The 54171-nt window shown below is 73.3% G+C and carries 55 protein-coding genes; 16 read left to right on the top strand and 39 right to left on the bottom strand.

Annotation, left to right across the window (positions count from 1 at the left end):
• Window positions 1-352: 352 nt before the first annotated feature.
• Together ACIBH3_RS30675 and ACIBH3_RS30680 are read left to right on the top strand one after the other, a co-directional pair.
• Window positions 353-733 carry a BlaI/MecI/CopY family transcriptional regulator gene (locus tag ACIBH3_RS30675; RefSeq protein WP_396315370.1) on the top strand — a complete coding sequence of 127 codons (381 nt, stop codon included), beginning with the start codon at window positions 353-355 and terminating at the stop codon, window positions 731-733.
• Window positions 730-1686 carry a M48 family metalloprotease gene (locus ACIBH3_RS30680; RefSeq protein ID WP_396315371.1) on the top strand — a complete coding sequence of 319 codons (957 nt, stop codon included), beginning with the start codon at window positions 730-732 and terminating at the stop codon, window positions 1684-1686. Before ACIBH3_RS30675 ends, ACIBH3_RS30680 begins: the two co-directional genes overlap by 4 nt.
• Before the next feature lie 250 nt (window positions 1687-1936).
• Here ACIBH3_RS30680 and ACIBH3_RS30685 read toward each other — a convergent pair whose 3' ends face one another.
• Complete coding sequence (locus ACIBH3_RS30685) at window positions 1937-2566, bottom strand: phosphatase PAP2 family protein (RefSeq protein WP_396315372.1); 630 nt, start codon at window positions 2564-2566, stop codon at window positions 1937-1939.
• Window positions 2563-3216 (bottom strand): DedA family protein, encoded by a 654-nt coding sequence (locus ACIBH3_RS30690; protein ID WP_396315373.1) that lies wholly within the window; start codon window positions 3214-3216, stop codon window positions 2563-2565. The genes ACIBH3_RS30685 and ACIBH3_RS30690 overlap by 4 nt, the downstream gene beginning before the upstream one ends.
• A gap of 380 nt (window positions 3217-3596) precedes the next feature.
• Here ACIBH3_RS30690 and ACIBH3_RS30695 point away from each other — a divergent pair, with 380 nt between their 5' ends.
• Window positions 3597-4172, top strand: coding sequence for a MarR family winged helix-turn-helix transcriptional regulator (locus ACIBH3_RS30695; protein WP_396315374.1), 576 nt, complete (start codon window positions 3597-3599; stop codon window positions 4170-4172).
• 21 nt (window positions 4173-4193) lie between these two features.
• Here the strand turns inward: ACIBH3_RS30695 and ACIBH3_RS30700 are convergent, their stop codons facing one another.
• Together ACIBH3_RS30700 and ACIBH3_RS30705 are read right to left on the bottom strand one after the other, a co-directional pair.
• Complete coding sequence (locus ACIBH3_RS30700) at window positions 4194-5060, bottom strand: ABC transporter permease (protein ID WP_396315375.1); 867 nt, start codon at window positions 5058-5060, stop codon at window positions 4194-4196.
• Window positions 5057-5968 (bottom strand): ABC transporter ATP-binding protein, encoded by a 912-nt coding sequence (locus ACIBH3_RS30705; RefSeq protein ID WP_396315376.1) that lies wholly within the window; start codon window positions 5966-5968, stop codon window positions 5057-5059. Before ACIBH3_RS30705 ends, ACIBH3_RS30700 begins: the two co-directional genes overlap by 4 nt.
• Before the next feature lie 134 nt (window positions 5969-6102).
• Here ACIBH3_RS30705 and ACIBH3_RS30710 point away from each other — a divergent pair, with 134 nt between their 5' ends.
• From ACIBH3_RS30710 to ACIBH3_RS30725, 4 genes are all read left to right on the top strand, one after another.
• Window positions 6103-7323, top strand: a complete 1221-nt coding sequence (locus ACIBH3_RS30710) for a sensor histidine kinase (protein WP_396315377.1) — start codon at window positions 6103-6105, stop codon at window positions 7321-7323.
• Window positions 7320-8012: a response regulator gene (locus tag ACIBH3_RS30715; protein WP_396315378.1), complete on the top strand. Its 693-nt coding sequence runs from the start codon at window positions 7320-7322 to the stop codon at window positions 8010-8012. The genes ACIBH3_RS30710 and ACIBH3_RS30715 overlap by 4 nt, the downstream gene beginning before the upstream one ends.
• A gap of 158 nt (window positions 8013-8170) precedes the next feature.
• Complete coding sequence (locus tag ACIBH3_RS30720) at window positions 8171-8530, top strand: zinc ribbon domain-containing protein YjdM (protein ID WP_396315379.1); 360 nt, start codon at window positions 8171-8173, stop codon at window positions 8528-8530.
• 186 nt (window positions 8531-8716) lie between these two features.
• Window positions 8717-9493, top strand: coding sequence for a PaaI family thioesterase (locus tag ACIBH3_RS30725; protein ID WP_396315380.1), 777 nt, complete (start codon window positions 8717-8719; stop codon window positions 9491-9493).
• A 79-nt stretch (window positions 9494-9572) separates the two neighbouring features.
• On the opposite strand, the gene pstS is transcribed toward ACIBH3_RS30725, so the two are convergent.
• Both pstS and ACIBH3_RS30735 read right to left on the bottom strand, forming a co-directional pair.
• Window positions 9573-10700, bottom strand: coding sequence for a phosphate ABC transporter substrate-binding protein PstS (pstS, locus tag ACIBH3_RS30730; protein WP_396315426.1), 1128 nt, complete (start codon window positions 10698-10700; stop codon window positions 9573-9575).
• Window positions 10701-10836: 136 nt separating this feature from the next.
• The gene (locus ACIBH3_RS30735) at window positions 10837-11157 is read right to left on the bottom strand and encodes a hypothetical protein (protein ID WP_396315427.1); all 321 of its coding nucleotides are present in this window, start codon (window positions 11155-11157) and stop codon (window positions 10837-10839) included.
• 561 nt (window positions 11158-11718) lie between these two features.
• Here ACIBH3_RS30735 and ACIBH3_RS30740 point away from each other — a divergent pair.
• Both ACIBH3_RS30740 and ACIBH3_RS30745 read left to right on the top strand, forming a co-directional pair.
• Window positions 11719-13485 (top strand): ABC transporter transmembrane domain-containing protein, encoded by a 1767-nt coding sequence (locus ACIBH3_RS30740; protein ID WP_396315428.1) that lies wholly within the window; start codon window positions 11719-11721, stop codon window positions 13483-13485.
• A gap of 35 nt (window positions 13486-13520) precedes the next feature.
• Window positions 13521-15314, top strand: coding sequence for an ABC transporter ATP-binding protein (locus ACIBH3_RS30745; protein WP_396315429.1), 1794 nt, complete (start codon window positions 13521-13523; stop codon window positions 15312-15314).
• Window positions 15315-15334: 20 nt separating this feature from the next.
• On the opposite strand, the gene ACIBH3_RS30750 is transcribed toward ACIBH3_RS30745, so the two are convergent.
• Window positions 15335-16294: a pirin family protein gene (locus ACIBH3_RS30750; RefSeq protein ID WP_396315430.1), complete on the bottom strand. Its 960-nt coding sequence runs from the start codon at window positions 16292-16294 to the stop codon at window positions 15335-15337.
• A gap of 124 nt (window positions 16295-16418) precedes the next feature.
• Window positions 16419-17102: a ribulose-phosphate 3-epimerase gene (gene rpe / locus ACIBH3_RS30755; RefSeq protein WP_396315431.1), complete on the bottom strand. Its 684-nt coding sequence runs from the start codon at window positions 17100-17102 to the stop codon at window positions 16419-16421.
• A 183-nt stretch (window positions 17103-17285) separates the two neighbouring features.
• On the opposite strand from rpe, the gene ACIBH3_RS30760 reads away from it, so the two are divergent.
• On the top strand, window positions 17286-18143 hold the full coding sequence (locus ACIBH3_RS30760) for a hypothetical protein (protein WP_396315381.1): 858 nt from the start codon (window positions 17286-17288) through the stop codon (window positions 18141-18143).
• 72 nt (window positions 18144-18215) lie between these two features.
• Here the strand turns inward: ACIBH3_RS30760 and ACIBH3_RS30765 are convergent, their stop codons facing one another.
• The 7 genes from ACIBH3_RS30765 to def form a co-directional block, all read right to left on the bottom strand.
• A complete protein-coding gene (locus ACIBH3_RS30765) occupies window positions 18216-18851 on the bottom strand; it encodes a hypothetical protein (RefSeq protein WP_396315382.1) in 636 nt (211 codons plus the stop codon).
• Between the two features lie 226 nt (window positions 18852-19077).
• Window positions 19078-19725, bottom strand: coding sequence for a C39 family peptidase (locus tag ACIBH3_RS30770; RefSeq protein WP_396315383.1), 648 nt, complete (start codon window positions 19723-19725; stop codon window positions 19078-19080).
• Between the two features lie 166 nt (window positions 19726-19891).
• Window positions 19892-20863 carry an aldo/keto reductase gene (locus tag ACIBH3_RS30775; protein ID WP_396315384.1) on the bottom strand — a complete coding sequence of 324 codons (972 nt, stop codon included), beginning with the start codon at window positions 20861-20863 and terminating at the stop codon, window positions 19892-19894.
• Between the two features lie 84 nt (window positions 20864-20947).
• Window positions 20948-21757 carry an alpha/beta fold hydrolase gene (locus ACIBH3_RS30780; RefSeq protein WP_396315385.1) on the bottom strand — a complete coding sequence of 270 codons (810 nt, stop codon included), beginning with the start codon at window positions 21755-21757 and terminating at the stop codon, window positions 20948-20950.
• Between the two features lie 181 nt (window positions 21758-21938).
• A complete protein-coding gene (locus ACIBH3_RS30785; RefSeq protein ID WP_396315386.1) occupies window positions 21939-23384 on the bottom strand; it encodes an RsmB/NOP family class I SAM-dependent RNA methyltransferase in 1446 nt (481 codons plus the stop codon).
• 107 nt (window positions 23385-23491) lie between these two features.
• Complete coding sequence (gene fmt / locus ACIBH3_RS30790; protein ID WP_396315387.1) at window positions 23492-24427, bottom strand: methionyl-tRNA formyltransferase; 936 nt, start codon at window positions 24425-24427, stop codon at window positions 23492-23494.
• A gap of 139 nt (window positions 24428-24566) precedes the next feature.
• Entirely contained in the window at window positions 24567-25112 is a 546-nt protein-coding gene (gene def / locus ACIBH3_RS30795) for a peptide deformylase (RefSeq protein ID WP_396315388.1), read from the bottom strand.
• A gap of 223 nt (window positions 25113-25335) precedes the next feature.
• Between def and ACIBH3_RS30800 the strand changes: the two genes are divergently transcribed.
• A complete protein-coding gene (locus ACIBH3_RS30800; protein ID WP_396315389.1) occupies window positions 25336-25863 on the top strand; it encodes a hypothetical protein in 528 nt (175 codons plus the stop codon).
• A gap of 291 nt (window positions 25864-26154) precedes the next feature.
• Here ACIBH3_RS30800 and ACIBH3_RS30805 read toward each other — a convergent pair whose 3' ends face one another.
• The 16 genes from ACIBH3_RS30805 to pyrR all read right to left on the bottom strand — a co-directional run bounded on the left by ACIBH3_RS30805 (window position 26155) and on the right by pyrR (window position 44767).
• Window positions 26155-28233 (bottom strand): primosomal protein N', encoded by a 2079-nt coding sequence (locus tag ACIBH3_RS30805; protein WP_396315390.1) that lies wholly within the window; start codon window positions 28231-28233, stop codon window positions 26155-26157.
• Between the two features lie 94 nt (window positions 28234-28327).
• Entirely contained in the window at window positions 28328-29536 is a 1209-nt protein-coding gene (gene metK / locus ACIBH3_RS30810) for a methionine adenosyltransferase (RefSeq protein WP_396315391.1), read from the bottom strand.
• 145 nt (window positions 29537-29681) lie between these two features.
• Window positions 29682-30923 carry a bifunctional phosphopantothenoylcysteine decarboxylase/phosphopantothenate--cysteine ligase CoaBC gene (coaBC, locus tag ACIBH3_RS30815; RefSeq protein WP_396315392.1) on the bottom strand — a complete coding sequence of 414 codons (1242 nt, stop codon included), beginning with the start codon at window positions 30921-30923 and terminating at the stop codon, window positions 29682-29684.
• A 150-nt stretch (window positions 30924-31073) separates the two neighbouring features.
• Window positions 31074-31340 (bottom strand): DNA-directed RNA polymerase subunit omega, encoded by a 267-nt coding sequence (gene rpoZ, locus ACIBH3_RS30820; RefSeq protein ID WP_030240625.1) that lies wholly within the window; start codon window positions 31338-31340, stop codon window positions 31074-31076.
• A gap of 80 nt (window positions 31341-31420) precedes the next feature.
• Window positions 31421-31978, bottom strand: a complete 558-nt coding sequence (gene gmk, locus ACIBH3_RS30825; protein ID WP_396315393.1) for a guanylate kinase — start codon at window positions 31976-31978, stop codon at window positions 31421-31423.
• A 59-nt stretch (window positions 31979-32037) separates the two neighbouring features.
• The gene (mihF, locus tag ACIBH3_RS30830) at window positions 32038-32364 is read right to left on the bottom strand and encodes an integration host factor, actinobacterial type (protein ID WP_035795753.1); all 327 of its coding nucleotides are present in this window, start codon (window positions 32362-32364) and stop codon (window positions 32038-32040) included.
• A 264-nt stretch (window positions 32365-32628) separates the two neighbouring features.
• Window positions 32629-33462, bottom strand: a complete 834-nt coding sequence (gene pyrF / locus ACIBH3_RS30835; RefSeq protein ID WP_396315394.1) for an orotidine-5'-phosphate decarboxylase — start codon at window positions 33460-33462, stop codon at window positions 32629-32631.
• Window positions 33459-34571, bottom strand: a complete 1113-nt coding sequence (locus tag ACIBH3_RS30840; protein ID WP_396315395.1) for a dihydroorotate dehydrogenase — start codon at window positions 34569-34571, stop codon at window positions 33459-33461. Before ACIBH3_RS30840 ends, pyrF begins: the two co-directional genes overlap by 4 nt.
• Complete coding sequence (locus ACIBH3_RS30845; RefSeq protein ID WP_396315396.1) at window positions 34571-35422, bottom strand: dihydroorotate dehydrogenase electron transfer subunit; 852 nt, start codon at window positions 35420-35422, stop codon at window positions 34571-34573. Before ACIBH3_RS30845 ends, ACIBH3_RS30840 begins: the two co-directional genes overlap by 1 nt.
• 160 nt (window positions 35423-35582) lie before the next feature.
• On the bottom strand, window positions 35583-36683 hold the full coding sequence (locus ACIBH3_RS30850) for a quinone-dependent dihydroorotate dehydrogenase (RefSeq protein WP_396315397.1): 1101 nt from the start codon (window positions 36681-36683) through the stop codon (window positions 35583-35585).
• Between the two features lie 82 nt (window positions 36684-36765).
• The gene (gene carB, locus ACIBH3_RS30855) at window positions 36766-40074 is read right to left on the bottom strand and encodes a carbamoyl-phosphate synthase large subunit (protein WP_396315398.1); all 3309 of its coding nucleotides are present in this window, start codon (window positions 40072-40074) and stop codon (window positions 36766-36768) included.
• A gap of 3 nt (window positions 40075-40077) precedes the next feature.
• The gene (gene carA / locus ACIBH3_RS30860) at window positions 40078-41265 is read right to left on the bottom strand and encodes a glutamine-hydrolyzing carbamoyl-phosphate synthase small subunit (RefSeq protein WP_396315399.1); all 1188 of its coding nucleotides are present in this window, start codon (window positions 41263-41265) and stop codon (window positions 40078-40080) included.
• A complete protein-coding gene (locus ACIBH3_RS30865; RefSeq protein WP_396315400.1) occupies window positions 41262-41846 on the bottom strand; it encodes a hypothetical protein in 585 nt (194 codons plus the stop codon). Before ACIBH3_RS30865 ends, carA begins: the two co-directional genes overlap by 4 nt.
• Window positions 41843-43147, bottom strand: coding sequence for a dihydroorotase (locus tag ACIBH3_RS30870; RefSeq protein ID WP_396315401.1), 1305 nt, complete (start codon window positions 43145-43147; stop codon window positions 41843-41845). Before ACIBH3_RS30870 ends, ACIBH3_RS30865 begins: the two co-directional genes overlap by 4 nt.
• A complete protein-coding gene (locus ACIBH3_RS30875; RefSeq protein ID WP_396315402.1) occupies window positions 43144-44133 on the bottom strand; it encodes an aspartate carbamoyltransferase catalytic subunit in 990 nt (329 codons plus the stop codon). Before ACIBH3_RS30875 ends, ACIBH3_RS30870 begins: the two co-directional genes overlap by 4 nt.
• Before the next feature lie 4 nt (window positions 44134-44137).
• Window positions 44138-44767 (bottom strand): bifunctional pyr operon transcriptional regulator/uracil phosphoribosyltransferase PyrR, encoded by a 630-nt coding sequence (pyrR, locus tag ACIBH3_RS30880; protein ID WP_396315403.1) that lies wholly within the window; start codon window positions 44765-44767, stop codon window positions 44138-44140.
• A gap of 374 nt (window positions 44768-45141) precedes the next feature.
• Here pyrR and ACIBH3_RS30885 point away from each other — a divergent pair, with 374 nt between their 5' ends.
• Window positions 45142-45645 carry a transcriptional regulator gene (locus ACIBH3_RS30885; protein ID WP_396315404.1) on the top strand — a complete coding sequence of 168 codons (504 nt, stop codon included), beginning with the start codon at window positions 45142-45144 and terminating at the stop codon, window positions 45643-45645.
• Between the two features lie 87 nt (window positions 45646-45732).
• Here ACIBH3_RS30885 and ACIBH3_RS30890 read toward each other — a convergent pair whose 3' ends face one another.
• From ACIBH3_RS30890 to ACIBH3_RS30910, 5 genes are all read right to left on the bottom strand, one after another.
• On the bottom strand, window positions 45733-46611 hold the full coding sequence (locus tag ACIBH3_RS30890; protein ID WP_396315405.1) for a hypothetical protein: 879 nt from the start codon (window positions 46609-46611) through the stop codon (window positions 45733-45735).
• A 181-nt stretch (window positions 46612-46792) separates the two neighbouring features.
• Window positions 46793-47641, bottom strand: coding sequence for a thioesterase family protein (locus ACIBH3_RS30895; protein WP_396315406.1), 849 nt, complete (start codon window positions 47639-47641; stop codon window positions 46793-46795).
• A 191-nt stretch (window positions 47642-47832) separates the two neighbouring features.
• Complete coding sequence (gene nusB / locus ACIBH3_RS30900) at window positions 47833-48273, bottom strand: transcription antitermination factor NusB (RefSeq protein ID WP_396315407.1); 441 nt, start codon at window positions 48271-48273, stop codon at window positions 47833-47835.
• Between the two features lie 4 nt (window positions 48274-48277).
• A complete protein-coding gene (gene efp, locus ACIBH3_RS30905; RefSeq protein WP_396315408.1) occupies window positions 48278-48841 on the bottom strand; it encodes an elongation factor P in 564 nt (187 codons plus the stop codon).
• Between the two features lie 73 nt (window positions 48842-48914).
• Window positions 48915-50021: a M24 family metallopeptidase gene (locus tag ACIBH3_RS30910; protein ID WP_396315409.1), complete on the bottom strand. Its 1107-nt coding sequence runs from the start codon at window positions 50019-50021 to the stop codon at window positions 48915-48917.
• Window positions 50022-50276: 255 nt separating this feature from the next.
• On the opposite strand from ACIBH3_RS30910, the gene rfbB reads away from it, so the two are divergent.
• On the top strand, window positions 50277-51266 hold the full coding sequence (gene rfbB / locus ACIBH3_RS30915; RefSeq protein WP_396315410.1) for a dTDP-glucose 4,6-dehydratase: 990 nt from the start codon (window positions 50277-50279) through the stop codon (window positions 51264-51266).
• Between the two features lie 94 nt (window positions 51267-51360).
• On the opposite strand, the gene ACIBH3_RS30920 is transcribed toward rfbB, so the two are convergent.
• Together ACIBH3_RS30920 and rpmF are read right to left on the bottom strand one after the other, a co-directional pair.
• Entirely contained in the window at window positions 51361-51639 is a 279-nt protein-coding gene (locus ACIBH3_RS30920) for a DUF6059 family protein (protein ID WP_396315411.1), read from the bottom strand.
• Between the two features lie 188 nt (window positions 51640-51827).
• Window positions 51828-51992 (bottom strand): 50S ribosomal protein L32, encoded by a 165-nt coding sequence (gene rpmF, locus ACIBH3_RS30925; RefSeq protein WP_396315412.1) that lies wholly within the window; start codon window positions 51990-51992, stop codon window positions 51828-51830.
• A 138-nt stretch (window positions 51993-52130) separates the two neighbouring features.
• Here rpmF and rpmG point away from each other — a divergent pair, with 138 nt between their 5' ends.
• Both rpmG and ACIBH3_RS30935 read left to right on the top strand, forming a co-directional pair.
• Window positions 52131-52295, top strand: coding sequence for a 50S ribosomal protein L33 (gene rpmG, locus ACIBH3_RS30930; RefSeq protein WP_396315413.1), 165 nt, complete (start codon window positions 52131-52133; stop codon window positions 52293-52295).
• Window positions 52296-52346: 51 nt separating this feature from the next.
• Window positions 52347-52598: a type B 50S ribosomal protein L31 gene (locus ACIBH3_RS30935; RefSeq protein WP_396315414.1), complete on the top strand. Its 252-nt coding sequence runs from the start codon at window positions 52347-52349 to the stop codon at window positions 52596-52598.
• A gap of 79 nt (window positions 52599-52677) precedes the next feature.
• Here ACIBH3_RS30935 and ACIBH3_RS30940 read toward each other — a convergent pair whose 3' ends face one another.
• On the bottom strand, window positions 52678-53610 hold the full coding sequence (locus ACIBH3_RS30940) for a zinc-binding alcohol dehydrogenase family protein (RefSeq protein WP_396315415.1): 933 nt from the start codon (window positions 53608-53610) through the stop codon (window positions 52678-52680).
• A gap of 92 nt (window positions 53611-53702) precedes the next feature.
• Here ACIBH3_RS30940 and ACIBH3_RS30945 point away from each other — a divergent pair, with 92 nt between their 5' ends.
• Window positions 53703-54146 (top strand): MarR family winged helix-turn-helix transcriptional regulator, encoded by a 444-nt coding sequence (locus ACIBH3_RS30945; RefSeq protein ID WP_396315416.1) that lies wholly within the window; start codon window positions 53703-53705, stop codon window positions 54144-54146.
• Window positions 54147-54171: the final 25 nt, after the last annotated feature.

Raw genomic sequence — 54171 nt, forward strand, 5'->3', positions numbered from 1 at the left:
GAACGAGGTCCGCGACACCTCACACGCACTGTCGGAGGCATTCACCAACACGGCATCCGACGACGCCACCTCACTCTTCTTCGAACAGCCCGCCATGGCCGTACCTGCCACGGCCAGGGCCACCAGGGCGACAGCGGGGGTGCGGCGGAACTGCATGGGGGCTCCAGGAACGTGCGGCGGACAGGCAGCGGAAACCGCACGGAGGGAGCCCGTGCGGTTAGCTTAGGCATACCTTATGGAAAGATGGCCAATTCGTCTACATGCCCGTAGTCGTGGGGTACGGGCGAATCGGTCACACTGGAATCCGGTTCCGCCAGGCTGCGGAACCGGTCACGACGGGAGACAGGAACAGATGTCGGACGGGAAGGACCTCAGGCGTCCGCACGGCGAGCTCGTGGCAGACGTACTGGCCGTACTGTGGGCGGCGCAGGGGCCGCTCAGCGCCGGGCAGGTCAACGACGCCCTCGGCGGGGAACTGGCCAGAACCACCGTGACGACCATCCTGACCCGCCTGCACGAGAAGGGGACGCTCGCCCGGCGCCGCGCCGGACGCGGCTTCGTGTACTCGCCCGTGCACGACTCCCCCGGGCTCGCGGCCAGCCGGATGCACCGGGAGCTGCTCAGCGACCCCCACCGCCACCTCGTACTGGAGCGCTTCGTCTCCACCCTGTCGGAGAGCGACGAGGACGTGCTGCGCCGTCTGCTGCGGACCGCGGAGGAGGAGGCCCGGTGAACCTGCTCGTGCTGCTCGCGCTGATCTGCCCCTGGGTCGCCGTTCCCGCCGCGCGTCGCCTGGCCGATCTCCTCCCCCCGAAGGCCGCCGCCCTCTCCCTGGCCGGCGCGGCCGTGGCGCTGGCCGGCGCCACCGTGCTCGCGCTGGCCGTCCTGGTCGGCGGCGGTCTGCTGCACCTGCCGCTGCTCGCGGCCACCGAGCGCATGTCACTGCCGTGGCTCCTGTCGACCTCACCGGCCGCCGTACCCGCCGCCCTGGCCGCCGGGGCCGCGCTGCTCGTGGCCGCCGCACTCGTCACCCGCGTCTGGCGTGGCCAGCGCGCACTGCTGCTGCGCACCCGGCAGGCCGTCGGCGCGGATGCGGACGGCGGGGATCTGACCGTGCTGCCCGGCACGGCGGCGGACGCGTTCGCCCTTCCCGGGAGCCTCGGGCGTCCCGGCCGGGTGGTGGTGACCTCGGCCATGCTGCGCGCCCTGGACAAGACCGACCGCGATGTCCTGCTGGCCCACGAGCGGGCCCATCTCAACGGCCGGCACCACCTACTGGCCCGGACGGCCCAGCTCGCGGCCGCCGTGCACCCTGCCCTTCGCGGGCTGCGCCCGGCGCTGGCCTTCCACCTGGAGCGCTGGGCGGACGAGGACGCGGCGGCGGTGGTCGGGGACCGCAGGCTGGTCGCCGCGGCCATCGCCCGGGCCGCCCTGGCCGCCTCCGCATCGGGGGCCGCCCCCGGCCGGCAGCCGAGCCTGCTGCTGGCCGCGACCACCGGCCCGGTGCCGCGCCGGGTCAGCGCGCTGCTCGGCCCGGCCCCCCGGCCGCCGCGCGGCCGGGCCCTGCGCGCGGTGGCCGCGGGCCTGCTGTGCGTGCTCGGGCTGTCGGTGACGCTGAGCGTCGGCTCCGCCTACGAGCTCCATGAGTACGTGGAGCAGGCCCAGGCGGTCAGCCAGGGCCGCTGAGCCGAGCCGGGCCCGCCGCCGAGAACCGGCAGCGGGCCGGGCTTGTCACGGGCGACCGGGCCCTGCGGGCGTGGCGATGGCGGGCGCGCGCCCGACGAGCCGGGTTCGGGCCGTCAGCCGTCAGCCCGGGCTGCCCGACCTCGGCGGCGCGGGCGGTTCGCCGCCCGGCCGGCACCCCGGGACCGGCCGGGCGGGGACGTACCCCCGGCCTCGGAGGTACCCCCGGAGCCACGGGTGGCCGCCGTACCGGTCATACGCCCAGCAGCGGGCGCAGCCGCCCGGTCCGCAGGTGTTCGACCACGGGGTGGGCCAGGCGCGCCAGGCGCGCGAGCGGCAGGCCGAGCGCGATGCCCACCAGGGCTCCGGCGAGCACGTCGTGCGGGTAGTGGACCCCGACGAAGACGCGCGACGCGCCCATCGCGACCGCGGCCACCCCGGCGATCACCGCCAGCCGCCGGTCGCACTGCCAGAGCGCGGCCGCCGCGGCGAAGGCGATGACGGTGTGGTTACTCGGCATCGACCAGTCACCGGCCGCCGGACAGGCCTCCAGGGTCGTGCCCGCCGGCAGGACCTGGCAGGGCCGGGGCTCGTGGAACACGGACTTCAGCGCCGTGTCGGCCGCGAAGACCGCCACCACGATGAGGGGGGCGGCGAGCGCGCCGACCATCGCGGCCGCGGTGCCGCGCCGGGCGCGCCACCAGGCGGCGGCCAGCAGGGCGCCGAACAGCGCGAGGCCGTAGGCGGACCAGTCCGCCACCAGGTGGCCGAGCGCGGCCGGGGTGCGGTGGGCGAGGTCGGTGACGTCCAGGTAGAGGGATCCGTCGATGCGGGCGCCGTCCATGGCGAGGTTCGCGGCGTCGGCGAGGTTCGCGGCGTTCACCGGCTCTGGGCCTTCGCGGCGCGGCGGGACTTCAGCAGTTCGAGCGCGAGCGGGAGCAGCGAGAGGGCGACGAGGAGGCCCACCATCGGCAGCAGGTACCGGTCGACGTCGGGGACGGAGGAGCCGAGGGCGTAGCCGGCGAGGACCAGGCCGACGGTCCAGAGCAGGCCACCGATGGTCTGCCAGAGGGTGAAGGTACGGCTGGGCACACCGAGGGCGCCGGCCAGCGGGTTGAGCACCGTCCGTACGACGGGGATGAAGCGGGCCAGGACGACGGCCTTGGCGTGCCCGTAGCGGTCGAGCAGTTCCTCCGTACGGGCCGCTCCCTCGTGCAGCCGCCTGTTGCGCGAGCGGGCGAGCAGGGCGCGGCCGCCGCGGCGGCCGATCACGAAGCCGGTCTGCGCGCCGAGGAGCGCCCCGGCGACGGAGGCGAGCAGGACCTGAACGAGTGAGAGGCGTACCGGCCCCTGGACGCCGGCAACGCAGAGCAGTCCGGCGGTGAAGAGGAGGGAGTCGCCGGGGAGGAAGAAGCCGATCAGGAGCCCGGTCTCGGCGAAGAGCACGATCGCGATGCCGAGGGCGCCGGACGCCCCCAGTAGCGAACCGGCGTCGAGGACGTTCACGGCGAGCAGGCCGGCTGAGTGGGGCATCGGCGGAGCGCCTCTCTTCGGGTGCGGGATCACACGCACCAAGGGTGCGTCTACATGAGTGTAGACGGTCTACGGGCTTGTAGACGCTCGCGTCCGAGCGCCACCCCCTGGACTCCCCGACCCATCCGGCCTCCGGACCGCAGGGCAACCGTGTCGCCGGGCCGCAGGGGCGCCCCACAACGGCCACCTACCGGACAGGGGTGGCCCAAACGGGTTCGTCTACACTACCGTCGACGGTCATACCCGCCTGCCATCACCGGCCGGCCCGGCCGTTCCCCGCGGCCCCACTGGGGCACCGGCCGGCCTGCCGTGCGGAGCGGCCGGCCACGGCGCCGGACGAGGCGGACACGCGGCCGTTCCGGAGAGTGGATGGAGCTCGGATGTACGACGGACGAAAGGGATCGTCGAGCCCGCTGCAGCAGACCGTCCACCTGCTGGTGTCGGCCGGACGGACGGCGGAGCTGAGGCTGACGGAGCGGCTCGCCGAGCGGGGTATGCGCCCCGGACACCTGTCGGCGCTCTCCACGCTCGCCGAACACGGACCGCACGCGAAGCCCGACCTGGCCGCCCGTATCAAGCTCAGCCCCGCCGAGGCCGGCCCCGTCCTCGACGACCTCCTCTCCTCCGGGTTCGTCGAGACCATCCACATCCAGGCCGACCGCCGCCACGAGGTGGTGATGCTGACCGCCGCCGGGCGGCAGGCCTTGGACAACCTCCACTCCGACGCCGCCGTCGTGCAGGACGACCTGCTGTCGCCGCTGACCAAGGGCGAGCGGGCGCAGCTCAACGCCCTTCTGCACCGGGTGTGCGCGCTCGCGGCCCGCGGCTCACGGACCGTCCCGGCGCAGGGCCCCGCCCGCTGGAAAGGCCAGGGGCGGCGGGTGCCCCGCCGGACGCGTGCCGCAGCCCCCGCCGGCGGTGACGCGGTCGCCCCCGCCGCCGCTGACCCGCGGTAGCAGCCCGGGGGCGCGGCCCGCTCACACGTCACGCCGGTGAACGAGGACCACGGCGAGGGCCACGGCTGCCAGCGACCAGGCGCCCAGGACGATCCAGGACTCGGTGATCGACGCCGGATGCGCGCCGAGGTCGATGGTGAGGTTGGCGGGGTTCACTCCCAGGCGCTGCAACGCCGGCTCGGGCATGGCGTGGCCGATCTCCTGCACCCAGCGGTACCGGTCGCCCCGGAACAGCAGCGGCAGCAGCAGGAGCACCCCGACGACCGTGACCACCGTGCCGGTGGCATGGCGGATGACAGCGGCCAGGCCCATGCCGACCAGCGCCGAGACCGGTGCGGCCAGCGCGTACGCGGCCACCGCCCGGAGGCAGCCTGGGTCGCTGATCGAGAGCCCGACGTGCCGCGAGGCCAGCATCGCGTTCGCCAGGAAGAAGGAACCCGCCGAGGCGACCGCGCCCGCCACACTCATCACCAGCGTCACCACGGCCACCTTGGCGGCCATCACCGCGCGGCGGTCGGGGACGGCCGCGAAGGTCGTACGGATCATCCCGCTGGCGTACTCGCCGAAGAGGGTGATCGCGCCGACACTGCCGGAAGTGATCATGAAGAGATCGGCGGGGATGGAGCCGAGGCTGTGGAACAGCGCGTCGTAGCGATAGGGCGGGAAGCCGTCCATCGGTGGAGACGGGTTGTCGATGTAGGGGAAGTCGCTGTGGACGGCGTTGAGGTTGATCACGATGACGGCGAGCACGCTCAGGGCGAGGACCCAGGAGGTCGAGCGGAGTGACCGCATCTTGATCCACTCCGCTGCGCAGAGGTCGCGGAACCGGGGCCGGGGCTCGTCCGCCACCACCGCGGGGGCCTCGGCCGGAATCGTCGCGGTGCTCATCGGGCTTCTCCTGCCGGGTAGTCCACGCGGTCCGCGGTGAGTTCCATGAACGCCTCCTCCAACGAGGCCGCCCGAGGGGCCAGTTCGTGCAGCACGATCCGCCGCCGCAGGGCGAGTTCACCGATCCGGGCCGCGCTGAGGCCCGTCACCGCCAGCGCCCCGGCACCGTCCGGCTCCGCCGAGCCGCCCTCTGCGGCCAGGACGGCCGCCAGCGCGGCCTCCTCCGGCGTACGGACCGTCACCGTCAGCCGGTTGCCGCGGCCCGCGAACTCCGCCAGGCTCTGCGCGGCGATGAGCTCGCCCCGGCCGATCACGACGAGCTCGTCGGCGGTGTTCTCCATCTCGCTCATCAGGTGACTGGACACGAACACCGTGCGCCCCTGCGCCGCCAGCCGACGGAACAGGCCGCGCACCCAGAGCACGCCCTCCGGGTCCAGCCCGTTCAGCGGCTCGTCGAAGAGCAGCACGGGGGGATCCCCCAGCAGCGCGGTGGCGATGCCGAGCCGCTGCTTCATCCCGAGCGAGAATCCGCCGATCCGCCGCCGCCCCGCGTCGGCCAGCCCCACCTCCCGCAGGACCTCGTCCACCCTGGAGAGCGGGATGGCGTTGCTCCGGGCCAGCGCCGACAGGTGCGCCCGGGCGCTGCGCCCGCCGTGGACGTCATGGGCGTCGAGCAGCGCACCGACGTGCCGCAGCCCGCGTGGGCGGCCACGGAAGGAGTGCCCGTCGACGGTGGCGGTGCCACCGGTGGGCTCGTTCAGCCCGAGGATCATGCGCAGGGTGGTGGACTTGCCGGCGCCGTTGGGCCCGAGGAACCCGGTGACCCGGCCCGGGCGGACGGTGAAGGTCAGGCGGTTGACGGCCGTGGTGCTGCCGTAGCGCTTCGTCAGTTCGTTGACTTCGATCACGTGGCCAACAGTGCCGTGAGCCGCCGCCACGCCACATCGGACCACCGCTGGCACTCACACGCGGCCTCGGTGCGACCGTAGTTGTACAACCGTGGTCCGATGTCCGGCAGGGATCATCCGGCTACGATCGGCCCATGCACGCCACGCCACCGCTCCCCCTGCTCAAACGCGTGTCACCGGGTGTCTGGACGGCCCTCACCTGGTGTGCCGTCACGCTGTACTCGTTCCTGGTGATGGTGCGGCTGCCGGGCGAGGGCAGCGGCTTCAACCACCAACTCCTTCCGTTCAGGCTCGGCCTGCTCAGCCCGCAGTGGGTGTTCCTGGCCCCGGCGTTCGCCACGACGGCGGCCGGCTGCGTCCTGCTGCGACGGCTGGCGCTGCCGGCCCTTGCCCTGCTGCTGTCGGGGGCCGTGTGCGGGGCGATGGCGCTGAACTCCTCGGAGATCAACTTCCTGCAGTTCCTGCCGATCGACGTCGCCCTGTGCTTCGTCGCCACCACGCGGCCACGCCGGCCCTCGATCCTCGCCCTCGTCATGGCACTGCTGGTACTGACCTCCTACGCCACGACACGGCTGGTGATCGGGTTTCAGATCGGGACGTCGACGGAGCTGGCCGTGGCGCTGACAGCCGTCGTCGCCTGGTTCATCGGCCACTCCTCACGCCAGTCCCGCGAGCACGCCCGGCAGCTGGGCACCCAGGCGGCCGCCCAGGCCGTCACCACCGAACGGCTGCGGATAGCCCGCGAGTTGCACGACATGGTCGCGCACAGCATCGGCATCGTCGCGTTGCAGGCCGGCGCGGCGAGCCGGGTCTTCGACACCCAGCCGGCGCGGGCCCGCAGCGCGCTCGGCGAGGTGGAGGCCGCCAGCCGGGAGACGCTGTCGGGCCTGCGCCGGATGCTCGGTGCGCTCCGCCAGGACGAGCTGGGGCAGCACCCGGACGCCGACGCGCTCCAGCCCATGCCGGGCCTGGCAGACCTCGAACGGCTGGCCGCCACGACGACCGCCGCCGGGGTCCGGGTGGACGTGTGCTGGCACGGGGAGCGGCGCCCGCTGCCCCCGGAGATCGATCTCTCGGCGTTCCGCATCATCCAGGAGTCGGTCACCAACGTGGTCAGGCACGCCGGCACCGGCTCCTGCCGGGTGTCGATCGACTGCCGGGACGAGGAACTGGCCATCGAGGTCCTGGACGGCGGCCAGGGCCGCAGCGGCGGTACCGGCGCGGGCGCCGGGTACGGCCTGGTCGGGATGCGTGAACGGGTCACCCTGCTGCACGGAGACTTCTGCGCCGAACCGCGTCCCGAAGGCGGGTTCCGGGTCGCGGCCCGCCTGCCCGTACCGACAGGAGTCAGATGACCGTCCGTGTTCTGCTCGCCGACGACCAGCCGCTGGTGCGTGCCGCCCTCCAGATGGTCATCACCGACGCACCCGACCTCGAAGTCGTCGGGGAGGCAGGGACGGGCGGCGAGGCGGTCCAGCTGACCGAGAGCGTCCGGCCGGACGTGGTGGTGATGGACATCCGGATGCCCGGCATGGACGGCGTCGAGGCCACCCGGCTGATCACCTCCGGCCCCGGCACGGCACGTGTCGTCATGCTGACCACCTTCGACGACGACGACTACGTCTACGCCGCGCTGCGGGCCGGCGCGTCCGGGTTCCTGGTCAAGGACATGGCGTTGGAGGACATCCTCGCGGGGATCCGCGTCGTCGCCGCCGGGGACGGCCTGATCGCCCCGAGCGTCACCCGCCGGCTGATCCGCGAGTTCGCCGACCGGCCCGAACCCGCCCCGCAGCCGGAGAAGGAGCCGCAGCAGGAGCCCCCGTCCGGCGGGCGGGAGCTCGGGGGCATCACCGACCGCGAACGCGAGGTGCTCGTCCTCGTCGGGCGCGGCAGGTCCAACACCGAGATCGCCGCGGACCTGTGCCTCAGCATGGCCACCGTCAAGACCTATGTGACCCGGCTGCTGGCCAAGCTGGACGCCCGTGACCGGGTGCATCTCGTGATCATGGCCTATGAGGCGGGCCTGGTGGCGCCACCCGGCTGAGCCCGCAGGTGTCCGGGGCCCGAGAACAGCAGGGCCCCGGGCGGAGCACTCGCCCCCGGGCGGGCGCGACCCGATGGACGTGTGCCTCACCACCGCCGGGGCTCCGCTTCGCGTCGCGCAGTGCTGGGCACACGTCCGAATTCCGATATTCTGACCGAATGAGTGAGAACCTCCCCCCGTGCCCCAAGTGCTCCGGCGAGTACACCTACGAGATGAACGCTCTGATGGTCTGCCCGGAGTGCGGCAATGAATGGGTCTCGGCCGAGGGCACCGCGGATGGCACGGGTGGCTCCGGCGAGCGGGTGGTCAGGGACGCCGTCGGCAATGTGCTGAGCGACGGTGACACCGTCACGGTCGTCAAGGCGCTCAAGGTCAAGGGCAGCCCCTCGGGCATCAAGGCGGGCACCAAGGTGCGCAACATCCGCCTGGTCGACGGGGTGGACGGGCACGACATCGACTGCAAGATCGACGGATTCGGCGCCATGCAGCTCAAGTCGAGCGTGGTCAAGAAGGCCTGACCTGCGGCCGGCGCCCGACGCCGAACGGCCGGTGCCCGGCGCTCGCCCACGCGCCGCTGGGCGGCGTCCGCCCCCGGCCCGGACAGGTCTCCCGGGCTCCCCTGATGGCAGCATGTTCCCGGACGGGCGGCCCGGCCGCGTGGCGTGCTCGGGCGACCCGGTGCCCGAGCCGAGGGGGGAGCAGCAGTGGCAGCAGCAGCGCTGACGGATGTCGGCACGAGTGCCCCGGCACGGACGGTCACCGTGCCGGGGCACGTCTACGGCTTCCCGGCGGTGGCGTTCGGCGGGTACGTGGCGGGGGTGCTGGCGCAGGAGTTCCCCGGGCAGTCGGTCAAGGTCGCCTTCCGCCGCCCGACGCCGGTCGGCGTCCCGCTGACGCTGCGGACGGGCGCCGGCGGCAGCCGGGAACTGGCAGACGGGAAGGGCGTGTTGGCCACCGCCCGGACCTGCGCACCGATCGGGCCGCCGGCGGCCATTCCCTCGTGGGCGCAGGCCGAGCGGGCCACGAAGGAGCTGGAGCGTACGGGCCCGCCCGACGACGGTGACTGCTTCGCCTGCAACGGCGACCGGCCGCGCGGGCGGGGGCTTCGGCAGGCGTTCGCGCCGCTGCTGCGGGATTCCCGGGCCGCCGCCGTCTGGACGCCTGACCCGGCGCTGAACCCGGGGGGCACCGAACTGCCGGTGGAGCTCGTCTGGGCCGGCCTCGACTGCCCGGGCGGCTGGGTGGCCCGGCTGTTCGGCGGCGCACCCGAGCAGACGGTGACGGCGCACCTGGCGGCGACGCTGCTACGGCCCGTGCGGCTCGGCGAGCAACACCTCGCCTTCGGCTGGCCGATGTCCCGCTCGGGCCGCAAGTACCGGGTCGGCAGTGCCATCGCCACCCGGGACGGCGAACTCTGCGCCACGGCCGAGGCACTCTGGCTGGCCCCGGTCCCAGACGCGGGCTCGGGCACCGGGGGTTGAGCGCGGACGCCGCGTCCTGATACCCGGCCCGCGACGGGCGGGCGGCACCCGAGCGGCCGACCGGCGGGCGGGGCGCAGCTCAGCTCAGGGTGGGGATCACGGTCTGGACCTTCGACGTCAGGGCCTCCGGCAGCGGGACGTAGCCCTGGCTCGCGATCGCCTGCTGGCCGTCGGTGCCGGCGGTGTAGGTGAGGAAGGACTTCAGGAGGTCCAGTGTGTCGGCCTTGTTCCCCTTGTCGCAGACGATCTCGTACGTCACGAGCACCAGCGGGTAGGCGCCCTCCTGCTTGGTCCCGTAGTCGAGCGTCAGGGCCAGGTCGCTACCGGTGCCGGCGACCTGCGCCGCCCCGAGGGTGGTGGCCGCGTTGGCGGCGGTGGCCTCGACCGGTGCGGCGGCGCCGGTGTCGACGGCGGCGCTCTTGAGGTTGTTGATCTGGGCGAAGGACAGCTCGACGTAGCTGATCGAGTTCTTGACCTGCTTCACCTGGGCCGCGACACCGGCGCTGCCGGTGGCCGACTGGCCGTCCTGGCCCGCCCACGCCTTGTTCGGAGGGTACGGCCAGGCTCCGTTCGAGGCCGCGGCCAGATACTTGGTCAGGTTCTCCGTGGTGCCCGAGTCGTCACCGCGGTGGACGGCCTGGATGTCCGCGGCCGGCAGGTTGACGCCCGGGTTCAGGGCGGTGATCGCCGGATCGTTCCACTTGGTGATCTGCGAGTTGAAGATCTTGGCGAGCGTCGGCCCGTCGAGGACGAGCTTGTCGACCCCGTCGAGGTTGTAGACGATCGAGATCAGACCGCCGACCATCGGCAGGTCGATGCCCTGGCCTCCGGTGCAGACCGCCTTGGAGGCCTCGACCTCGGCCGGCTTGAGCGCGGAGTCCGAACCCGCGAACGCCACCTTCCCCTGGTTGAACTGCTGGATACCGGCGCCCGAGCCGCCCGCACTGTACGTGATGGTCGCGCCGGGGCAGGCGCTCCCGTAGTCGGACTTCCACACGTCGATGGCATTGGCCTGCGCGGTCGATCCGGCGCCGAGCAGCTGCCCGCTCTTGGCGCACGCGATCGGGCTCCCGGATCCCGAGGCCGTGGACGAGGCCGCGGGGTTGCCGGCATCGCTTCCGCACGCGGCGACCGACACCGCGCAGGCGAGCGCCAGAAGGGTTAGCGGGATGTGCCTGGGAAAGGGGGAGCTGGCCCGTCGGGGCATGGTGGTCTCCTGGACGTCCTGGACGATTCCAGGCCTCATGGTTCCCAACGGAGCTCCCCCGCCCTCGCCGACACGCTGGCCACCGAGGCGGAAGCTGCCTTGTCAGCCGGTTGACCCAGCCATGAGCGCGGCGCGGCTATGCGGTGCCGGGACCGTCGAGGAAGTGAAGCAGCACGGCGGCCTCCGCGCGCAGCCGCGCGGCTCGGTCAGCGTGCGCGGGCGCGGTCAACTGCGCTGCGACCTCCAGTCGCTCGGCGGCCTCGGCACGCACGACGTCCACCACACCGCGCTCGCTCAGCTCACGCCGCGCCGCTTCGGTGACGCCGACACCGACCGGTGACTGCTCAAGGGCCGAGCCGCGGAGCTGGGTTTCGTCCACGGGCACCGCCTCGGCGTTGTCCAGCGCGGCAAGTGTTGCGCGTAGGGCGCTCACCGCGGCCTTGTCACGGGCACGCATCGCTTCCGGCAGTGCTTGACGCATACGAAGACGCAGGGACATGCCGATGACCCTATGGCGGCGCCCCCGAGCCCACAACGCGATATATGCACATCATCAGACCTACCGCCAACCGAGGCGCTAAACTTCGACAAGATCAGGCTGGAGTACCAGGTCGTCGAATTCCCTCTTCCGCACTGCCGCACGGGAGTTCCCCGAGGGCATCGCAGTCCTGCCGGAGCGTCTCACGAGCCACGCCGCGGTGGTCCTTCCCCGGCATATGGTCCCGCGCCGTACGTCGTCGTGGATCCCCTGGTGAATTCGTCCGGAAAGGTCGACCGTAGCGCCGTGACCGAGCGGCTGGCGGCCGCCCGAGCCGCTCGGAACCGACATCGACAGCAGACCACGACATCGGCGGGGGAATTCCATGGACATCGAGCGGCGCGGTCCGGTCCCGATCGACATCACCGCCGGGCCGCCCCGGCGGGCGGGGCTGCTCGCCCTGGCCGGCCCACAGCGCCACATGGAGTGACGGTGGATACAGAACCCTTGCGTACGACCGGGCTCGGGCACGTCCACCCGATGGCCGACCCGTCAATGAGTACCGGGACGCCGGACACCGCGGGCCCGCTGCGCTACATCTGGTGGCTGATCGTCAGCCAGCGCCTGCGGGTGCTCAGCGGTGCGCTGCTCGGCAGTGGGTGGATGATCGGGCTGATGGTGCCTCCGTACCTGCTGTCCCGGATCATCGACGACGGCCTGACAGCGGGCAACTCCTCGGCGCTGCTGGGCTGGACGGGCGCGCTGCTCGGCGTCGGTCTGCTCAACGCCTGGCTCGCCATCATGCGCCACCGTGTCATGACGAAGGTGCGGATGGACGCGGTGTTCCGCTCGATGCGCGTGGTGACGGAACACGCGACCCGGCTGGGTGCCGTGCTCCCCCGACGGATGGCGTCGAGCGAGGTGCTCGCCATCGGCTTCGGTGACGTGGCGCAGATCGCCAGCGTGCTGACCATCACGGGACCGGGCCTGGGCGCGGTGGTCGCCTACCTCGTCGTGGCCGTGCTGCTGCTGTCCATCTCGCCCTTGCTCGCCGTGGTGGTCCTACTCGGCGTGCCGGTACTGGCGCTGCTGGTCGGCCCCCTTCTGGGGCGTCTGCAGGGTGTCGAGACGACGTACCGCGACCAGCACGGGCTCCTCACCACCCGGCTCGTCGACCTGATCGAGGGGCTGCGGGTGCTGGGCGGGCTCGGCGGCAAGGAGGTCTACGCCGAGCGGTACCGCAGTCGCTCGCGGGCACTTCGGAGCGAGGGGTACCGGGTGGGCACCGTCACCAGCTGGATCCAGGCGCTCGCCGTGGGTCTGCCCACGGTGTTCCTCGCTGCCGTTACCTGGCCGGCCGCCCGGATGGCGGTGCAGGGCACCATCTCCACCGGCCAGCTGGTGTCCGTCTACGGCTACGCCGCGGTGCTCGTGGCTCCCGTGTCGTTCTTCATCGAGGGGGGTTACGACCTCAGCCGCGGCCGGGTCGCGGCCCGAAGGCTCATCCGGTTCCTCGCTCTCCGGCCGAGTTCCGCCGACCCCTCCGCCGGGCGGGACGCGCCGGAGGGGCCGACGGTGCTGCGCGATCCCGACTCCGGTGTCGAGGTGGCCCCCGGGCGGTTCACCGCACTGGCGGGTGAACACCCCGGGGAGGCCGCACTCGTGGTGGAGCGCCTCGGTTGCTTCATCGACTCGAAGGCCGAGTGGGGCACAGTGCCGCTCCGCGAGATCGCCCTGAACCAGGTGCGCGAGCGCATCCTGCTGGCCGACAACGGGGCGGTCCTGTTCACCGGCACGCTGCGCGAGGCTGTCGGCGGCCGCGCTGACCGACCGGCCGACGCCCTGGAGCGGGCCATCGAGGCGGCCACGGCCCGCGACATCGTCGTCGGTCAGCCGGACGGGCTGGACTCGGTGCTGGCCTCCCAGGGGCGCAATCTGTCCGGCGGCCAGCGCCAGCGCATCCGGTTGGCGCGGGCCCTGCTGGCCGCACCCGAGGTTCTGCTCGCCGTGGAACCCACGTCCGCCGTCGACGCGCACACCGAGGCCGCCATGGCCGCCGGGCTCCGCGCCGAGCGGGCCGGTCTGACCACGGTAGTCACCACCACCTCGCCGCTGGTCCTCGAACAGGCGGACACCGTCTGCTACCTCGTCGACGGCCGTGTCGCCGGCAGCGGCACCCACCGTGAACTCCTGGCCGCGGAGCCCGGATACCGCCGGCTGGTCGCACGCGAGGAAGCCGACGAGAGCCGCCCGGCGACGGCTCCCGCGCCCCGCCGTACCGAGCCCCGGATCGAGGAGCGTGCCTGATGACCCGCCGCAACCAGGCGCTGGACGAGCAGGCGATGGACGAGCAGGCGCTGCCCGTGGCGGGCCGTGCGCGGCTCATCCGCGCGGCCGCGGACCTGATCCGCCAGGACCGCCTGTCCTTCACGGCCATGCTCACCCTGAACGCGCTGGCCGTGGGCGCCGGTCTCGCCGGCCCGTGGCTGCTCGGCCGCATCGTCAACGAGGTCCAGCACGGCACGACGGTGGGCACCATCGACCGCCTGGCCGCCGGGGTCCTGGTCTCCGCGCTGGTGCAGCTGCTGCTGGCCCGCTGGGCCCGGCTGATCGGACACCGCTTCGGCGAACGGACACTGGCCCGGGTGCGCGAGCGCTTCGTCGAGCGGGCGATGGCCCTGCCGGTGTCCGTGGTCGAGCGGGCGGGCACCGGCGACCTCACGATCCGCGGCACCGCCGATGTCGGTTCGGTCGGCACCGCGCTGCGTGCCGCGGGCCCCGACCTGTTCATCGCCGGGATCCAGGTACCACTGATCCTCGCCGCCGTCTTCCTGCTCGATCCGCTGCTCGGTGTGTGCGGCCTGGCCGGACTCCTCGGCATCTGGTTCGCGACCCGCTGGTACCTGCGCCGGGCCCACTCGGCGTACCTGGCGGAAGGAGCCGGCCACTCGGCCCTGGCCGAGCAGCTCTCCGTGACCGCCTCCGGCGCACGGACGATCGAGGCGTTCCGCCTTGAGGAGCGGCACGTCACCGCATCGCTGGAGAAGATCGAGCAGAGTCATCGCACCCGGCTGCACACGCTCTTCCTGCGCAGCGTGCTCTTCCCCGCCGTCGACGTCTCCCACGCCGTCCCCGTCGTCGCCGTGCTGCTGGTCGGCTTCCAGCTTCTCCAGCACGGCATGGTCACGCTGGGCGCGGTCGTCGCCTCGGTCATGTACCTGCGGCAGCTGTCCCAGCCGCTGGACACGATCCTCGAGTGGATCGAGCAGTTGCAGAGCAGCGGCGCGGCCTTCGCCCGGGTCGAGGGCCTGGGCGTGGCACTCGACGCCGCGACCGACCGGACCGTGCCCGACCGGACCGAAGCCGTGCCCGGCGGGGCACCGACGCGGCCGAGCGGTCATCAGATCGAGCTGAGCGAAGTCCACTACTCGTACGACGGTACGGGCGACGTGGTCAGCGGCGTCGACCTCACCGTACGACCCGGCGAACGCCTTGCCGTGGTGGGCCGCTCCGGTGCGGGCAAGACCACCCTGAGCCGGCTGCTCGCGGGCATCGACACCCCGCGCGTGGGTACCGTGTCGGTCGGCGGCGTCCGGATCTCCGAGCTGTCACCCCAGGACCTGCGGCGGCAGATCGTCCTGGTGACCCAGGAGCACCACGTCTTCATCGGCACCGTCCGGGACAACCTGCTGCTGGCCGCACCCGGTGCGAGTGACGCCGAACTCATGCGCGCGCTGGCAGCGGTGGGCGCGGACTGGACGGAGCAGCTGCCCCAGGGCCTGGACACCGAGCTGGGTGCGCGGGGGCGTCAGCTGGACGGAGCGCAGGCGCAGCAGCTCAGCCTGGCCCGCGTGGTACTGGCCGACCCGCACACACTCATCCTGGACGAGGCCACCGCCCTGCTCGACCCGCGGACGGCGCGGCGCACCGAGCGGACGCTCGGCGCCGTCCTGGAGGGACGGACGGTCATCGCCATCGCGCACCGCCTGCACACCGCCCATGACGCGGACCGCGTGGCCGTCATGGACGGCGGCCGGCTGACGGAACTCGGCAGCCATGCGGAGCTCGTCGCCGCCGGCGGGACCTACGCCGCCCTGTGGCGCTCCTGGCACGGTGACCCGGCGGCTGCGGTATGAGCCGCGCCTACCGAAGCCCGTCAGCGCACTCGCCCGCGCGGCTTCAGCGCAAGCGCGGGCAGCTCCGGTGCGCGCAGCCGGGCGCCGTCGTAGCCGTGCACCTCACCGAAGCGGGGGGTCGACATCCAGTCCTCCCGCGCCTGGGTGATCTCCTCCCCGGAACGGCCGATGAAGTTCCACCACATCACGATCCGCTCCTCGAACGGCTCGCCGCCGAGCAGCAGGACGGAGCTGTCCGTCCGGGCCAGCAGGGGGAGTTCGGTGCGGCCGCAGCCGAGGTAGAGCATTGCTCCGGGTTCGACTCGGACGCCGTCCACGTCGATGCTGCCGGTCATCGCCAGGACGGCGTACTCGAAGTCGCGCTCCAGGGGCAGCCGCACGGCGGCGCCCTCGGTCAGGGCGAGGTCGGCGCCGACCAGGGGGGTGTAGGCGGTGCCGGGCGAGGCGGCGCCGTCCAGTTCGCCCATGATCACGGTGCTGCGCAGGCCCGGTGCGGTGACCACCGGGAGCCGGCCGTGGTGCTCGAAGGCCGGCGCGGTGTGCCGGTGCTCCTCCGGCAGGGCGACCCACAGCTGGGCGCCGTGCAGCAGGCGGGCGTGCTCGCGCGGGGACTCCTCCGAGTGCGAGATCGCCCGGCCGGAGGTCATCAGGCCCAGCTCGTAGGGGCGGACGGTCTGCAGGCTGCCGAGGCTGTCGCGGTGCAGCACCTCGCCCTCGTGCAGCCAGCTCACGGTCTGCAGGCCCATGTGCGGGTGCGGGGGCACCTGCATGCCGGGCTCGTCGGCGATGTCGTCGGGGCCGTAATGGTCGACGAAGCACCAGGCGCCCACCATGCGCCGGCCGAGGTTGGGCAGCAGCCGGCGCACCTGGGTGCTCTCGCCGAGCTGCACCTGACGGCCGGTCAGCAGCTCCTTGACCGGGCCACTGCTGCCCTCGCCGCCGCAGCGGGTCGGCGAGGGCCTGAGGTCGAGATTGCTCATGTCGCGTCCACCGTACGGGTCGGGGCCGGCCTGGCCGGAGGTCGATACGATCATCCGCCCACCGGGGCCGCCGAGCAAAGCACCGACCCTCGCGCGCTGCGGCCGCGGGCCGGGCGCAGCGGCCTCAGTGCGCGCACGCCCAGGGGGCCTTGGCGGTGGCGCCGGCGGCCAGTTCGCGCAGCGAGCGGACGGCCTCGGCCGGGTCGGCGGCGCCGTACACGGCGGAGCCCGCCACGAAGACGTCCGCGCCGGCCTCGGCGCAGCGCTCGATCGTGGCCGCGGACACCCCGCCGTCGACCTGGAGCCAGAGCTCAAGGCCGTGCTTGCTGATCAGCTCCCGGGTGCGGCGGATCTTGGGCAGCATGATGTCCAGGAAGGCCTGCCCGCCGAAGCCGGGCTCGACCGTCATGATCAGCAGCATGTCCAGCTCGGGCAGCAGGTCCTCGTACGGCTCGATCGGGGTGGCGGGCTTGAGCGCCATCGAGGCGCGGGCGCCCTTCGCGCGGATCTCGCGTGCGAGGCGGACGGGGGCGGCGGCGGCCTCCACGTGGAAGGTCACGGAGCCGGCGCCGGCCTCGACGAACTGCGGGGCCCAGCGGTCCGGGTCCTCGATCATCAGGTGGCAGTCGAGCGGGATGTCGGTGGCGCGCGCGAGGGACTCGACGACCGGGACGCCCAGCGTCAGATTGGGCACGAAGTGGTTGTCCATCACATCGACGTGCAGCCAGTCCGAGCCACGTACGGCCTCGGCCTCGTCGGCCAGCCGCGCGAAGTCCGCGGACAGGATGCTGGGGTTGATCTGCGCCATTTCCGATGCCTTCACAGCTGGACGGTGGTGCCGGGAGCAGGCACCTGTCCCCATCATCTCGCGGCGGGGCGGCCTGAAGTGAACGGTGGCACCCGCCCGTGACCCTGATCACACCGCCCGCGCGCTATCGTGACCGCCGCCCCGTGCGCGCTGTGCCCCGTCCCCGCCGAGAGAGGTCCTCAGATGGCCGAGCTGGTCCATCCCGCCCGTGCGTTGTGGTGGCTCTTCGAGCCGGTGCACGCCGTCACCTACTTCGCACCCGAGAGCCGGGCCGCGTTCGAGGCGGCCGGACTGCGCGGCTCGTGGCGCGGGTACTTCGCGGGCCGTGCGGCCCCGATGGGGCCGGTGGACGCTCCCCCGGTGATCGCCGCGTTCTTCAGCTTCGCGCCCGGGATGGTGGGGCGCGCGCTGCCCGACGTGTGGAGCCGGGCCACCCCGCAGGCGGTGCTCCAGGCCCGGCTGACGGGCGCCGCTGCGGCGCTGGAGCGACTGCTGGAGCACGTCGAGCCGGCCCAGGTCGAGCTGGCGGCGGGGTTGCTGGAGCGGGCCGCCGGGCGGCTGGACGTCGGCGGGCGGGTACTGGCCGCGGCGAACGCCGCGCTGCCCCGGCCAGGCAACCCGTTCGCGCGGCTGTGGCAGGCCACCACGGTGATGCGCGAGCACCGGGGGGACGGGCATGTCGCGGCCCTGGTGGCGGCGGGGCTGGACGGGTGCGAGGCGCTGGTGGTGCGGTGTTCACTGGACGTGCGCCGGGAGGAGCTCCAGCCGTTCCGGGGCTGGACGGACGAGGAGTGGGACGCCGCCACCGAGCGGCTGGCCGAGCGCGGCTGGCTGGCCGACCGGGGGGCGATCACCGAGAGCGGCCGGATCCGCCACCGGGCCCTGGAGTCGGCCACCGACCTGGCGGCCGCCCGGGTCTGGGAGGGCTACCCCCGCGCCGAGCTGGACCGCCTCGCCGCCGCGCTCAAGCCGATCTCCGTGCTGTGCCGATCCGAGCTCCCGGCGGTCAACCCGATCGGCCTGCCGGCCACCGCCGCCTGACCCACACCCCCGCCCACGCCCCTGCCCGCGCGCGGCAGCCTCCCGGCCCCCGACGACGGCGCGGTCCGCGGCTCAACGCGCCGGCGGCGGCACGGCCGCCGCGTCCTCGACGATGTTCCGGTAGCGCAGCGCCCGGTACTCGCCCGTCGGGTGCCCGGTCAGCGTGGGTGCGCCCAGGTCACCGTCGGTGTAGAGGGCGGTGAGGTGCTCGCGCCCGCTCTCCTGGTAGTACGCGAAGGTCCCCGCCGCCGGATCGATCCAGTACGCGAACAGCACGACGTGCTCGGGGCTGTTGAGCACGTCCCCGGGCCTGAGGTCGGCCGGGTCGATCTCCGTGGCGACGCCCGGCAGGTCGCGGGTGGTCAGGCTGCGGGGCAGCTGCCAGGCCATCGACACGAGCCCGGAGCAGTCCTGGCGGTAGCGCCCGCCGGTGGCGGCGTCCTCCCACCAGCTGTACGGCGGCTTCAGGCCGTTGGCGCTGTACGGGACGCCGTGGTCCGCCCAGGCCCGCGCCCGGTCGAGCACCCGGCCGCGCGCCACCTCCCCGCCGGGGGCGGCCCGGTTGCCCAGGGTGCCCGTGGAGGAGGCGGGCAGCGAGTCCGACAGGACACTGCGGGCACGCGAGGGCGGGGCCGCCAGTGCGCCCGGCAGGGCGCAGGCGAGAAGCAACAGGACCGCCACGCGCGTGGCCACGGACTTGCCCGACATGATCCCCTCCCGACGGCCCGATCCCCGGCCCGCTCCCCACCCCGACTCCGACCCCGATGCGGGCCCCCGATGCTCGGCCCGACCCGGCCCATGACGGCTCTCTCGGCCGCCCCCTGTAGGACACGTGACGGGCACAGCCGGTTCCGACCCGCCCCGGGCCGCCACCCGAACCGCGTCCCCCCGACCCGCGTCGCCCCCACGGCGCTCCTGCCGAGCGGGGCCGTCGTCAGCCGGCGTCCGCCAGGCCCTGCGGGGCGCCCAGCACCACGCCCCGGCCCGCGTAGAAGCGCGGCAGGTCCCGCCAGGGGACGCGGGCGAACTGCTGGGACTCCCCGTCGAAGCCGGACGGGTTGTGGATCACCAGACCGTCCTCCGTGGCGCCCACCGCCAGTACCAGATGGCCACCGGGACGCTCCGGTGTGGGCCCGAGCTCCCGCACGGAGGGGTGCACCGAGATCATCGGCAGCCGCCCCTCCGCGAGCAGCCCCGCCAGCTCCTGCACCGCCAGCTCGGGCCTGGCCTGCGCCTCCAGCCCCCAGCGCTCGCGCGCGTACGCGGCGAAGGGCGCGTGGATCAGCCCGTCCAGCTTGTCCCCGTGGCGCACGTACGCGCCCGCCTCCACGCACTCCCCGGCGAGCGTGACGGACGGCGGCGCGACGCCCCACCAGAAGTCGAGGGCCATCCGCAGGCAGGCCATCCCGCACAGTCGCCAGGACCAGAACGCGTACTCGTCCTGGGTGGCGGCCCCGGAGGAGGCCCAGAGCGGGTCGTCGGCGGCGTCCACCTCCTTGGAGAGGATCGCCCGGACCAGGCCGGGGGACTCCCACTGGGAGTAGTAGGGCACCTGGTGGATGATCTCCGCGCCGCTCGTCATGCCACGACCCTGCCACGCCGGGCCGTCCGGCTCACCTCGGGGCACCCGCCGGGGGTGCCGACGGGTGCCCCCGGCGGGGTCCGGGCCGACCGGCGGGCGGGCCGGGCCCGACCGGCATCCCGGACGCTGCCGAGCGCTCGCCGCGTGTCCGTCCCGGCCCCCGCTCCTACCAGGCGTAGCCCTCCGGCGCCGTGCGGTGCCCCGGGAAGATCTCGTCCAGCCGGTCCAGCGTCTTCTGGTCCAGCGTGAGGTCGAGCGCGCGGACGGCCGCGTCCAGCTGCTCCAACGTGCGCGGGCCGACGATCGGCGCGGTGACGGCCGGCCGGGAGAGCAGCCAGGCGAGCGCGATGTCGCCGGGTTCGTGGCCGAGTTCGGCGGCGAAGTCCTCGTACGCCTGGATCTGCTCGCGCTTGGCCGCCAGGGTCTCCGCGGACCGGCCGCCGGCGCGTCGTACGCCCTCGCGTTCCTTGCGCAGCACGCCGCCGAGCAGGCCACCGTGCAGCGGGGACCACGGGATGAGGCCGAGCCCGTAGTGCCCGGCGGCCGGGATGACCTCCAGCTCGATGCTGCGCTCCAGCAGGTTGTAGAGCGACTGCTCGCTGGTCAGGCCGAGGAAGTTGCGGGTCCGGGCGGCCTCCTGGGCGCGGGCGATGTGCCAGCCGGCGAAGTTGCTGGAGCCGACGTAGATGATCTTGCCCTGGGCGACCAGCACCTCCATCGCCTGCCAGATCTCCTCCCACGGCGTGGCCCGGTCGATGTGGTGCATCTGGTACAGGTCGATGTGGTCGGTCCGCAGCCGCCGCAGGCTGGCGTCCACCGCGCGCCGGATGTTGAGCGCGGAGAGCCGGCCCTCGTTGGGCCACTCCCCCATGTCGCCGTAGACCTTGGTGGCCAGGACGGTCTTCTCCCGGCGCCCGCCGCCGCGCGCGAACCAGCTGCCGATGATCTCCTCGGTACGGCCCTTGTTCTCGCCCCAGCCGTAGACGTTGGCGGTGTCGAAGAAGTTGATGCCCCGTTCGTGCGCGGCATCCATGATCCGGTGGGCGTCGGCCTCCTCGGTGTGCGGGCCGAAGTTCATGGTGCCCAGGCAGAGGCGGGACACGGTCAGGCCGGTACGGCCGAGTTTGGTGAACTCCATGGCCCCAACCCTCTTCCGCCCCTGGTCATTTGTCCAGCACCCACGCCACCGCCCGGCCCACGCAGGCGCGTTGGGCGCGTTGGGTCACACCAGCGCCTTGGGCAGCGTCACGCGGACGTACTCCTCGGGGCGGGCGACCTGCGGGGCGTGGCCGGCGTCGAGGTAGAGGTGGCGTTCGGCCTTGGGCAGCGCCAGGTCGATCATGTCCAGGACCGCCGCGAAGATCGGCGGGCTGTCGTCGCTCTGGGTGAGCAGCGCGGGCTCGTTGAAGCGCCCGAGGGCCGCGAGATCGACGTCGAGGGCGTCGGGATCGCGCATCTCGTCCAGGTAGGTGGGCGCGTTGCGGATGAAGGTGTGCCGCACCGGGGCGGGCAGCTGGGCCCAGGCCCCGGGGCCGAAGGCGACGGTCTCGACGAACAGTTCGGCCGCCGCCGCGGGTTCACCGCGTTCCAGCAGGTCGCGTACGGGGGCCAGGCGGGCGGCGACCCCCTCGGCGATCGGCCGCAGGTCGGGGTCCTCCAGGAGCAGCGCCATCCCCGGTGGCTCGTGCACGGCGATCCCCCGGACCAGGTCAGGGCGGGCCGCCGCCAGGCGCAGGGTGATCAGCGAACCGTAGGAGTTGCCGCAGACGAACGCCGGGGCGAGGCCGAGCTCCTCGATCAGTCCGGCGAGGTCCGCGGCGTCCTCGTGGACCGAGCCCTGCGTCAGCGGGTCCTCGCTGCGGCTGTGCCCGCGCCGGTCGTACGTCACGACCGTGCACTGCTCGGCCAGTCCCGGTACGACTCGGGCCCAGTTGTCGGCGTCACTCCACGAGCCGTGGACGAGGACCACGCTCGGGCCCGTCCCCCGTAGCTCGTAGTAGAGCGAAACCCCGTTCACGCTGACCTCGGCCATCGCGGACCTCCAGACCTAGCCGGGCCTCCCCCACCAGCCTGGCACAGCCCGGCGCCGACCGAACGTCCGGCGGACCCCGGCCCGGACCCCGGCCCGGCTGTCGCCGCGACCAGGAGCCGGGGCGGCCGGGCGGGGCAGAGCCGCAGCCCCGGTGGCCCCGGTCGCCCCGGCCGCCCCGGGCTCAGGCGGTACGGCGCAGCAGGGCCAGGTACATCGCGTCCGTGCCGTGCAGGTGCGGCCAGAGCTGGACGTCCGGGCCCTCCCCCAGCGCGGGCACGCCGGGCAGCAGCGGGCGGGCGTCGATCCACTCCAGCCGTCCGCCCTCGGCGCGCAGCACGTCGTCGACGACGGCCCTGGTCTCGGCCAGGTGCGGCGAGCAGGTGGCGTAGCCGACCACGCCACCGATCCGGGTGGCGTCGACGGCACCGCGCAGCAGGTCCCGCTGGAGCGGGCCGAAGCCGGCGATGTCGTCGGGGCGTCGGCGCCACCGGGCCTCGGGGCGCCGGCGCAGGGCGCCCAGGCCGGAGCACGGGACGTCCACCAGGACCCGGTCGAAGCTGCCGGGCCGCCAGGCGGGGCTGGTGCCGTCGGCGGCGATGACGGTGTACGGGCCGGGGTTGCCGGCCAGGGCCCGGGCGACCAGGCGGGCGCGGTGGGGCTGCTTCTCGCTCGCCACCAGGGCGGCTCCGCGCTGCGCGGCGAGGGCGCCGAGCAGGGCCGCCTTGCCGCCGGGGCCCGCGCAGCCGTCCAGCCAGACGCGGTCCGGGCCCTCCAGCGGTGCGGCGGCCAGGGCGAGGGCGACCAGCTGGCTGCCCTCGTCCTGGACGCCGGCGCTGTTGTCCTTGACGGCGTCCAGCGCGCCGGGGTCGCCGCCCTCCGCCAGCCGCAGGGCGTACGGCGACCAGCGCCCGGGGGTCGCCTCCGGCAGCGCCCGGGCGAGGTCCTCGACGGCCACCCGGCCGGGCCGGGCGACCAGCGTGACCTCGGGGCGCTCGTTGTCGGCCCGCAGCAGGTCCTCCAGCGCGCTGCGGCCGCAGGCGTCGGGCTGCCAGCGGCCGAGCGAGTCCCAGAGCGCGGAGACCACCCAGCGCGGGTGCGAGTGGACCACGGCGAGGTGGTCCTCGGCGTCCTTCTCGTACGGCGGGGCGACCTGCGCGATCCAGGCGTCCAGGTCCTGGGCACTGATCCGGCGCAGGACGGCGTTGACGAACTTGGCCTTGCCGTCGCCGAGGACGACCCGGGCCAGCTCGACGGTGGCGGAGACGGCGGCGTGGCTGGGGATGCGGGTGGTCAGCAGCTGGTGCGCGCCGAGGGAGAGCACGTCCAGGACGGGCGGGTCGACCTCGCGCAGCGGCCGGTCGACGCAGGCGGCGATGATCGCGTCGTAGGTGCCCTGGAGCCGCAGGGTGCCGTAGACGAGCTCGGTGGCGAGGGCGGCGTCGCGCCGGTCCAGGCCGCTCTTCTGCTCGGCCTCGCGCAGCAGCGAGGGCAGGATCAGGTTGGCGTACGCGTCCCGCTCGTCGACGGCGCGCAGCGCGCGGAACGCGACGATCCGGGCCGGGTCCTTCTTGGGGCGGCGGTGCGGACGGGCGGGGCGCTTGGCGCCGGGGGTGCTGGGGGTGCTCACTGGTGCCTCAATGTGCTGCGGGGTTATGGACGGTGGTGCGGGTGACGCGTGACGCGGTGTGTCACGTGTGACGTCATCGGGGACGGCCGGGCGGGGCGCCGGCGGCTTCAGTGTCCGAGCTGCTCGCCGGACTCGATCCGGGCCCCTCGGGCCCAGTCTGCCGCGCGCATGGCCTTCTTGCCCTGCGGCTGGACCTCGCCGAGTTCGACCTCGTGACTGCCGGTGCCCACCCGCACGCTGTTCTTGCCGACCGCGAGCACTCCGGGTGCGAGCTCGGTGGCGTCGGTGAGCAGCTTCACGGGGCCGGAGATCTTGAGCCGCTCGCCGCGGAAGACCGTCCAGGCGCCGGGGGCGGGTGCGCAGCCGCGCACCACCCGGTCGATCCGCAGCGCGGGGTGGGCCCAGTCGATCCTGGCGTCCTCGACGGCGAGCTTCGGAGCGAGGGTGACGCCCTCGGCGGGCTGCGGCACGGCGTGCAGCGAGCCGTCCTCGATGCCGTCCATGGTCGCGGTCAGCAGCCGGGCGCCCGCGTGCGAGAGGCGGGTGAGCAGCTCGCCGCTGGTGTCACCGGGGCGGATCTCCTCGGTGAGCAGGCCGAAGACCGGGCCGGAGTCCAGGCCCTGCTCGATCAGGAAGGTGGACGCGCCGGTCACCTCGTCGCCGGCCAGTACGGCGTGCTGGACGGGCGCCGCGCCGCGCCAGGCGGGCAGCAGCGAGAAGTGCAGGTTGACCCAGCCGTGCTCGGGGATCTCCAGCGCGCCGGGGCGGATCAGCGCGCCGTACGCGACGACCGGGCAGCAGTCCGGGGCGAGCTCGGTCAGGCGGGCCAGGAACTCCGGCTCGCTCGGCTTCGCGGGCTTGAGGACCTCGATCCCGGCCGCCTCGGCGCGCTGGGCGACGGGGCTGGCGACCAGCTTGCGGCCGCGGCCGGCGGGGGCGTCGGGGCGGGTGACCACCGCGACGACCTCGTGCCGGTCGGAGGCGAGCAGGGCGTCCAGGGCGGGGACGGCGACCTCGGGGGTGCCGGCGAAGACGAGGCGCATGGGTTCCTTTCGGTGGCCTGTCGGTGGCCTGAGGTCTGGAGCGGATCTGGAACGGATCTGGAACGAGCGGTGAACCTGAAGCCCGGTGTCGGGGAAGCCTGGTACCGGCAAGCCCGGTGTCGGCGCAGGACGCGGGCCCTCAGCGGGCGGAGCCGAAGGTGCCGTGCGGGGAGATCTTCACGGTCGGGGCCGGGCCCTCGCCCCAGTCGGCCTCGCGGATCGCCTTGAGCGCGGCCTTGCGCTGCTCGCGGTCGAGCCGGTCGATGAAGATGACGCCGTCCAGGTGGTCGGTCTCGTGCTGGATGCAGCGGGCGAGCAGCTGGGTGCCCTCTATCGTCACCGGGTCGCCGTACATGTTGAAGCCCTTGGCGACCACGCCGTACGCGCGCCGGGTGTCGAAGCGCAGACCGGGCAGCGAGAGGCAGCCCTCGGGGCCGTCCTGCTCCTCGTCGGTGAGCGACAGGTCCGGGTTGATCAGATGACCCACCACACCGTCCACGTTGTAGGTGAACACCCTCAGGGAGACACCGAGTTGAGGCGCCGCCAGGCCGGCACCGGGAGCGTCCAGCATGGTGTCGGTGAGGTTCCCGACCAGCGTGCGCAGCTCCTTGTCGAAGGTGGTCACCCGCCGCGCGGTGGCGCGCAGGACGGGGTCACCGAAGATGCGGATCGGCTGGATCGGCACGGTGGCGGGCTCCTGTGCGGTCGGGGGGGCCGGGCGGCTGGTCGCTGGCAAGTCTATGCAATCGCGTCGGCCGTCCGGCCGGGGCGTCGGAGGTTCTGGCATATCCCGAGTGGAGCCGCCTGCGTGACCCCGGCCCCTGCTGACGCGTTGGTCAAGTGAGATTGACCGGGGCACGGGTAGTCGCCCCGACCGAGCTGACCGTACGGAAGGTGGCACGTAGGCCATGGCCGAGCAGATCAATCACGACGCCCGGGCGCGGGCGAGCCTGCACCTGCTGGTGCGGGACATCGAGCGGGTGCGGCGGCAGGTCGACGCGCTGCGGACGCTCACCGCCCAGCTGGGCAATGTGTACCGCCCCCGGCGGCCCAGTACGTCGGCGGGCTTCGTGGTGTACGGGCGGGCGCCCGCGCCGACCGTCCGGCTGGCGCAGGAGCTGCGGGAGAGCGTGGAGACGCTGGTCGGGGCGGCGGTCGAGTTCGACCGGGCGCTGGGCTTCTCCTGGGACTCCGTGGGCTCCGCCCTCGGCGTCACCAAGCAGGCGGTGCACCGCCGGTACGGGATGCGGCGCCCGACCAGCGAACTGCTGGCGGCGGGCGGCGTGCCCGCACCGGCCGTCCCCGGACCGGCGCGGGGCGGCCGGCCCGACGAGGTCGGCGCCGCGGCCGCCCCGGCCCCGGCCGGCCTGACCCCCACCGTCCCGGCGGCCCGCCAGGGCGGCCTGGACCGCACGGGCGTACCGCTGCGCGGCTGAGCCGGCGAGGCTGAGCCGCCAAGTCGACCGGGCCGACCCCATGCACCAAGAGTCGGCCCGGCCGACTTCTCACTCCAGTACGCGCGCCACCACCCCGGACACGCCCCCGGCACACCGCCGGAGGCCCCGCGCGGGCGCGAAGCCCGCCCCACACGCCCGCCCGAACCGGCCCGCCCACACCGGCGCGCCCCGCACTCATGGCGCCCTGCACCGCAAGTCCCACCACAGGCCCCGCGCACCCGCACACCCCCGCACGCGGCGCGAACAGCGACCCCGCGCGCCCGCCCAAACTCAGCCGATATCCGTCGGGTCGATCCGCACCCGCACCGGGTCCGGCGTGCGCAGCGCGATCCGGGCGATCTGCGCCGCCTTCAGCGCGGCGGCGAGCGCCGCGCCCTGCCCCGGCGCGACCCGCAGCAGGGCGCGCTCCACCTCCTCCCCCCGCGCGCCGGGTACCGGCACCGGGCCGAGGACGTCGGCGCCCTCCGGCAGCCGGGCCAGGCCCAGCAGGTCGGCGACGGCCGTGGGCGAACCCGTCACCGAGGCCATCCGGGAGACCGGCGGGAAGTGCAGCTGGGCGCGCTCCTCCAGCTCCTGCGCCGCGTGCCCCGCCGGGTCCCACCGCACCAGCGCCTGCACCGGCCGCGCGGTCGGCTCCGCGACCACCACCACCGTGCCGCCCTCCGTGGCCGGCCGGACCAGCCCGGCGGCCGTCAGCCAGAGCCGCAGCGCCTCCTCGCCCGCCCGCAGGTCGGGGCGGCCCAGCAGCGCCCAGCCGTCCAGCAGCAGGGCGGCGGCGTAGCCGCCCTCCGCGACGGGCTCGGCCCCCGGGGTGGCGATCACCAGGGCGGGCTCGGCCGGCACCGAGGCCAGGATCGCGTCCCGCCCGGAGGTACGGACGGGGATCCGCGGGAAGGCCTTGCCCAGCTCCTCGGCCGTCCGCCGGGCGCCGACCACCTGCGCCCGCAGCCGGAACGAGCCGCACTCGGCGCAGTGCCAGGAGGCCTCCGCCTCCCCGCACCAGGCGCAGCTCAGCCGCGCCTGGGCGGACGCGGCCTCCAGCGGGCCCTCACAGCGCCGGCAGCGCGCGGGCGTGCGGCAGCGCCCGCAGGCCAGCCGGGGTACGTAGCCGCGCCGGGGCACCTGGATCAGCACCGGCCCGGACTTGAGCGCCTCACGGGCCACCTCGGAGGCCACCGAGGGCAGCCGGGCGGCCTGCGCGGCGGCGTCCCTGGCCTGGTCGAGGTCGGTCACCGTCCGGACCCTGGGGGCGACCGCCCGTACCGTCTCGCGGCCGGCCGCCAGCGGGCGGGCCCAGCCGGTGTTCACCAGCTGGGCCGCCTCGACCGTCACCGCCAGGCCGCCGAGCAGCACCGCGGCGCCCTCCTCGGCGGCCCGCAGCAGGGCCACCTCCCGGACGTGCGGGTGGGGGGCGCGCGGGTCGCTGTGACTGCCGTCGCCGTCCGACCAGACGACGACCAGGCCGAGGTCGCGGACGGGGGCGAACATCGCGGCCCGGGTGCCGACGGCGGCCCGGACCGAGCCCCGGCTGACGGCCAGCCAGCGCCGGTAGCGCTCCTTGGGGCCGAGATCGGCCGCCAGGGTGGCGTGCTGGTCGCCGCCGAGCAGTTCGGTCAGCGCGTCGTCGACCCGGGCGGCGGCCCGCCCGTCCGGCAGGACGACCAGCGCGCCGCGCCCGCCGGCCAGGGTGGCGGCGACGGCCCGGGCGATCTCGTGCGGCCAGCTGGGGCCGGGCAGGGCCGTCCAGACGGCGCGCGGCGCCCGGCCTGCGGTCAGCGCGGCGAGGTACTCGGGGCCCTGCGGGTAACGGCTCCAGCTGCCCGGCTCCGGGGCCGCGGGCGGCGGCGCCGCCGGCGGGGAGGGCTCGGCCTCCGCCTTGGCGTGCCGGGGCGGGACGGCGAGCTGGAGGACATCGGCGAGGGTGCCCGCGTAGCGGTCGGCGACGGTGCGGCACAGCCGCAGCAGGGCGGGCGACAGGACCGGCTCGGGCGAGAGGACCTGGGCGAGCGGCGCCAGTGGGCCGGGGTAGTCGCTCTCGGCCAGGCGCGCGACGATGAAGCCGTCGTGCAGTTCGCCGCCCTCGCGCCGCCCGTTGACCACGCGCGCCCCGAAGCGCACCCGGACCCGGACGCCGGGCAGGGCCTCCTCCGCCATCGTCGCGGGCACGGCGTAGTCGAAGAACTTGTCGATGGTGAGCACGCCCTTGTCGACCACGACCCGGGCCACCGGGAGGTGCTCGGCCCGCTGGGCACCCCGCCAGGTGCGGGGCTTGGCACGCCGGACCGTCTCCCGGATGAACGCGAGCTGCTCCGGTGCCCCGCTGCCGGCCGACTCCTCTGCGCTGCTCATCGCTCCAGTACTACCCGCTAGGACTGACACAAAGCCGCAGGCGGCGGCCGCCCCGAAGGCCCGGGGCGGGCGCCGCCTGCGGTGAGAGGCTCGATCAGGCCTCGACAGCCTTCTTCAGCTGCTCGACCCGGTCGGTGCGCTCCCAGGTGAAGTCCGGCAGCTCACGGCCGAAGTGGCCGTACGCGGCGGTCTGCGAGTAGATCGGGCGCAGCAGGTCCAGGTCGCGGATGATCGCGGCCGGGCGCAGGTCGAAGACCTGGGTGACGGCAGCCTGGATCTTGAGCACCGGTACGGTCTCGGTGCCGAAGGTCTCCACGAACAGGCCCACCGGCTCGGCCTTGCCGATCGCGTACGCGACCTGCACCTCGGCGCGGCTGGCCAGGCCCGCCGCGACGATGTTCTTGGCGACCCAGCGCATGGCGTACGCGGCCGAGCGGTCGACCTTGGACGGGTCCTTGCCCGAGAAGGCGCCGCCGCCGTGACGGGCCATGCCGCCGTAGGTGTCGATGATGATCTTGCGGCCGGTCAGGCCGGCGTCGCCCATCGGGCCGCCGATCTCGAAGCGGCCGGTCGGGTTGACCAGCAGGCGGTAGCCGTCGGTCACCAGCTTGATGCCCTCGTCGGCGAGCGCCTTGAGCTCGGGCTCCACGACGAACTCGCGGATGTCCGGGGTCAGCAGCGAGTCGAGGTCGATGTCGCTGGCGTGCTGGGAGGAGACCACCACGGTGTCCAGGCGCACGGCCTTGTCGCCGTCGTACTCGATGGTGACCTGGGTCTTGCCGTCGGGGCGCAGGTACGGGATGGTGCCGTTCTTGCGGACCTCGGACAGACGGCGCGAGAGGCGGTGCGCCAGCGTGATCGGCAGCGGCATCAGCTCGGGGGTCTCGTCCGACGCGTAGCCGAACATCAGGCCCTGGTCGCCGGCACCCTGCTTGTCCAGGTCGTCCTCGTCGCCCTCGACCCGCGCCTCGTACGCGGTGTCGACGCCCTGCGCGATGTCGGGGGACTGCGACCCGATGGAGACCGACACGCCGCAGGAGGCGCCGTCGAAGCCCTTCTTCGAGCTGTCGTACCCGATCTCCAGGATCTTGTCCCGGACGAGCTGGGCGATCGGCGCGTACGCCTTCGTGGTCACCTCACCGGCGATGTGGACCTGGCCGGTGGTGATGAGCGTCTCCACGGCGACCCGGGAGGTCGGGTCCTCCTTGAGGAGAGCGTCCAGGATGGTGTCGCTGATCTGGTCAGCGATCTTGTCGGGGTGTCCCTCGGTGACGGACTCCGAGGTGAACAGGCGGCGAGACACAGCGCTCCCTGGGGTTGCAGCGGCTGCTGACTGAAGGCCCCCGGCGGACCGGGGACATCCGGAAAGACTTGATTCCTGGAGTGTAACGGGCGGCTACCGGCAAACGGCACTCATGTCCAAGACGAAAGACGAAAGCGGGATCGGATTACGTCAGCTGGCCGTGCTCGCCGAGCCGTGCGGCGACGAGGTCCCAGACAATGTCGGCCAGGGCCTCCTTGGGGCCCACCGGCACGTGCGTCTCACTGCCGTCGGCGCCCAGCACGACGGCTTCGTTGACGTCCGAACCGAATGCCTTGCGCTCGCCGACCTCGTTGACCACCAACAGGTCGCAGCCCTTGCGGGCGAGCTTGGCCCGGCCGTTGGCGAGGACGTCGTCGGTCTCGGCGGCGAAGCCCACCACCAGCTGGCCGGGGCGGGCCCGGTCAGCGGAGATCTCGGCCAGGATGTCGGGGTTGCGTACCAGGGCGACGGGTGCGGGCTCCACCCCGTCCACCTTCTTGATCTTGCCCTCGGCGTACTCGGACGGCCGGAAATCGGCGACGGCGGCGGCCATCACCACCGCGTCCGCGTCCGCCACCGCCTTCAGGGCCGCCTCGCGCAGCTGGAGCGCGGTGGAGACCCGCACCACGTCCACCCCGGCCGGGTCGGGCAGCTCGGCGTTGGCCGAGAGCAAGGTCACCCTGGCGCCGCGCGCGGCGGCGGTCGCGGCGAGCGCGTAGCCCTGCTTGCCGGAGGAGCGGTTGCCGAGGAAGCGCACCGGGTCGAGCGGCTCGCGGGTGCCGCCGGCCGAGACCACCACGTGCCGCCCGGCCAGGTCGGTGGCGGCTGTGCCGCGGCGCAGCAGGGCGCGGCAGGCCTCGAAGATCGCGGCGGGCTCGGGCAGCCGGCCCTTGCCGGTGTCGACACCGGTGAGGCGGCCGACGGCGGGCTCCAGCACGATCGCGCCGCGCCGGCGCAGCGTGGCGACGTTCTCCTGGGTGGCCGGGTGCTCCCACATCTCGGTGTGCATCGCGGGCGCGAAGACCACCGGACAGCGGGCGGTGAGCAGGGTGTTGGTGAGCAGGTCGTCGGCCAGGCCGTGGGCGGCCTTGGCCATCAGGTCGGCGGTGGCGGGGGCGACCACGACCAGGTCGGCCTGCTGGCCGATCCGCACGTGCGGCACCTGGTGGACGCGCTCCCAGGTCTCGGTGGCGGCCGGGCGGCCGGAGAGCGCGGCCCAGGTGGCCTCGCCGACGAAGTGCAGGGCGGCCGCCGTCGGCACCACCGTGACCTGGTGGCCGGACTCGGTCAGCCGGCGCAGCAGCTCACAGGCCTTGTACGCGGCGATGCCGCCGCTGACGCCGAGGACGACGCGCGGGGCGTCGGGCCGGTCCGTGGTCGCACTCATGGCTGCCTGTCTCTCCGTCCGTTCGGGTGCAGCTCACCCTACGGCTCGGCGGATCACCCCCGCACTGTGGCGCAACGCACATGCGAGAGGGCCCGCCGGACGGATCCGGCGGGCCCTCTCACAAGGGTTCACACGAGTATGCGCGGCCGCTCAGGCAGCCTCGATCGCCTCTGCGGTCAGCATGCCGGCGTTGATCTCGCGCAGCGCGATCGACAGCGGCTTCTCGTGGACGTGGGTGTCGACCAGCGGGCCGACGTACTCCAGGAGGCCCTCACCGAGCTGCGAGTAGTACGCGTTGATCTGGCGCGCGCGCTTGGCGGCGTAGATCACCAGGCTGTACTTGGAGTCGGTGGCCTCGAGCAGCTCATCGATCGGCGGGTTGATGATGCCCTCGGGCGCGGTCATGGAAGAGGACACGCGAAAACCTTCCGAAAGGTTGGAAAAGACAAGATGCTGATCTGATCACATCGTGATCGACATCACGATGATCGATCCGGTCAGGCTACACCGAGCAAGGCTAGCAGTTCGGCCGCTACCTGCTCGACCGAGGTGTTGACAAGGGTCGTGTCGAACTCGGTCTCGGCGGCCAGCTCGACCTTCGCCGCCTCCAGCCGCTTCTCGATCACGTCCTGCGGCTCGGTGCCCCGGCCGGTGAGCCGGCGGACCAGCTCCTCCCAGCTCGGCGGGGCCAGGAAGACCAGCAGCGCCTCGGGCATCGACTCACGCACCTGGCGCGCGCCCTGCAGATCGATCTCCAGCAGGACGGGGACGCCGGCCTCCAGCTTGTCCAGTACGGCCCGGCGGGGCGTGCCGTACCGGTTGCCCGCGAACACGGCCCACTCCAGCAGCTCGCCGTTGGCGATCAGCTTGTCGAACTCGTCGTTGTCGACGAAGTAGTAGTGGACCCCGTTCTGCTCGCCGGGCCGCGGATGCCGGGTCGTCACCGACACCGAGAGCCAGACCTCGGGGTACTGCTTCCTCATATGAGCGACGACCGTGCTCTTGCCGACCCCCGAAGGGCCGGAGAGCACGGTCAGCCGCGGACGCTCACTCATGCACCGATTATCCCGGATCGCGGACGATCCGGAGACCACGGGTCACTCCTGGACGCTGCTCAGGACGCGGCGCCGCCGAACTCGCGCTCCAGCGAGGCGATCTGGTTCGTGCCGAGACCGCGCACGCGGCGGCTCTCGCTGATGCCGAGGCGCTCCATGATCTGCTTGGCACGCACCTTGCCGACGCCCGGCAGGCTCTCCAGCAGGGCGGAGACCTTCATCTTGCCGATGACCTCGTTGTCGGCCTTGCCGGCCTTGATCACCTCATGCAGGGAGGCGCCGGAGTGCTTGAGCCGGTTCTTCACCTCGGCGCGCTCCCGCCGAGCCTCGGCGGCCTTGGCGAGCGCTGCGGTGCGCTGTTCAGGGGTAAGGGGCGGAAGAGCCACGCCGTTCACCTCAGGGTGTGGAAGGAAGGGATGAGCTATGACTGGTAGTGCCTGGGACACCTGCCGCAGGGGATGCCAATGGCTCTGACCTGCGAGAGCAACGAGAATCGCGGCTCCTTGGTGACCTATCGCCGGACACTACCCGGATTGAGCCGCCACGTCAGGAAAAGAACACGAAAAGTCCTGGTCAGCCAAGGCCGACCAGGACTTTACGGGGCAAAACGACCAGGATTCAGGGCCCCGATCACGTCAGTGTGACGGCGCTCACTTCGTCGCCGCGGTGAACTCCTGGACGAACCGCTCGGCGGCCTCGCGCAGCGCGGGGACGGACGGGCCGTGCTTGAGCACGTCCCGGCTGACGCTCGGCACCACGTTGCGCACCGCCTCGCCGAACACCCGGGGCAGGTCCGCCATGGTCGCGCCCTGGGCGCCGATGCCCGGGGCCAGCAGCGGTCCGTTGATCGCCAGATCCACCCCGGCGTCGGCCAGGGTGGCGCCGACCACCGCTCCGAAGGAGCCCAGCGGCTCGGCGCCGGCGTTCTCCGCCGCCAGCTGCCGCAGCACCGAGGCGGCCACCAGCTCGCCGCCGGCACCGACCGCGCGCTGCACCTCGGCGCCCTCCGGGTTGGAGGTCAGCGCGAGCGCGAACACGCCCGCGCCGTTCTCCCTGGCCAGGTCCAGGGCCGGGCGCAGCGAGCCGAAGCCCAGGTAGGGGCTGACGGTGACGGCGTCCGAGAAGAGCGGGCTGGCCGGCGACAGGAAGGCCTCGGCGTAGGCGGCCATGGTGGAGCCGATGTCGCCGCGTTTGGCGTCCATCAGCACCAGCGCGCCGGCCGCCCTGGCCTCGGCGACGCACTGCTCCAGCACGGCGACCCCGCGGCTGCCGAAGCGCTCGAAGAAGGCGGCCTGCGGCTTGAGCACCGCGACCCGGTCGGCGAGCGCCTCGACGACGGTGCGGCTGAAGGTCTCCAGTCCGGCGATGTCGTCGCTCAGCCCCCAGGCGGCGAGCAGCGAGGCGTGCGGGTCGATGCCGACGCAGAGCTGGCCACGGGTGTCGAGCGCGTGGCGCAGGCGGGTACCGAAGGGGGCGAGAGTCATGACGTCCTTTCAGTGGGGCTCCCGGACGCGGATGCGCTCCGGGGTACGGCGGGGTCGGGCACGGCGGGGCCCGGCACGGCGGCACCGGGTACGGGCGCGCCGGGTGCGACGCCGCGGGGGACGGTGGGGGACGCGGAGCCCGGCGGGGACGGGCGGCTCACCGGGCGGTGGGCGAAGCCGACCGCGTCGGTGTACCGGGCGAAGCCCCGGGCGGCCAGCTCGGCCCGCAGCTCGTCCAGGATGCGCAGCGGCGCCGCGGGGTCGTTGAACAGGGCGGTGCCGACCGCCACGCCGCTCGCCCCGGCGAGGGTGAACTCCAGGGCGTCGCGGCCGGTCCTGATCCCGCCCATGCCGAGGATCGGTACCGGCGCGATGCGTCCGGCCAGCATCTCGGCGTGCACCTGGTACACGCAGCGCACCGCGATGGGGCGCAGCGCCGGCCCGGAGAGACCGCCGGTGGTGGCCGACAGGGCCGGGCGCATGGTGTCGAGGTCGATGGCCAGGCCCAGGGTGGTGTTGATCATCGAGAGGCCGTCCGCGCCGGCCTGGACGCAGGCGGCGGCGATCTCGGTGATCGAGGTGACGTCGGGGGTGAGCTTGGCGTAGACGGGCAGTGCGGGGTCGGTCGCCTCGCGCACCGCCCGTACGACGTCGTAGGAGGTGGCCGGGTTGCCGGCGAAGAGCAGGCCGCGGCCGGCCAGGTTGGGGCAGGACATGTTGAGCTCGATGCCCACGACCCCGGGCCGGCCGTTCAGCCGGGCCGCGGTGTCGGCGAACTCCTCCAGCCGCTCCCCCGCGATGGACACCAGCACCCGGGCGCCGCGCTCGGCGAGCCAGGGCAGCTCGTACCGGACGAAGGCGTCGATCCCCGGGCCCTGGAGCCCGATCCCGTTGAGCATCCCGGACGGTGTCTCGGCCATCCGCGGGGTGGCCAGGCCGGCCCGGGGGTACGGCATGATCGTCTTGGTGGTGACGCTGCCCAGCTCCTCCAGCGGGACGAACTTGGCCAGCTCCCGTCCGTATCCGGCGCAGCCGGAGGCTGTGGTCAGCGGGTTGGGCAGGGTCAGTGCGCCCAGCGGCGCGCTGAGGTCGACGTCGGCGGGCTCCATCAGTGCACCCCCATCGCGGCGGCGCCGTCCAGGTCGGCGGGGATGGCGCCGATGTCCTTCCAGCGCACCCGGGCGCCGTCGAAGACCGGCCCGTCGGTGCAGGAGCGCACGAAGCGGCTGACGCCGTCCTCGCCGACCACCGGCAGGACGCAGGTCATGCAGATCCCCACGCCGCAGGCCATCGACTCCTCCACCGCCGTCCAGCTGCGGCAGGCCAGGTCGCGGGCGATCCGGGTGACGGCGGCGAGCATCGGCATCGGGCCGCAGGAGTGCACGACGGTGGCGTTGATCGCCAGGATGGCCTGGGCGAGCGGGTCGGTGACCCTCCCGGTGAGGCCGGCCGAGCCGTCCTCGGTGACCACCAGGACGTCCTCGGTGAGCTCCCTGGCCTGCTCGACGCCGAAGAGCCGGCCGGCGGTGGCGGCGCCCAGGATGAAGCCGACCTGGCCGCCGCGCCGCTTGATCTCCTCGCCGAGCGGGAGCAGCGGCGCGCCGCCGTAGCCGCCGCCCACCAGCAGGGCGCTGACCGGGCCGTCCGGCAGCGGGAAGGGCGTGCCGAGCGGGGCGATCAGGTCGAGCAGATCGCCCGCCCTGGCCCTGGCCAGCTCCCGGGTGCCCTCGCCGCGTTCGGCGATCACCAGCTCGATGGTCTGCGCCGCCGGGTCGGCCCGGTGTATGGCGAAGGCCCGGCGCAGCAGCATCGAGGAGCCCGGGCCGCCGACGGCCAGGGTGGCGAAGTGGCCGGGCCGCACCCGGGGCGCGACGCCCGGGGCGCGCAGCACCAGCCGGTGGTAGGCGCCCTCGGGGGTGCGGGAGAGCACCTCGGCGCTGGTCTTCAGGGGGTGGGCCATTCGGGGGGACCTTTCGGCTGCCCGGCGTACGGGTGGTGCTCTGAACAATCCCAAAGGCGGGCGGTCGCTGTCATTTCGTCCGCACACCGCTTCGGGCTCCCGGCGGGCCGGGGCGGGCGCAGCCGCCGGGAGCCGGCGTCGGACCGCCGGAAGCGGGGCCTCAGGCCGTCTTGGCGCTGCCGACGGCCTCGGCCAGGGTGCGGAAGCCCGCGGCGCGCAGCCGGGCGGAGAGCCCGCGGTGCATCCGGCGCATCCAGAACGGGCCCTCGTAGATGAAGGCGCTGTAGCCCTGCACCAGGTCGGCGCCGGCGGTGATCCGCTGCCAGGCGTCCTCGGCGGTCTCGATGCCGCCGACGGAGACCAGGGTGAGCCGGCCCTCGGTGCGGGCCCGCAGGCGTCGCAGCACCTCCAGGGAGCGCTCGCGCAGCGGCGCGCCGGAGAGTCCGCCCATGCCGATCGCCTCCACCTGGGCGGCGGGGGCGGTCAGGCCCTCCCGGCCGATGGTGGTGTTGGTCGCGATGATGCCGTCCAGGCCGAGTTCCAGGGCGAGGTCGGCGACGGCGTCGACGTCCTCGTCGGCCAGGTCGGGGGCGATCTTGACCAGCAGCGGGACGTGGTGCGGGGTGGAGCGGTCGGCGGCCTTGCGGACCTCGTGCAGGAGCGGGCCGAGGTGCGAGACGGCCTGGAGGTTGCGCAGCCCGGGGGTGTTCGGCGAGCTGACGTTCACCACCAGGTAGTCGGCGTGCTTGGCGAGCCGCTCGGTGCTCTTGACGTAGTCGGCGATCGCGTCGGCCTCCTCGACCACCTTGGTCTTGCCGATGTTGACCCCGAGCACGGGGGTGGAGGTGGTGTGCGGGCGGGCCGCCAGACGGGCGGCGACCCGCGCCGAGCCCTGGTTGTTGAAGCCCATCCGGTTGATCAGGGCGCGGTCCTCGACCAGCCGGAACAGCCGCGGCTGCGGGTTGCCGGGCTGGGGCTCACCGGTGACGGTGCCGATCTCGACGTAGTCGAAGCCGAGCATCGCGAGGCCGTCGATGCCCAGGCCGTCCTTGTCGAAGCCGGCCGCCAGGCCGAACGGGCCCGGCAGGTCGAGGCCGAGCGCGGTGGTGCGCAGCGCGCGGTCGCGCGGGGCCAGCACCAGGCGTACCAGCGAGCGCAGCCCGGGGACGGAGGCGATCAGCCGGATCCAGAAGAAGGCCAGGTGGTGGGCCTTCTCCGGGTCCATCTTGCGGAAGACGAGGTTGAACAGGGTCTTGTACACGTGGTGCCTTCCAGGCGGGCGGTTGAGTCAGGGCATGGCAGTGGGGGGCACCCGGCGTGCGGTGCCCCCCACTGCGGCGTTGCTACTTGCGGCCGGCGTTGATCAGCTCGGCGTGCTCCTGGAGCGACATCACGCCGACCTCGTCGCGCAGCAGCGCGTCGATGCCCTGGACGGCCGCGCCCATGGCCTGGACGGTGGTCAGGCACGGCACGGCGCGGGCGACGGCGGCGGTGCGGATCTCGTAGCCGTCGAGGCGGCCGCCGGTGCCGTACGGCGTGTTGATGATCAGGTCGACCTCGCCGTCGTGGATCAGCTGGACGATGGTCCGCTCGCCGTTGGGGCCCTCGCCCTCGCTGTGCTTGCGCACCACGGTGGCGGGGATGCCGCCGCGCTGGAGCACCTCGGCGGTGCCGGAGGTGGCGAGCACCTCGAAGCCCAGCTCGACCAGCGCGCGGGCCGGGAAGACCAGGTTGCGCTTGTCGCGGTTGGCGACCGAGACGAAGACCTTGCCCTTGGTCGGCAGCGCGCCGTAGGCGCCGGCCTGCGACTTGGCGTAGGCCGTGCCGAAGACCTTGTCGATGCCCATGACCTCGCCGGTGGAGCGCATCTCCGGGCCGAGCACGGTGTCCACGCCGCGGCCGTAGATGTCGCGGAATCGGCTCCACGGCATCACGGCCTCCTTGACGGAGATCGGGCAGTCGGCGGGCAGGGTGCCGCCGTCGCCCTCGGCCGGGAGCATGCCCTCGGCGCGCAGCTCGGCGATGGTCGCGCCGAGCGAGATCCGGGCGGCGGCCTTGGCCAGCGGGACGGCCGTCGCCTTGGAGGTGAACGGCACGGTCCGGGAGGCGCGCGGGTTGGCCTCCAGCACGTAGAGGATGTCACCGGACATCGCGAACTGGATGTTGATCAGACCGCGCACCCCGACGCCGCGCGCGATGGCCTCGGTGGAGGTCCGCAGCCGCTTGATGTCGTAGCCGCCGAGGGTGATCGGGGGCAGGGCGCAGGCGGAGTCGCCGGAGTGGATGCCGGCCTCCTCGATGTGCTCCATGACGCCGCCGAGGTAGAGCTCGGTGCCGTCGAAGAGCGCGTCGACGTCGATCTCCACCGCGTCGTCCAGGAAGCGGTCGATGAGCACCGGGTGCTCGGAGATCAGGCCGGCGTGCCGCTCCAGGTACGAGGCGAGCGAGGCCTCGTCGTAGACGATCTCCATGCCGCGTCCGCCGAGCACGTAGGACGGGCGGGCGAGAACGGGGTAGCCGATCTCGTCGGCGATGGCCTTGGCCTCGTCGAAGGAGAAGGCGGTGCCGTGCTTGGGGGCCGGCAGGCCCGCGTCGCGCAGCACCCGGCCGAAGGCGCCGCGCTCCTCGGCGAGGTCGATCGCCTCGGGCTGGGTGCCGACGATCGGTACGCCATTGTCCTTGAGCGCCTGGGCCAGGCCCAGCGGGGTCTGGCCGCCGAGCTGGACGATCACGCCCGCCAGCGGGCCGGCCTGCTGCTCGGCGTGGACGATCTCCAGCACGTCCTCCAGGGTGAGCGGCTCGAAGTAGAGCCGGTCGGAGGTGTCGTAGTCGGTGGAGACGGTCTCCGGGTTGCAGTTGACCATGACGGTCTCGTACCCGGCGTCGGCGAGCGCGAAGGAGGCGTGCACGCAGGAGTAGTCGAACTCGATGCCCTGGCCGATGCGGTTGGGGCCCGAGCCGAGGATGATCACGGCGGGCTTGGTGCGGCTCGCGACCTCGCTCTCCTCGTCGTAGGACGAGTAGAAGTACGGGGTCCTGGCGGCGAACTCGGCGGCGCAGGTGTCCACGGTCTTGAAGACCGGGCGGATGCCGAGTGCGTGGCGCACCTCGCGGACCACGTCCGCCTTCAGGCCGCGGATCTCGCCGATCTGCTGGTCGGAGAAGCCGTGCCGCTTGGCGTGGCGCAGCAGCTCGGGGGTCAGGCGCTCGGCCTCGCCGAGCTCCGCGGCGATCTCGTCCAGCAGGAAGAGCTGGTCGACGAACCACGGGTCGATCTTGGTGGCCTCGAACACCTCCTCCTGGGTGGCGCCGGCCCTGATGGCGTCCATCACGGTGTTGATCCGGCCGTCGGTGGGCACGACCGCCTTGGCCAGCAGCCGGTCCTTGTCGCCGATCTCGCCGGCCCAGGAGAACTGCGAGCCCTTCTTCTCCAGCGAACGCAGCGCCTTGTTGAGCGCCTCGGGGAAGTTGCGGCCCATGGCCATGGCCTCGCCGACCGACTTCATGGTGGTGGTCAGGGTGGCGTCGGCGCTCGGGAACTTCTCGAACGCGAAGCGCGGGACCTTCACCACGACGTAGTCGAGGGTCGGCTCGAAGGAGGCCGGGGTCTGCTCGGTGATGTCGTTGGGGATCTCGTCCAGCGTGTAGCCGACGGCGAGCTTGGCGGCGATCTTGGCGATCGGGAAGCCGGTCGCCTTGGAGGCCAGCGCCGAGGAGCGCGAGACGCGCGGGTTCATCTCGATGACGATGACCCGGCCGTCCTCGGGGTTGACCGCGAACTGGATGTTGCAGCCGCCGGTGTCGACGCCGACCTCGCGGATGACGGCGATGCCGATGTCGCGCAGGATCTGGTACTCGCGGTCGGTGAGGGTCATCGCCGGGGCGACGGTGATGGAGTCACCGGTGTGCACGCCCATCGGGTCGAAGTTCTCGATGGAGCAGACCACGACGCAGTTGTCGTTCCTGTCGCGCATCAGCTCCAGCTCGTACTCCTTCCAGCCGAGGATGGACTCCTCCAGGAGCACCTCGGTGGTCGGCGAGAGGGTCAGGCCCTGGCCGGCGATGCGACGCAGCTCCTCCTCGTCGTGCGCGAAGCCGGAGCCGGCGCCGCCCATGGTGAAGGAGGGGCGCACCACGACGGGGTAGCCGCCGAGGGTGTCGACGCCCGCGAGCACCTCGTCCATGGTGTGGCAGATCACCGAGCGGGCGGACTCGCCGTGGCCGATCTTGGCGTTGACGGCCTCGACGACGCCCTTGAAGAGCTCGCGGTCCTCGCCCTTGTGGATCGAGTCCACCTTGGCGCCGATCAGCTCGACGTTGTACTTGGCGAGCACGCCGTTCGCGTCCAGCGAGATCGCCGTGTTGAGCGCGGTCTGGCCGCCCAGGGTCGGCAGGAGCGCGTCGGGGCGCTCCTTGGCGATGATCTTCTCGACGAACTCGGGGGTGATCGGCTCGACGTAGGTGGCGTCGGCGATCTCCGGGTCGGTCATGATCGTGGCCGGGTTGGAGTTGACCAGGATCACCCGCAGGCCCTCGGCCTTGAGGACCCGGCAGGCCTGCGTCCCGGAGTAGTCGAACTCCGCCGCCTGGCCGATGACGATCGGCCCGGAGCCGATCACCAGGACGGACTTGATGTCAGTGCGCTTCGGCACGGGTCAGCTCCCAGTGGTGGTGCGGGCCGGGGCACCGGCCATCAGGTCGACAAAGCGGTCGAAGAGGTACGCGGCGTCGTGCGGGCCCGCGGCTGCCTCCGGGTGGTACTGCACGCTGAAGGCGGGCGTGTCCAGGCACTGCAGGCCCTCGACCACGTTGTCGTTCAGGCAGACGTGGGAGACCTCGACCCGGCCGTACGGGGTGTCGCTGACCTTGTCCAGCGGCGCCTCCACGGCGAAGCCGTGGTTGTGCGCGGTGACCTCCACCTTGCCGGTGGTGCGGTCCTGGACGGGCTGGTTGATGCCCCGGTGGCCGTACTTGAGCTTGTAGGTGCCGAAGCCCAGCGCGCGGCCCAGGATCTGGTTGCCGAAGCAGATGCCGAACAGCGGGGTGCGGCGCTCCAGCACGCCCCGCATCACCGCGACGGCGTGGTCGGCGGTGGCCGGGTCGCCCGGGCCGTTGGAGAAGAAGACCCCGTCGGGGTTGACGGCGTAGACGTCCTCGACGGTGGAGTCGGCGGGCAGCACGTGCACCTCGATGCCGCGCTCGGCCATCCGCTGCGGGGTCATCGCCTTGATGCCGAGGTCGACGGCGGCGACGGTGAAGCGCTTGGTGCCGACGGCCGGGACGACGTACGCCTCGGTGGTGGCGACCTCGGCCGACAGGTCGGCGCCCTTCATCTCGGGCGCCTGCTGGACCCGCGCCAGCAGCGCGGCGTCCTCCGCCAGCGCCGGGCCGGAGAAGATGCCCACCCGCATCGCACCGCGCTCGCGCAGGTGGCGGGTCAGCGCCCGGGTGTCGATGCCGCTGATGCCGACGATCCCCTGCGCGAGGAGCTCCTCGTCCAGCGAGCGCCGCGAGCGCCAGTTGGACGGGATCCGGGCCGGGTCCCGCACGACGTAGCCGGCGACCCAGATTCTGGCCGACTCCGGGTCCTCGTCGTTGACGCCGGTGTTGCCGATCTGCGGGGCCGTCATCACGACCACCTGGCGGTGGTACGAGGGGTCGGTGAGGGTCTCCTGGTAGCCGGACATGCCGGTGTTGAAGACCGCCTCGCCGAAGGTCTCGCCGGTGGCGCCGTAGGCCTGGCCACGGAAGGTCCGGCCGTCCTCCAGGACGAGCACGGCGGGCACGCGCTCCCGGCGGGCAGCGCGGGGCTGCCGTGTGGTGGTGGGGGCAGGTGCGGTCATTTGGCGGCCTCTTCCGTCTTCGTCTTCGTCGTACGTGGTGCAATCCGAGCGATCGCCTCGACCCAGGCGGCGTGCTCGTCGGGGTGGTCGGCCCGGAAACCGGAGTCCAGTGCGGTGCCGTCGTGGTCCCAGGTGACCACGAGCAGGCCGGCCGGGACGACCTTGCCGGCGATGCCCGAGTCGGTCCGGGCTCCGGTCAGGTTCGCCACCGGGATCCACAGGTCGGTGTCACCCGGGCGCAGCACCAGCAGGCCGCGCTCGCCGAGGGTCAGGTCGGCGCGGCTGCGGTTGCCCAGCCCGTGGGCGACGATCCGGTCCAGCCAGTTCCCGGCGGTGGTGGTGCCTTGGTAGCGGCCGCTGGTCTCCAGGATGACCGGGCCGGCGTCGGCCGGCACGGCGGGCAGGGCGGGCAGGTCGGACTGCAGGGTGCGCCGCCAGTTCCAGCCCTGACGCATCAGCCAGTAGACCAGGCCGATCACGACCAGCAGCCCGACGGCCCAGCCGATGTACCCGGGCCAGTCCGTCACCTTGGCCTTCTCCTGGGCGAGCAGGATCACGCCGGGCGCGCTCGCGCCGCTCACGCGAGGTCGCCCGGCTCGACCAGCTCGCCGGCCAGCACGGTGGCGGCGCCGCGCAGGAACGTCGCGTGCACGCGTCCGGGCAGGTCAAGGCCCCGGTAGGGGGTGTTGCGGCTGCGGGTGGCGAAGCTCTCGGGGTTCACGGTCCCACGGTACGCGGGATCGAAGAGCACCAGGTTCGCCGGCTCACCGACCGAGACGGGCCGTCCGTGGCCGGCCAGCCGGCCGATCCGCGCCGGGCGGTGCGACATCCGGTCGGCGACGCCCTCCCAGTTGAGCAGGCCGGTGTCGACCATGCTCTGCTGGACGACCGACAGCGCGGTCTCCAGGCCCACCATGCCCATCGCGGCGAGGGCCCATTCGCAGTCCTTGTCCTCGGCCGGGTGCGGCGCGTGGTCGGTGGCGACGGCGTCGATGGTGCCGTCCGCCAGCGCCTTGCGCAGCGCCTGGACGTCGGCGGCGGTGCGCAGCGGCGGGTTGACCTTGTACACCGGGTCGTAGGAGCGGACCAGCTCGTCGGTGAGCAGCAGGTGGTGCGGGGTCACCTCGGCGGTGACGTCCCAGCCCTTGGCCTTGGCCCAGCGGATGATCTCCACCGAGCCGGCCGTGGAGACGTGGCAGACGTGCAGGCGGGAGCCGACGTGCGCGGCGAGCAGCACGTCGCGGGCGATGATCGCCTCCTCGGCGACGGCCGGCCAGCCGCCGAGCCCGAGCTCGCCGGAGACCTGGCCCTCGTTCATCTGGGCGCCCTCGGTCAGGCGGGGCTCCTGGGCGTGCTGGGCGACGACACCGTCGAAGGCCTTCACGTACTCCAGTGCGCGGCGCATGATCACCGCGTCGTCGACGCACTTGCCGTCGTCGGAGAAGACCCGCACACCGGCGGCGGAGTCGTGCATCGCACCGAGCTCGGCGAGCTTCTTGCCCTCCAGGCCCACCGTGACGGCGCCGACCGGCTGCACATCGCAGTAGCCGGACTCCTGGCCCAGGCGCCAGACCTGCTCCACCACGCCGGCGGTGTCGGCGACGGGGAAGGTGTTGGCCATCGCGTGCACGGCGGTGAAGCCGCCCCTGGCCGCGGCCTGGGTGCCGGTGAGCACCGTCTCGGCGTCCTCGCGGCCGGGCTCGCGCAGGTGGGTGTGCAGGTCGACCAGGCCCGGCAGGACGATCAGGCCGTGCGCGTCGATGTCGATGTCCGCCTCGACGCCGAGGTCGGTGCCGATCGCCTGGATGACGCCGTCCGCGATGTGGATGTCCTGCGGCTCGCCGCCGAGGATCTGGGCGTTGCGGATCAGGTAGCTGCTCACTTGGCGGCCTCCGGGGTCTCGGTACGGGTGTGCTCGCTCGCGCCGTCGGTGAAGACGGCGCCGCCGAGCAGGAGGTAGAGCACGGCCATCCGGACCGAGACGCCGTTGGCGACCTGCTCGACCACGGTGCAGCGCGGGGAGTCCGCCACCTCGGCGGTGATCTCCATGCCGCGGACCATCGGGCCCGGGTGCATCACGATGGCGTGCTCGGGCAGCTGCGCCATCCGGGTGCCGTCCATGCCGTAGCGACGGGAGTACTCGCGCTCGGTGGGGAAGAACGCGGCGTTCATCCGCTCGCGCTGGACGCGCAGCATCATCAGTGCGTCGGTCTTGGGCAGCACGCTCTCCAGGTCGTAGGAGACCTCGCACGGCCAGTTCTCGATGCCGATCGGCAGCAGCGTCGGCGGGGCGACGAAGGTGACCTGGGCACCGAGGGTGGTCAGCAGGTGCACGTTGGAGCGGGCGACCCGGCTGTGCAGGATGTCGCCGACGATGGTGACCCGCCGGCCGGCGAGGTCGCGCCCGGTGCCCGGGTTGAGGTGGCGGCGCATGGTGAAGGCGTCGAGCAGTGCCTGGGTGGGGTGCTCGTGGGTGCCGTCACCGGCGTTGATGACGCTGCCGCGCAGCCAGTCGGACTGGGCGAGCCTGGCCGGCGCGCCGGAGGCGTGGTGGCGGATGACGACCGCGTCGGCGCCCATGGCCTGCAGGGTGAGCGCGGTGTCCTTCAGGCTCTCGCCCTTGGAGACCGAGGAGCCCTTGGCCGAGAAGTTGATGACGTCGGCGGAGAGCCGCTTCTCGGCGACCTCGAAGGAGGTCTTGGTGCGGGTGGAGTCCTCGAAGAAGAGGTTGACGACGGTCCGGCCACGGAGCGTGGGCAGCTTCTTGACGGCCCGTCCGGAGAGCTGGGCCAGCTCCTCGGCGGTGTCCAGGATCAGCAGCGCGTCGTCGTGGGTGAGGTCTGCGGCGGAGACGAGGTGGCGCTTCACGCGGTTACTCCGGGAGGTGCGGGTCGGACGGCTGCTGGGCTGCCAGGGCCTGGGAGGAGCGGGCCGCGTAGTCGCGGTCGCCGACCAGGACGGCGTCGCGGCCGTCGGTGTCGGAGAGCTGCACCTGCACGGCCTCGCGCAGCGAGGTGGGCAGGTTCTTGCCCACGTAGTCGGCCCTTATCGGCAGCTCGCGGTGGCCGCGGTCGACCAGGACGGCGAGCTGGACGGCGCGCGGGCGGCCGATGTCGCTCAGCGCGTCGAGCGCGGCGCGGATGGTGCGGCCGGAGAAGAGCACGTCGTCGACGAGGATGACGAGCCTGCCGTCGATGCCGCCGGGCGGGATCTCGGTGTGCTCCAGGGCGCGGGCGGGCTTGAGCCGCAGGTCGTCCCGGTACATCGTGATGTCCAGGGTGCCGAGCGGGATGTCGCGGCCGGTGATCTGGGCCAGCCGGTCGTGCAGCCGGCGGGCCAGGTGGACGCCCCTGGTGTGGATGCCGAGCAGGACGACGTCCTCCGCGCCCTTGGCGCGCTCCACGATCTCGTGGGCGATCCGGGTGATGACCCGGGCGATGTCCGTGCCGTCCAGCACCTGGTGCGGCGGGCGCGGAGCCGATGAGTCTCTTGCTGTGGTCATGCCGAAGCCGACCTCCTTCCCCGCCTCACTGGACGGGCCTTAAAGGATGTCTGGTAGCGGCCCCCCGATCGCGGCGGAGGCCTCGGCCATCCTATCAGCGTGATCACCCCTGTTCGGGGGCGCCCTGCGGGCAGCTCGCCGGGAGGCGGCTCAACCCGCTCGTACCGGCCCGGTTCACGCTCCCGACGCGGGCCATTCGCACGACTGCCCCATTCGGCTTGACGCAACTACCTCACTCTACGTAACCTCACAGTGAGTTACGAGACGCGCGTCGAACCCACCGGTAGGACGCGCCTCGAGCGGCCGTCGGCGCCACAGCCGGCAGCGGTTCGTGACTCACCACTCACGCGAAGCAATCTCGTCCGGGGAGACCAATGTCCAGCGACTACGCGAAGCAACTCGGGGGCAAGCTCCGAGCGATCCGCACCCAGCAGGGGCTCTCCCTGCACGGTGTCGAGGAGAAGTCCCAGGGGCGCTGGAAGGCAGTCGTCGTCGGCTCGTACGAGCGCGGCGACCGCGCCGTCACCGTTCAGCGGCTGGCCGAGCTGGCGGAGTTCTACGGCGTCCCGGTCCAGGAGCTGCTGCCCGGCGGTACGCCCGGCGGGGCGGCCGAGCCGCCGCCGCGCCTGGTGCTCGACCTGGAGAGACTGACCCAGGTGCCCTCCGAGAAGGCCGGCCCGCTGCAGCGCTACGCGGCGACCATCCAGAGCCAGCGCGGGGACTACAACGGCAAGGTGCTCTCGATCCGTCAGGACGACCTGCGCACGCTGGCCGTGATCTACGACCAGTCGCCGTCGATCCTCACCGAGCAGCTGATCTCCTGGGGTGTACTCAACCCCGACGCGCGCCGTGCGGTGCGCGAGGAGGACGGCAGCTGACCGCTCCCCCATCCGCAGAAACGTCACGGCGCGACCCCTCGGGGCCGCGCCGTCGGCGCACCCGCCGCGCGCACCGCGCCGCACGGCTCAGCACACCGTGCCGAGGCTGAAGCCCGGCACCGCCTCGGCCCCGGCCAGCAGCTCCCCGGCGGGCGCCGGGGTGTAGTCCCGCCCGCCGCTCCGCCAGGCCCAGGCCACCTGGCGGTACTCCCCACAGGCCTCGGCCGAGCCCTGCGAGCCGTGCAGCAGCGCGGCCCCCGGCAGCTCCAGTGCCAGGCCCGCGCAGAACACCGCGCAGACCAGGTCGAGATCCTCGTCGTTGATCCGCACCACGCCGTCCTCCCAGTGCAGGATGCGGGCCGAGGCCTCCAGCCGCCCGCCCGGCGCGTCCACCACGCAGCGCAGCTCGTACACCCCGCAGCCCGCGCCCACCAGCATCCGCCGGAACAGCTCGGCGCCCCACTGGTGCGCGTCGCGCACGGCCCGGCTCTCCTCCCCGAAGAGCCCGCCGTCCAGCAGCAGATCGATGTGGCGCAGCGTCAGGCCGCTCTCGCGGGCCCGCACCAGGCGGGGGATGAAGTCCGAGGAGAGCTCCTCGCCCTGATAGGAGAGCAGCTGGGTCTGCAGCGGCGGGTTGACGAGGTAGCGGTCCCGGGCCGCGGGGGTGGCCGGGTCGAGCCGGTGCAGCAGGCAGAACTCCTCGAAGTCGACGGGGTGGAACATCCGCGCCCTGACCACCGCGAAGGTGCGGTGCGCCTCGGCGAGCACCACGGCGGTGTCCAGCAGGTAGGTCTCGTAGTCCGCGGCGTCGCTCAGGTGCCAGGCACGGGCGCGCTCGAAGTCCGCCCGGCTGGTCAGGATGCCGGTGAGGAAGGCCTGCCCGCTGCGCTGGGCCCGCTCGCGCGGGCGGAACTGCGCGGGGGCGGTGCAGTACGTGGTGCGGCGGGCGCGGCCGTTACGGGTCATCGGGGCTCCTGGGGGCGGGGTGTCGCGAGCGGCGGGGGTGCCACTGCACCTCTTCCTCCCCCGCCGCGGCAGCCGCACACGTACGACGTGTCACAGGACTGTAACCGTCAGTGATAACTGACGGTCGCGGGCCGGCGCCCGGTACCTCCGGGGTCCGGGCGCCGGGCGCCGTGTGCCGGGCTCAGGCCTGGCGCGGCCTGGGGGCGCGGGCGAGCTGGCGGGACTGCGCGACCAGCCGGCCCGACTCGTCCCAGACCTCGGCGTCCTCCTCGAAGTAGCCGCCGGCCAGGTTGCGGGTGCGGTGGCTGACCCGCAGCCAGCCGGGCACGGGCCTGGCCCGCAGGTGGACCGTCAGCTCGATGGTCGGGGCCCAGCCGGGCAGGCCGAGGTCGAAGGTGACCGGCGGCAGCGCGTCGGCGACCAGCAGGAGCAGCAGCGGGTCGGGCTCGCGGCCGTCGGCGAGCTTGAACCAGCCCTGGATCAGGCCGCGCCTGGAGGGCTGCCCGAGCGCCCAGCCGACGGTGTCCGGGTCGAGCCGCAGGTCGAAGCGCTCCAGCAGGGCGGCCTGCTCGATCAGCTGCCTGGGGGCGTGCTCCATGCCGATGCACTCGTCCGGCGGCGGCAGCGCGGGCGGCTCGGCACTGGTGTGCACCTCGCCGTCGGCGGTGGCGAGATCCCCGTGGGTGGCCAGTACCCGCAGCCGCTCGACGAGCAGGCCCGCGTCGTCCGGCTGGAAGAGCGAGGCCGTGCCGGTGGAGAGGCTGCGGCCGGTTCTGACCACGTCGGTGTGGACGGTGGCCGGGCCGGGCCGGGCGGCGGAGAGGTAGTAGCCGCTGATCGACACGGGGTCGGGATGCTCGCGGTGCTCCAGGGAGAGGGCGTTCCCGGCCATGGCGAGCAGCAGGCCGCCGTTGATGCCGCCGCCGATCTGCCAGCCCGCGTCCAGCTCGCCGTCGTAGCGGCCGCTCTCGCCCGGCCGCGGGGTCAGGGCGATGCCCTGGTCGAACTCACTGCGAAGCGCTGTGGTCATGCCGACACGCCCTTCTCCACTGGGTTACTCGTCAGTAGAACCAACATACGCCACGCCGGTGGAAGCACGAAGGCCGCCGGACCACAGTGTGGTCCGGCGGCCTTTCGGCTGCGCTCGGGCAGTCGTCGGTCGCGGCGGATCGGGGGCGGGCGCTCCCCGTCGTGGGGAGCACTGCCGCGCCCGAAGGCGCCCTACGCCCGGCGGATCGTGGGCTTGAGCTCCATGAACCGCGCGAGCAGGCCGTTGACGAACGCCGGGGAGTCGTCGGTGGAGAACTCCTTGGCGATCTCGACGGCCTCGTCCAGGACGACCGCGTCCGGGACGTCGTCCTCCCAGATCAGCTCGTAGGCGCCGAGCCGCAGGACGTTGCGGTCCACGATCGGCATCCGGTCGAGCGTCCAGCCCACCGCGTAGGTGGAGATGAGCTCGTCGATCCGGCGGGCGTGCTGGACGTAGCCCTCGATGAGCTGCATCGTGTACTCGCCCACCTGCGGGGTGCCCTCGTCCGGCTTGGGGTCACGCGCGCGGGCGACCCAGTCGGCGAGGACGCGCTGAGGGTCGACATCGCGGTGGTCGGCCTCGAAGAGGATCTGGAAGGCTCGCGTGCGGGCCTTGCTGCGTGCGGCCGACACGGACTTACTTCACCCGGCCGAGGTAGCTGCCGTCGCGGGTGTCGACCTTGATCTTCTCGCCGGTGACGATGAAGAGCGGGACGGCGATCTCGGCGCCGGTCTCCAGGGTGGCCGGCTTGGAGCCACCGGTGGAACGGTCTCCCTGCACGCCGGGCTCGGTGTGCGAGATCAGGAGCTCGACGGAGGCCGGGAGCTCGATGTAGAGCGGGGCGCCCTCGTACATCGCCACGACGGCCTCGAAGCCCTCGAGCAGGTACTTGGCGGCGTCGCCGACGACGGCGGGCTCGATGGTCACCTGGTCGTAGGTGTCCGTGTCCATGAACACGAAGTTCTCGCCGTCCTTGTACGAGAACTGCATGCCGCGCTTGTCGACGCTGGCGGTCTCGACCTTGGTGCCGGCGTTGAAGGTCTTGTCGACGACCTTGCCGGTCAGGACCTCCTTGAGCTTGGTGCGCACGAAGGCCGGGCCCTTGCCGGGCTTGACGTGCTGGAACTCGACGACGGACCAGAGCTTGCCGCCCTCCAGCTTGAGGACCATGCCGTTCTTGAGATCGTTCGTGGAAGCCACGGGCGCACTAACTCCTGGATATAGCTGTCAAGGAACCAAGGGGATTGCGGGCCTGCCGCCCGGCAGGGCCGGACTACAGGGCGAGGAGCTCCTTGGTGGTGATGGTGAGCAGCTCGGGCCCGCCCTCTTCGAGGGGGCGCACCACAAGCGTGTCCTCGATCCGGACCCCGCCCTTACCCGGGAGGTGGACCCCCGGGCCGACGGTGACCGGCACGCGGTTGTCCAGTTTACCCATGTCTGACGGACCGAGACGCGGCGCCTCCCGGATCTCCAGGCCGATGCCGTGGCCGAGCGGGTGCGGCGAGCCCTCGGTGTGGCCGGCCGCCTGGAGGATCGCCCGGGCGGCTTGGTCCGGTACGTACTGTTCGACACCGGGCCCGAGGGCCTCCCGGCCGGCCCGCTGGGCGCGGAAGACCAGCCGGTGGAGCTCCACCTGCCAGGGCGCGGGGGCGGCGCCGATCACGAAGGTGCGGGCGGTGGAGACGCCGTAGCCGCGGTACTGCGCGCCGAGCACGACGGTCAGGAAGTCGCCCTCCTCGACCCGGCGGTCGGTGGGCTGGTGGTTCTCCTGGCCGGAGTGGGTACCGGTGCCGACCGAGACCGGGAAGGCCGCCCGGTCGGCGCCGTGGTCGATCATGCGGCGCTCCAGTTCCATCGCCAGGTGCCGCTCGGTACGGCCGACCAGGATCGACTCCAGCAGCTCGCCGAGCGCCTGGTCGGCGATCTCGGCGGCGATCCGCAGGTCGGCGATCTCATGCTCGTCCTTGACCACCCGCAGCCGCTCGACCGCCCGGCCGAGGTCGGCCAGCCGCACGCCCTCGGCCCGGCCCGCGACCGCGCGGTGGCGGCTGACGGTGAGGTCGTGCTCCTCCACCGCGAGGGCGCCCACCTTGGAGCGCGCGGCGGCCTCGGCCGCGGCGAGGGCGGTGTCCGCGCCGGCGGCCACCCGGAGCTGGGTGACGTCCTCGTCGATCAGGTGCTCACCGGTGTCGTCCGGCGGCAGGTCGTCCGGCACCGCGAGCAGCACGCGGTCGCGGGTGAGCAACAGCGTGGCGCCGCAGGGCGCGCAGCCGGTGAGGTAGCGGACGTTCGCCGGCCGGGTGATCAACGAGGCGTCGGTACCCGACGCGCTGCAGTGCTCCCTCAGACGCTCCCGCCGGCCCGCGTACGCATCAGACATGGGTCGAGCGTACGGAGCGCGGCGGCTCTTCGCCCGCTGGGCGGGCCGGGCGGCCCAAAGACCGCCTGCTCAGCCGCGCGAGCGCGACGGGGGCTGTTCGGGTGAGCGCTCGGCGCGGGTGCCCCTGCGCGCGCTCGGGCGCACACCCATACCGGGCGCCGGACCACCGCGCCGCTCGGGCCCGGCCGCGCGCGGGTGCCCAGCCCCCGCCGGCGGCTGATCATCGGCGGCGCCGGCCCGGATTAGGGTGGCGCAATGAGGATCCTCGTCACCGGCGGCGCCGGCTTCATCGGCTCGCACTACGTCAGGACGCTCCTGGCCGGTGGCTACCCCGGCTACCGGGACGCCCGGGTGACCGTCCTGGACAAGCTGACCTACGCAGGCAACACCGCCAACCTGCCGATGGCCGACCCGCGGCTCACCTTCGTACGGGGCGACGTCTGCGACGCGGCGCTGCTGCGCGAGGTCGTCCCCGGCCACGACGCGGTGGTGCACTTCGCCGCCGAGTCGCACGTGGACCGCTCGCTCGACAACGGCGCGGACTTCGTGCACACCAACGTGGTCGGCACCCAGAGCCTGCTCGGCGCCTGCCTGGCGGCCGGCGTCGGGCCCGTGGTGCACGTCTCCACCGACGAGGTGTACGGCTCGATCGACGAGGGCTCCTGGAGCGAGAGCGAACCGCTGCTGCCCAACTCCCCGTACGCCGCGTCCAAGGCCGGCGGCGACCTGATGGCCCGCTCGTACTGGCGCAGCCACGGGCTGGACGTGCGTACCACCCGGTGCGCCAACAACTACGGCACCCGCCAGCACATCGAGAAGCTCATTCCGCTCTTCACCACCCGGCTGCTGACCGGGCAGAGCGTCCCGCTGTACGGGGACGGCAACAACGTCCGCGAGTGGATCCACGTCGACGACCACTGCCGGGCCCTCCAGCTGGTGCTGACCCGCGGCCGGGCCGGCGAGATCTACAACGTGGGCGGCAGCGTGACCTGCACCAACCGGGAGATCGTCGGCCGATTGCTGGAGCTCTGCGGCACGGACTGGAGCCGGGTGCGCTTCGTGGCGGACCGCAAGGGCCACGACCGGCGCTACTCGCTGGACGACCGCAAGATCCGCACCGAGCTGGGCTACCGGCCGCAGCACGACTTCGGGCCCGGCCTCGCCGAGGTGGTCGCCTGGTACCGGGACAACCCGGCCTGGTGGACCGCCTCCGCCGAGGGCGGCGCCGCCGAACGGGAGGAGTGACGGATCCTGGCGTGCGCGCCGCGCGGTGCACGCGCCTGGCCGCGATGCTCGCGCACGGGCCCGACGCCCCGAGGGGGCGGTGGTCGGCAGGAGCTCAGAACGGCGGTCGGCGGTAGCCGGGCGGTTGCCACGCCTCGTGCGTACCCGCGAACTCCCGGCTCAGCCACAGCTCCAGCTCGCTGAGCGGCAGGTCGGGGCGCAGCCGCTCGGGATGCCCCGGCATCGGCCCCGCCGGGCCGGCGCCGTGCGACCGCGGCGGCGCGGCGCGGCCCTCCGTGGCGCACAGGTGCAGGCCGCCCATCACCTGCGCACCCACCCACAGATGCCGCAGGCAGCTGATGAGGCACCGGCGTGCCGCCAACAGACCGATCATGCTCCGGCCTTCCACTTCGCACCGTCCCGCCCAGGGGAGCCAGCATGGCGACGCCCCCTCAAGCCTGGCTCAAGGACGGGTGCGGAACCAGCACCGCCGCGACCGTGGCACGGGAAGTCGGCCGGGCCGACTTCCCGTGCCACGGCGAAGGACGCAGCGAAGGGTGCGGCGAAGGACCGCGGACCGGATCAGGGCTCGATCAGGCCCCGCCGGTGGGCGCGGACGAGGTTCTGGGGTACCGGCGGCTCGCGGCCGTCGACGGTGTGCGGGACGAGCTGCGGGGCGGCGGCCTTCCACCGCGAGCGGCGGTGGCGGGTGTTGCCGCGGGACGTCCTGCGCTTGGGAACGGCCATGGCCGGGGGCTCCTCCACGGCGTCGGGAAGTCGCGGGGGCGGTCGGGAATGTGCTGGGCGACGCCCATGTTAGGAACTGGTGAAAACGACATCCATTTCGATGAATCGTCCCGGCGAACCCCGCCCAGGAGGAGACCCATGGCCCGCAGCGAGCTGCGCCCGATCATCAAGCTCCGGTCGACGGCCGGCACCGGCTACACGTACGTGACCCGCAAGAACCGGCGCAACGACGCCGACCGCCTGGTGCTGCGCAAGCACGACCCCGTCGCCCGCCGCCACGTCGAGTTCCGCGAGGAGCGCTGACCCGGCCCGGCCCCCGGGCGAGGCAGCACCCCGGTGACCCAGGAGGCATCCATGCAGTCCGGAATCCACCCCGCATACGGCCCGGTCGTCTTCCGCGACAAGGCCGGCGGCCTGTCCTTCCTCTCCCGCTCCACGCTCACCGGCAGCCGGACGATCGAGTGGGAGGACGGCAACACCTACCCCGTCGTCGACGTCGAGATCTCCTCGGCGAGCCACCCCTTCCACACTGGCCAGGCCAGGGTGCTGGACACCGCCGGCCGGGTCGAGCGCTTCCAGCGGCGCTACGGCACGCGGCACGGCTGACCGGGGCTCCGGCCCCGCGAAGCAGCCGCCCGCCCGCCGCGCCCCCAGGAGCGGCGGGCGGCGGGCGTCCGGCCTAAGGTCAGGCGACCTTCAGCACCACTTTGCCCAGGTTGGCCCTGGACTCCACCAGCTCCGCCGCCTCGGCGACCCGCGCCAGCGGGAACTCCACGCAGACCGGGCGCAGCCGCCCCTCGGCGAGCAGCTCCCAGAGCTCGCGCCGGCAGTCGGCCGGCAGCTGCGGACGGTGCTGGGCGAGCTGGGCCATCGACAGCCCCACCGCCGTCTTCATCCCGCGCAGCAGTGCACCGGCGTCCAGCGTCCCGCCCGCGCCACTCAGCACCACCAGCCGACCGAACGGCGCGAGGGCGTCGACGACCCGTGGCAGCAGGGCGCCGCCGACCCCGTCCAGGACCAGGTCGACGCCCGCCCCCCAGTTCTCGTCCTCATAGCAGACCACCTCGTCCGCACCCAGGCCGCGGACGAAGTCCGCCTTCTCCCGCGAGCCGACGGCCGCCACCACGCGGCCCGCGCCGAGCGCCTTCGCGAGCTGGACGGCCAGGTGGCCGACGCCCCCGGCCGCCGCCGTGACCAGTACCGACTCACCGGGCTCGAAGCGGCCCACCCGCAGCGCGCCGAGCGCCACCACCCCGCCGCGCAGCACCGCGAGCGCCGGTCCGGCCGCCGGCTCCTCGGGTACGGCGCAGGCCAGCGCCGCCGGCGCGGCCACCAGGTCGGCCTTGGCCCCCTCGAACACCACACCGCCGACCCGGTCCCCGACCGCATGGCCGGTCACGCCCTCGCCGACGGTGACCACACGACCCAGGTACTCGCCGCCCGGCGCGGCCGGCAGCGGCAGCTCGCCGAAGCCGTGCAGCAGCTTCAGCAGCGGCAGCGTCACACCGGCGACCTCGGCCCGGACCAGCAGTTCACCCGGACCCGCGACCGGCTCGGGCAGCTCGTCCACCCGCAGTGCCGACGGGCCGTCATAACCGTGGAACCTGACCTTGCGCATGGCTGCGCCCCCTCCCGACCGTTCATTGGACACCCCAACGATATGACGCAACTCGTTGGGATGTCCAATGATTCTCCGGATAGACTGCCGCCATGCCGCACGATGCCCCGCTCACCCACCTGCAGACCCTCCCCAGCTGGCTGCTCGGCCGGGCCTCGGCCCTCGGCCACCGCCTGGTCACCGACCACCTCGCCCGCGAGGGCATGCGGATGCCGCACCACGCGGTGCTCTGCACCGTCGCCGAACACGGGCCGCTCGCCCAGGCCGAGCTGTCGCGGATCGTACGGATCGACCCCAAGGACCTGGTCGCGGTGCTCAACGACCTCCAGGCCAAGGAACTGGTCACCCGCACCCCCGACGCGCGCGACCGCCGTAAGAACGCCATCGACCTCTCCCCCGCCGGCCGCACCCTGCTCGGCCGCCTGGAGGCACTCGGCGACCAGGCCAACGAGGCGCTGACGGCCCCGCTCGACGAGCGCGAACGGGCCACCCTGAACGCGCTGCTGGCCCGGATCATCGCGGCCCCGGAGAGCTGACACCGTCCTGGCCCCGCGTCAGCGG

Source organism: Kitasatospora sp. NPDC050543 (assembly GCF_044457565.1).
Classification (GTDB): domain Bacteria; phylum Actinomycetota; class Actinomycetes; order Streptomycetales; family Streptomycetaceae; genus Kitasatospora.

What these genes read in the sequence shown, in the direction of transcription:
- ACIBH3_RS30745 (WP_396315429.1), top strand. Translation starts at nt 13,521, where the DNA reads ATGGACGAGCAGGCGCTGCCCGTGGCGGGCCGTGCGCGGCTCATCCGC.
- ACIBH3_RS30775 (WP_396315384.1), bottom strand. Translation starts at nt 20,863, where the DNA reads ATGGAGTTCACCAAACTCGGCCGTACCGGCCTGACCGTGTCCCGCCTC.
- rpe (WP_396315431.1), bottom strand. Translation starts at nt 17,102, where the DNA reads ATGGCGCAGATCAACCCCAGCATCCTGTCCGCGGACTTCGCGCGGCTG.
- ACIBH3_RS30800 (WP_396315389.1), top strand. Translation starts at nt 25,336, where the DNA reads ATGGCCGAGCAGATCAATCACGACGCCCGGGCGCGGGCGAGCCTGCAC.
- ACIBH3_RS30720 (WP_396315379.1), top strand. Translation starts at nt 8,171, where the DNA reads ATGAGTGAGAACCTCCCCCCGTGCCCCAAGTGCTCCGGCGAGTACACC.
- ACIBH3_RS30885 (WP_396315404.1), top strand. Translation starts at nt 45,142, where the DNA reads ATGTCCAGCGACTACGCGAAGCAACTCGGGGGCAAGCTCCGAGCGATC.
- ACIBH3_RS30895 (WP_396315406.1), bottom strand. Translation starts at nt 47,641, where the DNA reads ATGACCACAGCGCTTCGCAGTGAGTTCGACCAGGGCATCGCCCTGACC.
- gmk (WP_396315393.1), bottom strand. Translation starts at nt 31,978, where the DNA reads ATGAGTGAGCGTCCGCGGCTGACCGTGCTCTCCGGCCCTTCGGGGGTC.
- ACIBH3_RS30695 (WP_396315374.1), top strand. Translation starts at nt 3,597, where the DNA reads ATGTACGACGGACGAAAGGGATCGTCGAGCCCGCTGCAGCAGACCGTC.
- ACIBH3_RS30845 (WP_396315396.1), bottom strand. Translation starts at nt 35,422, where the DNA reads ATGGCCCACCCCCTGAAGACCAGCGCCGAGGTGCTCTCCCGCACCCCC.
- coaBC (WP_396315392.1), bottom strand. Translation starts at nt 30,923, where the DNA reads ATGAGTGCGACCACGGACCGGCCCGACGCCCCGCGCGTCGTCCTCGGC.
- ACIBH3_RS30740 (WP_396315428.1), top strand. Translation starts at nt 11,719, where the DNA reads ATGGCCGACCCGTCAATGAGTACCGGGACGCCGGACACCGCGGGCCCG.
- ACIBH3_RS30760 (WP_396315381.1), top strand. Translation starts at nt 17,286, where the DNA reads ATGGCCGAGCTGGTCCATCCCGCCCGTGCGTTGTGGTGGCTCTTCGAG.
- ACIBH3_RS30770 (WP_396315383.1), bottom strand. Translation starts at nt 19,725, where the DNA reads ATGACGAGCGGCGCGGAGATCATCCACCAGGTGCCCTACTACTCCCAG.
- ACIBH3_RS30805 (WP_396315390.1), bottom strand. Translation starts at nt 28,233, where the DNA reads ATGAGCAGCGCAGAGGAGTCGGCCGGCAGCGGGGCACCGGAGCAGCTC.
- ACIBH3_RS30940 (WP_396315415.1), bottom strand. Translation starts at nt 53,610, where the DNA reads ATGCGCAAGGTCAGGTTCCACGGTTATGACGGCCCGTCGGCACTGCGG.
- ACIBH3_RS30945 (WP_396315416.1), top strand. Translation starts at nt 53,703, where the DNA reads ATGCCGCACGATGCCCCGCTCACCCACCTGCAGACCCTCCCCAGCTGG.
- carA (WP_396315399.1), bottom strand. Translation starts at nt 41,265, where the DNA reads ATGACCGCACCTGCCCCCACCACCACACGGCAGCCCCGCGCTGCCCGC.
- rfbB (WP_396315410.1), top strand. Translation starts at nt 50,277, where the DNA reads ATGAGGATCCTCGTCACCGGCGGCGCCGGCTTCATCGGCTCGCACTAC.
- rpmG (WP_396315413.1), top strand. Translation starts at nt 52,131, where the DNA reads ATGGCCCGCAGCGAGCTGCGCCCGATCATCAAGCTCCGGTCGACGGCC.
- ACIBH3_RS30890 (WP_396315405.1), bottom strand. Translation starts at nt 46,611, where the DNA reads ATGACCCGTAACGGCCGCGCCCGCCGCACCACGTACTGCACCGCCCCC.
- ACIBH3_RS30700 (WP_396315375.1), bottom strand. Translation starts at nt 5,060, where the DNA reads ATGAGCACCGCGACGATTCCGGCCGAGGCCCCCGCGGTGGTGGCGGAC.
- ACIBH3_RS30690 (WP_396315373.1), bottom strand. Translation starts at nt 3,216, where the DNA reads ATGCCCCACTCAGCCGGCCTGCTCGCCGTGAACGTCCTCGACGCCGGT.
- ACIBH3_RS30715 (WP_396315378.1), top strand. Translation starts at nt 7,320, where the DNA reads ATGACCGTCCGTGTTCTGCTCGCCGACGACCAGCCGCTGGTGCGTGCC.
- ACIBH3_RS30710 (WP_396315377.1), top strand. Translation starts at nt 6,103, where the DNA reads ATGCACGCCACGCCACCGCTCCCCCTGCTCAAACGCGTGTCACCGGGT.
- rpmF (WP_396315412.1), bottom strand. Translation starts at nt 51,992, where the DNA reads ATGGCCGTTCCCAAGCGCAGGACGTCCCGCGGCAACACCCGCCACCGC.
- fmt (WP_396315387.1), bottom strand. Translation starts at nt 24,427, where the DNA reads ATGCGCCTCGTCTTCGCCGGCACCCCCGAGGTCGCCGTCCCCGCCCTG.
- ACIBH3_RS30910 (WP_396315409.1), bottom strand. Translation starts at nt 50,021, where the DNA reads ATGTCTGATGCGTACGCGGGCCGGCGGGAGCGTCTGAGGGAGCACTGC.
- pstS (WP_396315426.1), bottom strand. Translation starts at nt 10,700, where the DNA reads ATGCCCCGACGGGCCAGCTCCCCCTTTCCCAGGCACATCCCGCTAACC.
- ACIBH3_RS30675 (WP_396315370.1), top strand. Translation starts at nt 353, where the DNA reads ATGTCGGACGGGAAGGACCTCAGGCGTCCGCACGGCGAGCTCGTGGCA.
- ACIBH3_RS30735 (WP_396315427.1), bottom strand. Translation starts at nt 11,157, where the DNA reads ATGCGTGCCCGTGACAAGGCCGCGGTGAGCGCCCTACGCGCAACACTT.
- pyrR (WP_396315403.1), bottom strand. Translation starts at nt 44,767, where the DNA reads ATGACCACAGCAAGAGACTCATCGGCTCCGCGCCCGCCGCACCAGGTG.
- pyrF (WP_396315394.1), bottom strand. Translation starts at nt 33,462, where the DNA reads ATGACTCTCGCCCCCTTCGGTACCCGCCTGCGCCACGCGCTCGACACC.
- ACIBH3_RS30935 (WP_396315414.1), top strand. Translation starts at nt 52,347, where the DNA reads ATGCAGTCCGGAATCCACCCCGCATACGGCCCGGTCGTCTTCCGCGAC.
- ACIBH3_RS30780 (WP_396315385.1), bottom strand. Translation starts at nt 21,757, where the DNA reads ATGGCCGAGGTCAGCGTGAACGGGGTTTCGCTCTACTACGAGCTACGG.
- ACIBH3_RS30765 (WP_396315382.1), bottom strand. Translation starts at nt 18,851, where the DNA reads ATGTCGGGCAAGTCCGTGGCCACGCGCGTGGCGGTCCTGTTGCTTCTC.
- ACIBH3_RS30920 (WP_396315411.1), bottom strand. Translation starts at nt 51,639, where the DNA reads ATGATCGGTCTGTTGGCGGCACGCCGGTGCCTCATCAGCTGCCTGCGG.
- ACIBH3_RS30840 (WP_396315395.1), bottom strand. Translation starts at nt 34,571, where the DNA reads ATGGAGCCCGCCGACGTCGACCTCAGCGCGCCGCTGGGCGCACTGACC.
- ACIBH3_RS30750 (WP_396315430.1), bottom strand. Translation starts at nt 16,294, where the DNA reads ATGAGCAATCTCGACCTCAGGCCCTCGCCGACCCGCTGCGGCGGCGAG.